The sequence below is a fragment of the Pseudomonas sp. MPR-R2A5 genome, assembly GCF_058793055.1.
This window is the reverse complement of the sequence record NZ_JBXAFK010000021.1, coordinates 56,646-109,594: the sequence shown is the minus strand read 5'-3', so window position 1 is coordinate 109,594 and position 52,949 is coordinate 56,646. Positions and strand designations below refer to the sequence as shown.

The 52,949-nt window shown below is 59.0% G+C and carries 71 protein-coding genes (2 of these 71 cut by a window edge); 20 read left to right on the top strand and 51 right to left on the bottom strand.

Features of this window, described 5'->3' with window-relative positions:
* The 31 genes from AC1Q6I_RS16720 to AC1Q6I_RS16570 form a co-directional block, all read right to left on the bottom strand.
* A protein-coding gene (locus AC1Q6I_RS16720; RefSeq protein ID WP_102643040.1) for a hypothetical protein crosses the window boundary here: on the bottom strand, positions 1–1,208 show its 5' portion. Its footprint begins 631 nt before the window's first position; 1,208 of the gene's 1,839 nt are visible here — the first part of the coding sequence; its start codon is at positions 1,206–1,208; its stop codon lies off the left edge, out of view.
* A 72-nt stretch (positions 1,209–1,280) separates the two neighbouring features.
* The gene (locus tag AC1Q6I_RS16715) at positions 1,281–2,021 is read right to left on the bottom strand and encodes a gp53-like domain-containing protein (protein WP_102643039.1); all 741 of its coding nucleotides are present in this window, start codon (positions 2,019–2,021) and stop codon (positions 1,281–1,283) included.
* Between the two features lies 1 nt (position 2,022).
* Entirely contained in the window at positions 2,023–2,661 is a 639-nt protein-coding gene (locus AC1Q6I_RS16710) for a putative phage tail protein (RefSeq protein ID WP_256581068.1), read from the bottom strand.
* On the bottom strand, positions 2,658–3,701 hold the full coding sequence (locus tag AC1Q6I_RS16705; RefSeq protein ID WP_102643037.1) for a baseplate J/gp47 family protein: 1,044 nt from the start codon (positions 3,699–3,701) through the stop codon (positions 2,658–2,660). Before AC1Q6I_RS16705 ends, AC1Q6I_RS16710 begins: the two co-directional genes overlap by 4 nt.
* A complete protein-coding gene (locus AC1Q6I_RS16700; RefSeq protein ID WP_074847644.1) occupies positions 3,691–4,080 on the bottom strand; it encodes a phage GP46 family protein in 390 nt (129 codons plus the stop codon). Before AC1Q6I_RS16700 ends, AC1Q6I_RS16705 begins: the two co-directional genes overlap by 11 nt.
* A complete protein-coding gene (locus tag AC1Q6I_RS16695) occupies positions 4,080–4,589 on the bottom strand; it encodes a phage baseplate assembly protein V (protein WP_102643036.1) in 510 nt (169 codons plus the stop codon). Before AC1Q6I_RS16695 ends, AC1Q6I_RS16700 begins: the two co-directional genes overlap by 1 nt.
* A complete protein-coding gene (locus tag AC1Q6I_RS16690) occupies positions 4,586–5,698 on the bottom strand; it encodes a phage baseplate assembly protein (protein WP_102643035.1) in 1,113 nt (370 codons plus the stop codon). Before AC1Q6I_RS16690 ends, AC1Q6I_RS16695 begins: the two co-directional genes overlap by 4 nt.
* Before the next feature lie 2 nt (positions 5,699–5,700).
* On the bottom strand, positions 5,701–6,960 hold the full coding sequence (locus AC1Q6I_RS16685) for a DNA circularization protein (RefSeq protein WP_102643034.1): 1,260 nt from the start codon (positions 6,958–6,960) through the stop codon (positions 5,701–5,703).
* Complete coding sequence (locus AC1Q6I_RS16680; RefSeq protein ID WP_102643033.1) at positions 6,957–8,876, bottom strand: phage tail tape measure protein; 1,920 nt, start codon at positions 8,874–8,876, stop codon at positions 6,957–6,959. The genes AC1Q6I_RS16685 and AC1Q6I_RS16680 overlap by 4 nt, the downstream gene beginning before the upstream one ends.
* 130 nt (positions 8,877–9,006) lie before the next feature.
* Entirely contained in the window at positions 9,007–9,303 is a 297-nt protein-coding gene (locus tag AC1Q6I_RS16675; protein WP_102643032.1) for a phage tail assembly protein, read from the bottom strand.
* Positions 9,300–9,647 carry a phage tail tube protein gene (locus AC1Q6I_RS16670; RefSeq protein ID WP_074847651.1) on the bottom strand — a complete coding sequence of 116 codons (348 nt, stop codon included), beginning with the start codon at positions 9,645–9,647 and terminating at the stop codon, positions 9,300–9,302. Before AC1Q6I_RS16670 ends, AC1Q6I_RS16675 begins: the two co-directional genes overlap by 4 nt.
* 54 nt (positions 9,648–9,701) lie before the next feature.
* Positions 9,702–11,198, bottom strand: a complete 1,497-nt coding sequence (locus tag AC1Q6I_RS16665) for a phage tail sheath subtilisin-like domain-containing protein (protein WP_102643031.1) — start codon at positions 11,196–11,198, stop codon at positions 9,702–9,704.
* Entirely contained in the window at positions 11,198–11,416 is a 219-nt protein-coding gene (locus tag AC1Q6I_RS16660) for a DUF2635 domain-containing protein (protein WP_102643030.1), read from the bottom strand. The genes AC1Q6I_RS16665 and AC1Q6I_RS16660 overlap by 1 nt, the downstream gene beginning before the upstream one ends.
* Before the next feature lie 11 nt (positions 11,417–11,427).
* On the bottom strand, positions 11,428–12,021 hold the full coding sequence (locus AC1Q6I_RS16655) for a phage tail terminator protein (RefSeq protein ID WP_102643029.1): 594 nt from the start codon (positions 12,019–12,021) through the stop codon (positions 11,428–11,430).
* Positions 12,022–12,064: 43 nt separating this feature from the next.
* Complete coding sequence (locus AC1Q6I_RS16650) at positions 12,065–12,586, bottom strand: HK97-gp10 family putative phage morphogenesis protein (protein WP_102643028.1); 522 nt, start codon at positions 12,584–12,586, stop codon at positions 12,065–12,067.
* A complete protein-coding gene (locus AC1Q6I_RS16645; protein ID WP_102643027.1) occupies positions 12,579–12,941 on the bottom strand; it encodes a head-tail adaptor protein in 363 nt (120 codons plus the stop codon). Before AC1Q6I_RS16645 ends, AC1Q6I_RS16650 begins: the two co-directional genes overlap by 8 nt.
* A 2-nt stretch (positions 12,942–12,943) precedes the next feature.
* Positions 12,944–13,495, bottom strand: coding sequence for a hypothetical protein (locus tag AC1Q6I_RS16640; protein ID WP_102643026.1), 552 nt, complete (start codon positions 13,493–13,495; stop codon positions 12,944–12,946).
* A 3-nt stretch (positions 13,496–13,498) separates the two neighbouring features.
* Positions 13,499–13,840 carry a hypothetical protein gene (locus AC1Q6I_RS16635; protein ID WP_102643025.1) on the bottom strand — a complete coding sequence of 114 codons (342 nt, stop codon included), beginning with the start codon at positions 13,838–13,840 and terminating at the stop codon, positions 13,499–13,501.
* Positions 13,841–13,888: 48 nt separating this feature from the next.
* Positions 13,889–15,199 (bottom strand): phage major capsid protein, encoded by a 1,311-nt coding sequence (locus AC1Q6I_RS16630; protein WP_102643024.1) that lies wholly within the window; start codon positions 15,197–15,199, stop codon positions 13,889–13,891.
* A gap of 62 nt (positions 15,200–15,261) precedes the next feature.
* On the bottom strand, positions 15,262–16,206 hold the full coding sequence (locus tag AC1Q6I_RS16625) for a S49 family peptidase (RefSeq protein WP_102643023.1): 945 nt from the start codon (positions 16,204–16,206) through the stop codon (positions 15,262–15,264).
* Positions 16,203–17,474 carry a phage portal protein gene (locus tag AC1Q6I_RS16620; RefSeq protein ID WP_102643022.1) on the bottom strand — a complete coding sequence of 424 codons (1,272 nt, stop codon included), beginning with the start codon at positions 17,472–17,474 and terminating at the stop codon, positions 16,203–16,205. The genes AC1Q6I_RS16625 and AC1Q6I_RS16620 overlap by 4 nt, the downstream gene beginning before the upstream one ends.
* Positions 17,475–17,476: 2 nt before the next feature.
* Positions 17,477–17,656, bottom strand: a complete 180-nt coding sequence (locus AC1Q6I_RS16615) for a hypothetical protein (RefSeq protein ID WP_102643021.1) — start codon at positions 17,654–17,656, stop codon at positions 17,477–17,479.
* Positions 17,653–19,476 carry a terminase large subunit gene (locus AC1Q6I_RS16610; RefSeq protein WP_102643020.1) on the bottom strand — a complete coding sequence of 608 codons (1,824 nt, stop codon included), beginning with the start codon at positions 19,474–19,476 and terminating at the stop codon, positions 17,653–17,655. The genes AC1Q6I_RS16615 and AC1Q6I_RS16610 overlap by 4 nt, the downstream gene beginning before the upstream one ends.
* Complete coding sequence (locus AC1Q6I_RS16605; RefSeq protein WP_102643019.1) at positions 19,439–19,972, bottom strand: phage terminase small subunit P27 family; 534 nt, start codon at positions 19,970–19,972, stop codon at positions 19,439–19,441. The genes AC1Q6I_RS16610 and AC1Q6I_RS16605 overlap by 38 nt, the downstream gene beginning before the upstream one ends.
* 153 nt (positions 19,973–20,125) lie before the next feature.
* The gene (locus AC1Q6I_RS16600) at positions 20,126–20,386 is read right to left on the bottom strand and encodes an HNH endonuclease (RefSeq protein WP_256584000.1); all 261 of its coding nucleotides are present in this window, start codon (positions 20,384–20,386) and stop codon (positions 20,126–20,128) included.
* Between the two features lie 88 nt (positions 20,387–20,474).
* Positions 20,475–20,819 carry a phage holin family protein gene (locus AC1Q6I_RS16595; RefSeq protein ID WP_074847665.1) on the bottom strand — a complete coding sequence of 115 codons (345 nt, stop codon included), beginning with the start codon at positions 20,817–20,819 and terminating at the stop codon, positions 20,475–20,477.
* A gap of 191 nt (positions 20,820–21,010) precedes the next feature.
* On the bottom strand, positions 21,011–21,340 hold the full coding sequence (locus AC1Q6I_RS16590) for a hypothetical protein (protein ID WP_102643017.1): 330 nt from the start codon (positions 21,338–21,340) through the stop codon (positions 21,011–21,013).
* Positions 21,337–21,696, bottom strand: a complete 360-nt coding sequence (locus AC1Q6I_RS16585; protein WP_074847667.1) for a PA0613 family protein — start codon at positions 21,694–21,696, stop codon at positions 21,337–21,339. The genes AC1Q6I_RS16590 and AC1Q6I_RS16585 overlap by 4 nt, the downstream gene beginning before the upstream one ends.
* Positions 21,693–23,900, bottom strand: coding sequence for a virulence-associated E family protein (locus tag AC1Q6I_RS16580; protein WP_173860583.1), 2,208 nt, complete (start codon positions 23,898–23,900; stop codon positions 21,693–21,695). The genes AC1Q6I_RS16585 and AC1Q6I_RS16580 overlap by 4 nt, the downstream gene beginning before the upstream one ends.
* Positions 23,901–24,122: 222 nt before the next feature.
* Positions 24,123–24,632, bottom strand: a complete 510-nt coding sequence (locus AC1Q6I_RS16575; protein WP_102643014.1) for a phage regulatory CII family protein — start codon at positions 24,630–24,632, stop codon at positions 24,123–24,125.
* Positions 24,633–24,965: 333 nt separating this feature from the next.
* Positions 24,966–25,190 carry a helix-turn-helix transcriptional regulator gene (locus AC1Q6I_RS16570; protein WP_102643013.1) on the bottom strand — a complete coding sequence of 75 codons (225 nt, stop codon included), beginning with the start codon at positions 25,188–25,190 and terminating at the stop codon, positions 24,966–24,968.
* A 102-nt stretch (positions 25,191–25,292) separates the two neighbouring features.
* Here AC1Q6I_RS16570 and AC1Q6I_RS16565 point away from each other — a divergent pair, with 102 nt between their 5' ends.
* The 12 genes from AC1Q6I_RS16565 to AC1Q6I_RS16510 all read left to right on the top strand — a co-directional run bounded on the left by AC1Q6I_RS16565 (position 25,293) and on the right by AC1Q6I_RS16510 (position 32,475).
* Positions 25,293–26,042 (top strand): XRE family transcriptional regulator, encoded by a 750-nt coding sequence (locus tag AC1Q6I_RS16565; protein ID WP_102643012.1) that lies wholly within the window; start codon positions 25,293–25,295, stop codon positions 26,040–26,042.
* A 244-nt stretch (positions 26,043–26,286) separates the two neighbouring features.
* A complete protein-coding gene (locus AC1Q6I_RS16560; protein ID WP_102643011.1) occupies positions 26,287–26,850 on the top strand; it encodes a hypothetical protein in 564 nt (187 codons plus the stop codon).
* A 9-nt stretch (positions 26,851–26,859) separates the two neighbouring features.
* Positions 26,860–27,150 carry a phage antirepressor KilAC domain-containing protein gene (locus tag AC1Q6I_RS16555; RefSeq protein WP_074847673.1) on the top strand — a complete coding sequence of 97 codons (291 nt, stop codon included), beginning with the start codon at positions 26,860–26,862 and terminating at the stop codon, positions 27,148–27,150.
* The gene (locus AC1Q6I_RS16550; RefSeq protein WP_102643010.1) at positions 27,150–27,332 is read left to right on the top strand and encodes a hypothetical protein; all 183 of its coding nucleotides are present in this window, start codon (positions 27,150–27,152) and stop codon (positions 27,330–27,332) included. Before AC1Q6I_RS16555 ends, AC1Q6I_RS16550 begins: the two co-directional genes overlap by 1 nt.
* Positions 27,313–27,780 carry a hypothetical protein gene (locus AC1Q6I_RS16545; RefSeq protein WP_102643009.1) on the top strand — a complete coding sequence of 156 codons (468 nt, stop codon included), beginning with the start codon at positions 27,313–27,315 and terminating at the stop codon, positions 27,778–27,780. The genes AC1Q6I_RS16550 and AC1Q6I_RS16545 overlap by 20 nt, the downstream gene beginning before the upstream one ends.
* Positions 27,777–28,121 (top strand): pyocin activator PrtN family protein, encoded by a 345-nt coding sequence (locus tag AC1Q6I_RS16540; RefSeq protein WP_102643008.1) that lies wholly within the window; start codon positions 27,777–27,779, stop codon positions 28,119–28,121. The genes AC1Q6I_RS16545 and AC1Q6I_RS16540 overlap by 4 nt, the downstream gene beginning before the upstream one ends.
* A gap of 256 nt (positions 28,122–28,377) precedes the next feature.
* Positions 28,378–28,776 (top strand): FliH/SctL family protein, encoded by a 399-nt coding sequence (locus tag AC1Q6I_RS16535; RefSeq protein ID WP_102643007.1) that lies wholly within the window; start codon positions 28,378–28,380, stop codon positions 28,774–28,776.
* Positions 28,773–28,994, top strand: a complete 222-nt coding sequence (locus tag AC1Q6I_RS16530) for a hypothetical protein (protein WP_102643006.1) — start codon at positions 28,773–28,775, stop codon at positions 28,992–28,994. The genes AC1Q6I_RS16535 and AC1Q6I_RS16530 overlap by 4 nt, the downstream gene beginning before the upstream one ends.
* Entirely contained in the window at positions 28,991–29,533 is a 543-nt protein-coding gene (locus AC1Q6I_RS16525) for a phosphohydrolase (RefSeq protein ID WP_102643005.1), read from the top strand. The genes AC1Q6I_RS16530 and AC1Q6I_RS16525 overlap by 4 nt, the downstream gene beginning before the upstream one ends.
* Positions 29,534–30,071: 538 nt before the next feature.
* Positions 30,072–31,226 (top strand): hypothetical protein, encoded by a 1,155-nt coding sequence (locus AC1Q6I_RS16520; protein WP_256581048.1) that lies wholly within the window; start codon positions 30,072–30,074, stop codon positions 31,224–31,226.
* The gene (locus tag AC1Q6I_RS16515) at positions 31,223–32,209 is read left to right on the top strand and encodes a phosphoadenosine phosphosulfate reductase domain-containing protein (protein ID WP_102643002.1); all 987 of its coding nucleotides are present in this window, start codon (positions 31,223–31,225) and stop codon (positions 32,207–32,209) included. Before AC1Q6I_RS16520 ends, AC1Q6I_RS16515 begins: the two co-directional genes overlap by 4 nt.
* Positions 32,209–32,475 carry a hypothetical protein gene (locus AC1Q6I_RS16510; protein ID WP_102643001.1) on the top strand — a complete coding sequence of 89 codons (267 nt, stop codon included), beginning with the start codon at positions 32,209–32,211 and terminating at the stop codon, positions 32,473–32,475. Before AC1Q6I_RS16515 ends, AC1Q6I_RS16510 begins: the two co-directional genes overlap by 1 nt.
* Positions 32,476–32,477: 2 nt before the next feature.
* Here the strand turns inward: AC1Q6I_RS16510 and AC1Q6I_RS16505 are convergent, their stop codons facing one another.
* Positions 32,478–34,094, bottom strand: coding sequence for a recombinase family protein (locus AC1Q6I_RS16505; protein WP_102643000.1), 1,617 nt, complete (start codon positions 34,092–34,094; stop codon positions 32,478–32,480).
* A 38-nt stretch (positions 34,095–34,132) separates the two neighbouring features.
* On the opposite strand from AC1Q6I_RS16505, the gene rimO reads away from it, so the two are divergent.
* The 5 genes from rimO (at position 34,133) to tsaA (ending at position 38,058) form a co-directional block, all read left to right on the top strand.
* Positions 34,133–35,461 (top strand): 30S ribosomal protein S12 methylthiotransferase RimO, encoded by a 1,329-nt coding sequence (gene rimO / locus AC1Q6I_RS16500; protein ID WP_173860563.1) that lies wholly within the window; start codon positions 34,133–34,135, stop codon positions 35,459–35,461.
* Between the two features lie 112 nt (positions 35,462–35,573).
* Positions 35,574–36,047, top strand: a complete 474-nt coding sequence (locus tag AC1Q6I_RS16495) for a GNAT family N-acetyltransferase (RefSeq protein ID WP_024073764.1) — start codon at positions 35,574–35,576, stop codon at positions 36,045–36,047.
* A 71-nt stretch (positions 36,048–36,118) separates the two neighbouring features.
* Complete coding sequence (locus tag AC1Q6I_RS16490; protein WP_024073763.1) at positions 36,119–36,829, top strand: rRNA pseudouridine synthase; 711 nt, start codon at positions 36,119–36,121, stop codon at positions 36,827–36,829.
* A 68-nt stretch (positions 36,830–36,897) separates the two neighbouring features.
* Positions 36,898–37,359 (top strand): YehS family protein, encoded by a 462-nt coding sequence (locus AC1Q6I_RS16485; protein WP_024073762.1) that lies wholly within the window; start codon positions 36,898–36,900, stop codon positions 37,357–37,359.
* A 3-nt stretch (positions 37,360–37,362) separates the two neighbouring features.
* On the top strand, positions 37,363–38,058 hold the full coding sequence (gene tsaA, locus AC1Q6I_RS16480) for a tRNA (N6-threonylcarbamoyladenosine(37)-N6)-methyltransferase TrmO (RefSeq protein WP_024073761.1): 696 nt from the start codon (positions 37,363–37,365) through the stop codon (positions 38,056–38,058).
* 147 nt (positions 38,059–38,205) lie between these two features.
* Here the strand turns inward: tsaA and fpr are convergent, their stop codons facing one another.
* Positions 38,206–38,985 carry a ferredoxin-NADP reductase gene (fpr, locus tag AC1Q6I_RS16475; protein ID WP_024073760.1) on the bottom strand — a complete coding sequence of 260 codons (780 nt, stop codon included), beginning with the start codon at positions 38,983–38,985 and terminating at the stop codon, positions 38,206–38,208.
* Between the two features lie 124 nt (positions 38,986–39,109).
* Here fpr and AC1Q6I_RS16470 point away from each other — a divergent pair, with 124 nt between their 5' ends.
* A complete protein-coding gene (locus AC1Q6I_RS16470; RefSeq protein WP_024073759.1) occupies positions 39,110–40,036 on the top strand; it encodes a LysR family transcriptional regulator in 927 nt (308 codons plus the stop codon).
* A gap of 3 nt (positions 40,037–40,039) precedes the next feature.
* On the opposite strand, the gene AC1Q6I_RS16465 is transcribed toward AC1Q6I_RS16470, so the two are convergent.
* From AC1Q6I_RS16465 to AC1Q6I_RS16455, 3 genes are all read right to left on the bottom strand, one after another.
* Positions 40,040–40,402, bottom strand: coding sequence for a diacylglycerol kinase (locus AC1Q6I_RS16465; RefSeq protein WP_017137081.1), 363 nt, complete (start codon positions 40,400–40,402; stop codon positions 40,040–40,042).
* Between the two features lie 75 nt (positions 40,403–40,477).
* Positions 40,478–41,128: a response regulator transcription factor ErdR gene (gene erdR / locus AC1Q6I_RS16460; RefSeq protein ID WP_024073758.1), complete on the bottom strand. Its 651-nt coding sequence runs from the start codon at positions 41,126–41,128 to the stop codon at positions 40,478–40,480.
* Positions 41,129–41,379: 251 nt separating this feature from the next.
* Positions 41,380–42,099, bottom strand: coding sequence for a tRNA-uridine aminocarboxypropyltransferase (locus AC1Q6I_RS16455; protein WP_024073756.1), 720 nt, complete (start codon positions 42,097–42,099; stop codon positions 41,380–41,382).
* A gap of 198 nt (positions 42,100–42,297) precedes the next feature.
* Here AC1Q6I_RS16455 and AC1Q6I_RS16450 point away from each other — a divergent pair, with 198 nt between their 5' ends.
* Positions 42,298–42,738, top strand: coding sequence for a PA3611 family quorum-sensing-regulated virulence factor (locus AC1Q6I_RS16450; protein ID WP_024073755.1), 441 nt, complete (start codon positions 42,298–42,300; stop codon positions 42,736–42,738).
* 135 nt (positions 42,739–42,873) lie between these two features.
* On the opposite strand, the gene AC1Q6I_RS16445 is transcribed toward AC1Q6I_RS16450, so the two are convergent.
* The gene (locus AC1Q6I_RS16445; protein ID WP_155766381.1) at positions 42,874–43,038 is read right to left on the bottom strand and encodes a hypothetical protein; all 165 of its coding nucleotides are present in this window, start codon (positions 43,036–43,038) and stop codon (positions 42,874–42,876) included.
* A 78-nt stretch (positions 43,039–43,116) separates the two neighbouring features.
* On the opposite strand from AC1Q6I_RS16445, the gene AC1Q6I_RS16440 reads away from it, so the two are divergent.
* The gene (locus AC1Q6I_RS16440; protein ID WP_024073754.1) at positions 43,117–44,229 is read left to right on the top strand and encodes an LOG family protein; all 1,113 of its coding nucleotides are present in this window, start codon (positions 43,117–43,119) and stop codon (positions 44,227–44,229) included.
* A gap of 191 nt (positions 44,230–44,420) precedes the next feature.
* Here the strand turns inward: AC1Q6I_RS16440 and recX are convergent, their stop codons facing one another.
* The 14 genes from recX to AC1Q6I_RS16370 all read right to left on the bottom strand — a co-directional run.
* Positions 44,421–44,888 (bottom strand): recombination regulator RecX, encoded by a 468-nt coding sequence (recX, locus tag AC1Q6I_RS16435; RefSeq protein ID WP_024073753.1) that lies wholly within the window; start codon positions 44,886–44,888, stop codon positions 44,421–44,423.
* An 8-nt stretch (positions 44,889–44,896) separates the two neighbouring features.
* Positions 44,897–45,955 carry a recombinase RecA gene (gene recA / locus AC1Q6I_RS16430; protein ID WP_024073752.1) on the bottom strand — a complete coding sequence of 353 codons (1,059 nt, stop codon included), beginning with the start codon at positions 45,953–45,955 and terminating at the stop codon, positions 44,897–44,899.
* A gap of 83 nt (positions 45,956–46,038) precedes the next feature.
* The gene (locus AC1Q6I_RS16425; RefSeq protein ID WP_024073751.1) at positions 46,039–46,539 is read right to left on the bottom strand and encodes a CinA family protein; all 501 of its coding nucleotides are present in this window, start codon (positions 46,537–46,539) and stop codon (positions 46,039–46,041) included.
* A gap of 81 nt (positions 46,540–46,620) precedes the next feature.
* Positions 46,621–47,121 carry a lysis system i-spanin subunit Rz gene (locus tag AC1Q6I_RS16420; protein ID WP_102624412.1) on the bottom strand — a complete coding sequence of 167 codons (501 nt, stop codon included), beginning with the start codon at positions 47,119–47,121 and terminating at the stop codon, positions 46,621–46,623.
* Positions 47,109–47,666, bottom strand: coding sequence for a glycoside hydrolase family 19 protein (locus AC1Q6I_RS16415; protein WP_102624413.1), 558 nt, complete (start codon positions 47,664–47,666; stop codon positions 47,109–47,111). Before AC1Q6I_RS16415 ends, AC1Q6I_RS16420 begins: the two co-directional genes overlap by 13 nt.
* A gap of 22 nt (positions 47,667–47,688) precedes the next feature.
* Positions 47,689–48,699 carry a contractile injection system protein, VgrG/Pvc8 family gene (locus AC1Q6I_RS16410; RefSeq protein WP_069075368.1) on the bottom strand — a complete coding sequence of 337 codons (1,011 nt, stop codon included), beginning with the start codon at positions 48,697–48,699 and terminating at the stop codon, positions 47,689–47,691.
* A 9-nt stretch (positions 48,700–48,708) separates the two neighbouring features.
* Complete coding sequence (locus tag AC1Q6I_RS16405) at positions 48,709–48,921, bottom strand: tail protein X (RefSeq protein ID WP_102624414.1); 213 nt, start codon at positions 48,919–48,921, stop codon at positions 48,709–48,711.
* Positions 48,914–49,297: a phage tail protein gene (locus AC1Q6I_RS16400; RefSeq protein ID WP_024073746.1), complete on the bottom strand. Its 384-nt coding sequence runs from the start codon at positions 49,295–49,297 to the stop codon at positions 48,914–48,916. The genes AC1Q6I_RS16405 and AC1Q6I_RS16400 overlap by 8 nt, the downstream gene beginning before the upstream one ends.
* Positions 49,297–50,442 (bottom strand): glycine zipper domain-containing protein, encoded by a 1,146-nt coding sequence (locus tag AC1Q6I_RS16395; protein ID WP_102624415.1) that lies wholly within the window; start codon positions 50,440–50,442, stop codon positions 49,297–49,299. The genes AC1Q6I_RS16400 and AC1Q6I_RS16395 overlap by 1 nt, the downstream gene beginning before the upstream one ends.
* Before the next feature lie 6 nt (positions 50,443–50,448).
* Entirely contained in the window at positions 50,449–50,574 is a 126-nt protein-coding gene (locus tag AC1Q6I_RS16390) for a hypothetical protein (RefSeq protein ID WP_024073744.1), read from the bottom strand.
* Positions 50,571–51,143 (bottom strand): phage tail assembly protein, encoded by a 573-nt coding sequence (locus AC1Q6I_RS16385; RefSeq protein ID WP_024073743.1) that lies wholly within the window; start codon positions 51,141–51,143, stop codon positions 50,571–50,573. Before AC1Q6I_RS16385 ends, AC1Q6I_RS16390 begins: the two co-directional genes overlap by 4 nt.
* A 49-nt stretch (positions 51,144–51,192) precedes the next feature.
* Positions 51,193–51,699: a phage major tail tube protein gene (locus AC1Q6I_RS16380; protein ID WP_024073742.1), complete on the bottom strand. Its 507-nt coding sequence runs from the start codon at positions 51,697–51,699 to the stop codon at positions 51,193–51,195.
* Positions 51,699–52,865, bottom strand: a complete 1,167-nt coding sequence (locus AC1Q6I_RS16375) for a phage tail sheath protein (RefSeq protein WP_102624416.1) — start codon at positions 52,863–52,865, stop codon at positions 51,699–51,701. Before AC1Q6I_RS16375 ends, AC1Q6I_RS16380 begins: the two co-directional genes overlap by 1 nt.
* A gap of 2 nt (positions 52,866–52,867) precedes the next feature.
* Positions 52,868–52,949 carry the 3' portion of a hypothetical protein gene (locus AC1Q6I_RS16370; protein ID WP_102624417.1) on the bottom strand. 119 nt of this gene lie beyond the right edge of the window, so only the last 82 of its 201 coding nucleotides appear in the window; its start codon lies off the right edge, out of view; its stop codon occupies positions 52,868–52,870.

Sequence of the window (52,949 nt, the reverse complement as noted above, 5' to 3'; positions counted from 1 at the left end):
GCGTGCGTGCCCAAGAGGTGATAACTGTCGAAGAACAGATAAGACGCCCCTTTGTTGCCGCAGAAGCCCTTCAGGTAATGCCCGGACCTCATCTTGAGCGAGTCGTTTAGGGTTCTCGGTGTCGACCCAATGAACAGTTTGTCGGCGTATGGACTAGACGCATCAAGAATACCTATCAGGTAGTTGAACGATGCATCAGCGGCCGCCCCATCCCCGAAGTCATCGTCCATCTCAAAGGTGATGAGGTCCGCGTTAATGTCAGTCAGGGCCGCCTGCCAAATCGCACGCCCTTGCGCGGAGGCCGTTGCATCGGCCAGCAACAGGCCACCACGGTTCATGGTCTGATGCAGGTCGAGACCGGACACGGTGGTGTTGCGGGTATGCACCAGGACAACGCGTACCGAGCCGCCAGAAACGGTAGTCAATACGGCGGCAGTAGCCGCTGCTTGCGTGTAGGACAAAACGCCAAGCCCAGTGACATCGGCGGCAGCGGAGACGGTTGCCACAACGGTACCTCCGACGGAAAGATTCAGCGTGCCGGCGGAGGGCTCTTTGATGTAATAAACCTTCACATCGGTAAAGGTTGGCGAAGATCCCGAGCGAACCCAAAGTGCTGATGCGCCATCATTAAGACGACTGACAAGCCCGGAGGGCCAATACTGATACTGAAAAGTTTCCGCCGTAACGAGCGAGGCGGTGCTGAGCGAGAGGTCGTAGCCGCCGGTAGGTGGACCGTCACCAGCGCCTGTACCAGCACTATTGACACCACTCATGTTAACCCCGCCCATCCTGCGATCCAGCGAGGCGTTGAGCTGAAGCATTTTGGCCCCGGCCAAGCTGTCACCAAGAATGACCACCCGCAGATGACTAATAGACGATGCGGCCGCAAAAAGCCTGCTGAACACTTTCCTCGGTTTTCGCAGATTCAGTGCTAGGGCCGCACTGACAGTAGTCCCCTTGTCGCCGATTAAATTCGCACCTTTGGCGGCATCGTCTGCACTGGCAAGTTCCAACTGTAAACCCGCCGTTTGCTCCAGAGACAAGCGGGCTTGCTTTGCAATTGTCGGCACTGGACCCGACTCAGTAACAACATCAGTCGCGGCATCGCCATGAATATATTGATGCTGTTTTTCCGCCGCCCCTAGCGAAAGTTGAGCCGCTTCCGACAACTGCCCCGCGTAACTCTCCAGCGCTGAAATATCAGTCATTCATGTTTCTCCAGTCGTAAAAAAAACCGCAGTGCGGCCTGGATGCTTTTTGAAGTTTGGGATCGATGCGAATTAATACCCCGGCGCTTTGCCAATCGCGCGCCAGTGAATCGTTGCTCCAAAGTTCTGCGTGTCGTTGAATAGCCTGTATTGCGTATTGCTTACCGCATAGGCACCCGCATCGTTGGCATCACTGTCTGAGGAGTTGGGAGTTACTTTGTTCCCGAAGCAGTTGTAAACCTCAGCAAACGGAGTTGGAAAGTCGATTGGCGCACTGACCGCGTCTCCGCCTACGTTACCTTGCCCCCACTGCTCTAACAGCCCCGTAGCGCTGTCCAACTTCCATCCGTTAACGCCCAACAACGCGGTGTTCTTGTTTTGCTTCGCGAGGTCAAGTGCGTCCAGCGCGGTTTGGATAGTCTGATGCAGTGAATTGAGCAGCGAATCTGTAGCAGTCTTTGTGTAGGCATCGCCGATGCCATAACCGCCCAGAGTGATGGCATTGTTCGCTTTACTTGAAAGTAGAAAGTCAGTCTGATTTTTCGTATAGGCATCAAGAATGTTGTACCCGGCTAATGACGTTGCCTTCACCGCATAGTTAGCAATCGCTGCCTGAATCGCCTTGAGCACCTGAGTGTTGTCCTCAACATCCAGAGCAGGCAGATACCCGAGGATCAAGTTGCACAGTTCCTCCTGAACGGCGTTCAACCATTCGGCCTTTATCGGCGTTGGGCTCACGCCTCCCACGATGGTGCCGTAGCGAAACCGGCCAAGCGCAGTGACAAGATCGGTCCAACTGGAAATTCGCTGCATGCTAAAAATCCTCAATGCCGGCGATCGCTGCAGGCGTCACGTAATGGATAACGTTAAATAAGGTGTCGACCTGGCTGACAATGCTGTGGACGACTTCCTGCCCGAAGCCCAGCACCACGTCGGTATACTCAGGCGCCTCGAGCTGCAGGCGACAATCCAACGTAGCGGCTTCTGCAGTACCGTATGCATCGATCGGTGCCGACGCCAGCCAGCTCCAGGGCCATGCATCGCCATATAGAAAATCACCCACATTGGTCGAGCCGACACGGGCGGGGCGGAACTCATCAATGGCGATGCCAATGCCGGTTTGCGTGGCCATCCGCAGGTAGTACGCACGCTGGGGTGCTCCGGTCGCGCTCATCTTGTTCAGCACCGCCTGACGGCGCTCTGCCACCGTTTGCGATCCAGGCACAACACACACATCAGGAATGCCCAGGTACTCTTCCCAGTCAGTTAAAAGCTGACTGACACTGGCGGGATTTAACTCTGCCTGCAGCTCATCCAAGGCAGCATCAATACGCGCGAACTCGGGAGCAAAGGCAGCCACCAGTGCCGCAATGTCGGTCTGTAGTTCAACGTCAAAAGCTGGGCCGGGCGGCAGCAGTTGTTGCAGTTGCTGCTTGTAGTCGTCTTCACTCATAGCCATGTGATCACCCCAAGTGAAGCCACTTCGTTGATGGCAATGACCACATCAGCATTGGGAGACGTCAGCACATGATCGGTCTCGCCAGCGGTATTATTGATTGCTCCACGGATGTGGGAAATCAGCAGGGTCGAGTCAGCTCCCGCCTCATCATTGATCAGCGCGGCCAACGATTGCGTAACCGCCGTACGCAGCGCCGTGCTATCAGGCGTCAACTTGATCGAGAAGTTGAGCACCCTATCAATCGGTGCAAAGGCGTAGACTTCAGCGGTAACCGGACGCCTGGCATCTAAATGGGCCTGTACTTCTGCTACCTGGGCAGGTGTGGGGAAGATGCTGACATCCGCGTCACGTACAAAGGTCAGACCAAACGTACCCGGCCCCATCCAGCGGGGCAGAGCCCAGGCGCGAGTCACCCCTGGCACCTCCAAGGCCCATTCAATAAAGTCCGCGCTGTTTCCTACCTTGCTCGGGTTCTTGAACGCTTGCCGCACCCTGCCCCGCAAGGCGTCTACTGTTTCCTGGTCGGTTCCACCGACGATGCCATCGACACCGATGGTCGCAGTGGAATTGACGCCGATCACCGGAGAAACCGCCGTCAAGGTGCCGGCCGCAAGGTTGCCAATCGTCCCGACATCATTCGCCGTAACGGGCACGACGGCAGCACCGGCGACCAGGGTGGTTGTCTGGGCAACGGTATAGCGGCGCCCGTCCTCATACTGGTAAACGACGCCAGCGTCGACCAGTGCGCCAGACGCCCCTGTCACGGCTATCAGCCCAGCGGCAGCAACTGCATCTGTTCGCCCCTTCTCCAACCGCCAGTCAGCCCAGCGCAGAAGGTTTTCTTCATCGCAAGTTGCCGGGTGCGACTGCTTGGCGATCCATTGCTGATAGCCATACAGCTCAAAGGCTGCGCCGCTGTGTGCACGGGCAGCGGCCTTGGCGTCAGATCGGCGCAACGCATCGGGAGCGTCTCGCTCAAAGTCTGCCTCCGTGCGCGTAATCAGCGCAGGCAGCGTTGGGATGTCATAAGGCATTGATTAAACTCCAGGTATCCTCAAAGGCCAGTTCTAGCGTTTCGCCGTTTGCCTCTGTCATCAGCACGCTCATGCGCATCCCGTTGATGCCGTAGCGTTCTACGGTGACAGCGACCTCCGTGACGATGCCATCCGCGACCATCCAGGCCAGGGCCTCATCGGCATAATCCTTGGCATCCTTGAAGGTGTCCGGCACCAGCGATCGTCGGCGCAACAGCCAAAGGCGTGAACCTATCTGGTCGCCCGCCACGGTAGGCACGCTGTCTCCCCACCAACCCTGGCGGTCACTGTCGTCCAAGTCATCGTCATCATTGGCCCGGCGCCAGGAAAACAAGCTGATGGTTACGGCGCGGCGAAGAAGCTGCTCACGATCGATCATCAAGTGCCTCCAACGGGTGGCCCGCTTTGGCCGTTCCCACTCTGCACACCCTCATGTGGGTGATTGATCTGACTCACGCCGCCGGCGACCTGATCTCCATCCGATTCAATGCGGCCGGTTGTTTTGATCAGGGGCGTATCAAAGTTCACCGACTGCGTGGCCTTGACATTCAGCGTCACGGTTTCAATATCGATGATCCGATCACGCTTGAAGTGGAGCTTGTCGCCCTCATCAGTGTACATGGCCACCTCCCCTGGGCTCAGACCTTGTAGCCGAAACCGCCGGTCCGCGACGACGATCACCACCCCGTGACTGCGATCACCACCAATAAATCCGGCCAGGGCCTCAGCGCCGTCATGCGGACAGGCCGTGAACCCATACGGTTCCAGGTGTTCGACCTGGTCCTTTACTTCACCAGCCAGCAAACGAAGCTGCAGGCTCTGCAACTTGCTGGCCGAGTTGGCCAAGGCAACCACGCCACGCGCGAGGAAGTTCGTCAGTGCGCTCATGAGGGTTTGTAGTCCGCAGGTATAAGGTATTCAAAGTTGTCAGTTTTCTTGCCCTTGCGAAGCTTGCGCTTCTCATAGGCATCGTTCGGTTCGGGCAGAAAACCATCGGGTGGGGCGACACTGAGCGTGGCAAAAGTGCCTTGCTCGCCGAGCTCGTAACTGATTTCCGTGATCAGCATGTCCCGGTCAAAACCAACGGTGGGATCCACCACACGCACAATCATGTTTTGCCGCCACAGCTCGCCGCTACTCTGCCGCCACCCTTGGCATTTATAGGTGGCCGCCAGGGCCTTGCTGATGGCATTGGCGCGTTCCCACACAACACGCGCACGTGCGATGGCTGGGGTAAGTTGGCCGGACTGCTGGATGACCTTGACGCGTTTGCGCCCGATTCGATCATCGGTAACCGATGCCTCGACCTCTGATGCGGCGACACCGAAGCTCGTATCGGTACCACTGCGCTGACCCTTGCTGACGTATTGGGAGAACACATTGGAAAAATCCATCTGTGCATCGCCGGTCAGGATGTTCTCACCCAACACCAGCCGATCAGCCGCACGGCCAGCACTACCAGGTGAGGCGATGATCAACCGCCCGCGACCGTCGTCGGTGCTGAACAGGCGAGACAGCGTCAGTAGCCGGTCAATGCTCTCGAACGCCGTCTCACCGGGCTCGATCGTATGGTCATCGATCGCCTGCGCCAGGCCGGAATCATCAACAACGGTGATCCCGTACTCACCCGCCAACGCTGCAACGATGCTCTGCACACTCTGGGCGCGCCATTGACCAGGGGTATTGATCGCAGCGCAGTCAACCAAGTCGCCTGTCCGTGACTTTCCCGAGATCGACAAATTGACGGCCCGACCATCGTATTGAACGGGGGCTGCTGACACATACCCCGTCAGGATCAGCTCTCTGCCGATCCGCACTTCGACCGCTTCACCCGGCTTGATGCGTACCGGCACATCACCACCGCCTGGCCAGCTCCACGTGATACCCAACTCAAAGTCGCGGGCCTGGCGCTCCAGTCCGGCACTGATCCGCACCGATTTCCACCCGGCGTAGTCGTACCCGCCAGCGCTTAGGGTGACGATATTGGATTGATCCATAATCAGCTCTTGGCGACTTGTAGCTCAGTGGCCGGCACGAAACCGGGATGACGGATGCGGTTGCGCGAAACAATCTCAGCGCCGCGCAGCGCATCGCCGTAAAGGCTGTACGCGAGAACAAGCGACGGAACCGTTTGCCGTGGGGTGTAGGCGCGCAACCACACACCACTGCGGGCGACCTCGGTCAAATGGCGATCTAGGCGTAGCCGTGCATCACTGAGGACGCTGAAGTGATCCGGAGCGCTATCGGCAGCAACAGCCCATACGGCCTCGCTGATTGCATCACGCAATTCAAGAATGTCGTCAGCGACCGGGACACTGGTCAGCTCGGCCTCACCCGCTACCGTCGTCAGCCCCTGCTCACCCAACTGGGCAGCCAGGCTAGCGGCCTGGCCAGAACTGGACACATCAGCAATGGGCACCTCTGCCATATCCAGCACCAGGCTCAGAATGGCAGCGTCCTGGATCAATCCGATAACCGCCGCCTGAATCGCAGCTTCATCGGCGGTCGACGTCAAAGGCGCTCCAGTCTCAAGCGCCGGTATAGCCTCCGCCATGGCCTGGCTGCTCTTCAGCTGACTGCCGGCGCCATAACCGTCAAACGTCCTTTCCAAACGAGTCAGGTCACTCAACAAGCTCGCCGCAAACGCATCCGGTGCATTCACCAGGTCATTCACGAAAGCATCTAGATCCGACGCCAACGACGTCATGGGTTTCAGGAAGTTGATACCGAACGCGTACACGCTCGACAACGCGGTACGCAATGCCCGCGCTCGCTGCCCCGCCAAGTTGACGGCGGCCATCGCAGTACTGAACCGGCTCTGTATAGACGCCAGCAACGAATCCTGCTGTTTGACCAGTTGCTGTTTGGTATTGGGGGCCTGGACTGGAAACTCCAACGTGCCGTCAATGAACTCCAGTGCGAAGCGAACCATGCCCCCCTCATCCCGCGCGTGGGAGACCTCGCACTCCCCCGCGGTGACCGTCAGCCGGCCAAACCAGGGGTGAACCAACTCGCCCGCGCCCGGTTTGTCCAGCGCGGTCAGCAGGCGGTCACGTTGCGACAAGCAGTCGTCACCCACGACAAAACCGGAAAACCGGTATTTGCGTGTCTGGCGCCCCATGTCTTCCGTGTAAGGCTGATCACGCTGGGGGTATTCGTGGACCTGCGTGCGGCGGCCCACCGGTACATTATCGGTATCAACCCAAAACGGAACCCCACGAAAGGATGCGGCCTGTTTTCGGTCACGCCACTCACTCATGGTGCATCTCCCGACAAGGACCGATAGCCGACCTTCGGTGTAATGGAAAGCCCTGGCTGGCTGGTTTTGGCCGGGTCAACCCGCATCCCCGGCGGAGCGTTTTGAAAGCGCATCACCAGCTCACCATTAAGCTGCGTTTTGTTCGCCGCTGCCGTCTGCTGGAGCAGCGAGCCGGGAGCCGGCAAGCCGGGTACCCGCAGCAACTGATTGGGATCTAACCCTGCTTGGGTCGCATTACGTTGGGCCTGCTGACTGCGCATTGTCTGCGGCGCATCCGCCAACAAGAACGCCCCCGTACCGCCACCCACCCCGGCATTGCGAATGCGTTGCGCCTCGGCCTGCTGCTGGACTTTTGCGGTCAGCCCGATGCCACCGTCTTCCATGCCAAACAACTTCAGAATCGGCTGAATGTAGGGCTGGATGTCCTCCCACAGTTTTTTGAAAAACTCCGTGATCGGCGTCCAGTTTTTGATGATCAGCGCCATAGGCGTCCAACCAAAAACCGATTTCATGAAGTCAATGAAGGGGGTGGTGTAAGCCTTGATCAGATCCCACAACGCCGTGAAGAAAGGCCCAACAGTCTCCCAGTTGGCGACGATCAAGCCTGCCGCCGCCGCGATCGCTACCGCAATGATGCCGATCGGAGTGGCCGCGAAGGCAACGCCCAGCACCCGCACGGCCACGGTCGCGGCAAAAACACCTGCACGAAGCGCCGTGAACGCGATACCCGCAACCGCCAAGCCTTTGACCAGTTGGGGATTGGCTTTAATGAACTCTGCTGTCTGGGTGATCATTGGCCGCATGGCGTCCACCACCGAGTTGATGTTCGGAAGTAACCCCTCACCAAACGCCCGAGACACGCCGTCGGCGTTGTTGCCTAATACATTCAGGTTATTTGCCGTCGTGTCTGCTCTTGATTGGTACTCCTTTTCCATCGAGCCGGCATACTTGGTGGCATCCCCCACCTTCAGCAGGTTCGTGCGCAACAGTTCGACGTTTGTGAGCAAGGGTGTAATGGCCGCTACCGACTCGCTGCCAAACAACTCGGTTAACAGGGCAGGACGCTTGGTGGCATCGACCATGGAGATACGCGTGAGGACATCCAGCAGGGTTTTTTGTGCATCCTTCTGCATACCCTCAGCAACGCTTTTCGAATCCAGCCGCAATGATTTAAAAGCCTGCGACTGGCTCTTGGTCGCCGCAGTGCCCTTGGTCAATGACAGCATGAAGTTTTTGATGCCTGTTGCCGCCACATCTTGTTTCACGCCGACGCCGGCCATCGTCGCACCGAGCGCCGCGACCTGAGCCGCTGACAGACCCGCAACTTCCCCTAGCCCCCCTACCTCTGTGACAATCGCCGACACTTTCTGCGCGTTGGCCGGCCCCGTATTGCCCAGGTAGTTAATTTGATCGGCCAGGCGAATTGCGCTTTCCTGGGTCATCCTGAACGCGGTTCGCCAGGTGGACATCATGTCGCCGCTTTGTTCGGCAGTCTGGTCGAATGCAATCCCCATCTTCACTGCGGACTCAGCGAAGCCCAGCAGCTCTTCACGCGCAAAACCCGCCTGTCCGCCTGCAGCGACAATTTTGGCAATGTCGCCAGCAGCCATCGGCAAGCGGTCCGACATTCGGCCAATGTCATCCCCCATCTGCTTGAACTGTTGCGGCGTGTCGAAGTTAACAACCTTCCTCACGTCTGCCATCTGCGACTCAAAATCAATGGCCGCTTTGGCACCCGCGACAAAGGGTGCAGCCAATACGCCGCCAGTGACGACATCGCTGAACCCAATCTTGCCAAGGCCGGTTTTCTCCAGCCCCTTACGGAACGCGGCGACGTTTTTACGGGCGCCGGCCAACATAGGCGAAAGCTTATCAACGCCGGTGATCAACGCCTTGAGCTGAAATTTATCTGCCATCACCCCCCCTCCAACACATTGTTGATGCGCTGGGCGTGCGCAATCGACTCAAGAACGATATCCAGCGACCTGGCCATAACCAGCTCTGGGTCCGTTTTCCAGAAGTAGGCCAGGTCGTAGGCAACGGCTATCAGGCCGTCAAGGTCGCAGATGCCGGCGTCATAAAAAAACCAGCAATCTGCCAACTGAGACTGTTGAGGTCAGCCAGGTCCAACTGGTTGACCGAGGACGACGGGATACCCGCGCACACGACGATGTACTTGGCAGCGATGTCCAGATCGATCGATACCGCTTCATCCTTGTCGATCTTGTAGGGCAACGCCTTGATGGCCCTGGCTTCCTGCGGAGTAGGCCGGCGAATGGTCAGCTCGCTCAATTGCGCGCCGTGGGCCTCAATAGGCGCGGACAGCTTTACGACTTCGCTCATTGCCAACCTCCCTTGGTGCCATCCCATTGGATGTCGATGGTCCCGTCGTCACCCTTCGACACCGGCTCTCCGATGACGTAGGCCCCTGACAATACGTAAACGCCACCGTTCTTGAACTCGACGGTAATGGTCTGGTCCGTGGCGGTCGTGATTTGCTTGATGGGCAAGTCAGGGGAATGAACAATGGTGGCTTTCACATAGGCAACCAGGTCTTCTTCCTTGAAGAACCCCGGCGCTACGGATTCGCGCTTGACGTCACTCAGCGGACATTCCACACCACCCGTTGTTGTGAACTGGATACCGTCCGCCTTGATGTAGACGGTACCGGCGACTTTCTGGCCCATGGCCTTACTCCTACAAAAAAGCCCGCACTTGGCGGGCCATGGTTACTCGATTTGTCACGCGGCGTCGGCGGCGTACTGCAGGCGGAACGGATACAGCAGCGCGAAGATGCGCAACTGATTGATCAAGTCAGGCGGATACAGGACGTTGACCCGGTTGGGATTGGTGGAGGATCGCGTGACGATCAGGTTTTCGGCGAAAGCGTCAGCGTTCTCGACAATGCCCAGTTGCTCAAGCGCGTAATAACCCGCGATCATTTCGGCGCGGATAACCGACGGTGTTACGATCGCCTGGCCGGCACCAAAGCGGGTACCGTCGTCGGCCAGCTTGTGACGGCCATACTTGCTGGTCACCCGCGCTTTCAGGAAGTTGATGACATAGGCAGAGGTGTGCAACGTCTCACTGTCCAGGTACGAATCATCGCTTTGATCAAACGCATTGCGCTGATAAGTGGTGATTGCGCGTTCGATGCGTACTGCACCGCCACCGTAGTAAGCCGTGGCGACACCGTGCGTCAGCAGCGATTGCCGCTCAAGTAGCAAAAAGCGATTACCCGCCGGCGCCGGGTTAGCCCCGGTCAGTTCCCCAGTTTGTGTGGGCCGAGCCGGATCAGCGGAAATAAACACGGCCTGGCGCGCCGCATAGCCCGCTGCCATTTTCCAAAATGGATCTGGCACAAGAGCCTCGAACCCGTACACCGTGACGTGCTGATCGTTACGCGCCGATCCGAATGCCACCAGGGAACCCAGCGTGCCGCGTTTCGCACCATACACATGACCATAGAGTTGCTTGGCCCAGCTCCAGCGGCCACTGGAATCACCCATGAATTCCTTCCAGGCATCCAGCGAGGTCGTATCCGACCAGGGCGCACAGATGAACTCAAAAGGCTCATCACCAATACTTGCCTGAGCAACGGCCACATCAGGGGAACCAACGCCGCCAGACATCGCGGCAAGCACAACCGTCAGACCTGCGGGGGTAGTCTCGCCATTATTGCGGCCAAGCCGATTGAGTTGCAGCGCAATATCGTTGCCACTATCACCCGACCACTTACAGGTCAGGGTGACCACACCAGCGACCGCTGCAGCAGTGACAGCCAGGCCAGCAGCATTGATGGCCGCCACCAAAGCAGCAGCCGCCACCGTGGGACTTGCACCGGTCGCCACCGTGGCGCGTACACGGGTTCCGCCGATGTACAGGTTGATCACCCCGCCGGCGGTAACAGCCCCCGTGATGGTGACCGTGCCAGCGGCCTTGGTGCCCACTCCTTTAACCGGCAAGCACCAAACCTCGCCAGCGGGATCGCTGGAGCGCCAGGTTTCGTACATCTGTGCCAGCATCGAACCAACGCCACCGATGCTCTTGGCCAGCCCAAGGCTGGAGACCAAGGTCAAGTGTCCGATCTCCTCGGCTACCGAGTCGTCATTGACCTGGGCGACGATGAGGCGCGCCATGCTGGATGTCGCGTTGTTCGCCTGGCTGTTGTCCACTTCGGCGTAGAAAAGCGGCACCCGAATGTCACTGGGAATATTGTTAAAGCTGACTTCACTCATTACTCCGCGCTCCCAGGTTCAGCCGCGGCGACATCGGCGGCAGGTTTGGTGGTGGACTTGGTTTTCTTCGGCGGTTGTTCAGTGACGTCCTGGTCACTCAAGCGCCGCAACCAATAGATGTTGCGAGGGACTGCACGGCCTTCGGGCGGCAAATAATCACCGGCCTCCGGATCCGGGGTCTTCCGGCCCTCAGCCGGGTACACAGTGATGCGGGACATGAGAAATCCTCTTACGGTTGGGGAAGGTCTACGGAAAACTGCGCGTCGATCCGGCCATCTGGGCCAGGTGTTTGTAGGTTGGGGTCCGAGGGATCGATAAAATCGACATCAACGTCCATGCCCTCAAACGCCGGAAGGCCGTCAAGCTTCCACTCCTCCCAGGTTTCAGCAGGTTCGGATGCCCGATTGCGCCCCAGTTGAAACGCGGCCTCAAAGCTGAAGCGGTACACAACACGGGCACGGTTGATAAAGATCAAACTTCCACCGCCGTACTCGATCGGGTCGTACTCGGCGCCGGGTTTCCAGCCCACCAACGCTTTCCATAGGCCCGCACGCAAATCGTGCAGCAGATCTGCAGCCTCTTGGCCGCGCTCATCGGTGCTATCGAGCACCAGGATCACGTCAAACAGGTCGGTGATATCCTGGCGTATGGCGTTATCCACATCGTTGGCGGATGCGTCGTCACCGGCGGCGATCACGTAGGCCGAGGGATGACTCAGCTTTGCGCTACTGGCCACCGCATCCCAGTCAATACCCGCCGATACCCTGGCGGAAAAGGCAGGACAGTACGCACGCAGCTGCGCGACGATCAGACTGATTTTCATCGTGTGTTCCAGCGTTATAGGTGCCAAAAAATACTGGCTGGGGTCAGCTCAGTGCCGCAGCGAACGCCGCAGAGAGAATGGCTTGCACTTCGGACTTGGAGTCCTGCAGTGCGTCGGCCATGTAGTTGTCGCGGGGTTTGATCCGCCATTCACCTGCAGCCCGCGCAGCAAGAGCAGCTGCACGTGCGCCGGCGGCGCGCCGGTTGGATTTACCCTTGCCTTTACCAGGTGCCAACTTGCCGAGCCGTGAGCCTTTCTTCACCCCGTAGTGCAGGTAGGCCGGGTAGTACTCTTCCATCCTGCTGGTCTTATGAGGGGCAACCTTCACCAGGAAACCCGAGCGGGACACCTTGTAGGTGATCGACTCCAATGTCGCCCCGGTGCGGTTGATGGGGTATCCCTCCTCCCCGCGAGCCAGGGCCAGGTTCATCTGGGCCTTTTGCATCACCAACCGCCCGGCCTTACGCATCCCGGCACGAATTTTTCGCTTATCGAAAATATCGCGCGGCAGGTTGTTGTAACCCTCAATGTGCAAGTAGCCGTCTATAGAAGCCGAATTAGACATAGATGCCTCCGCCGGTTTTGACGATACCCAACTCTTCAACCTCCAATATCGTGAAGCGTCGTGCACCATTCATGTCGGCAACGCGGCGCACCCGATAAATAGAATTACCGTGCACGACCTCATGTGCCTCGCTCATGCCCTTCAAGAAATAAAAGATGATCCGGTGGGTGACTTTCACGTCCGTTTGAACGCCGTTTGCATAAACTGCGGTTCCAACCGGCTCGATCTTTGCCCACCGATTTTTCTGATCGGTGAACACCGAATCTAGCCCCAGATCCTCGGCGGGTATATCAGACCGCAATCGCACCAGGATGCGACGGTCCAACTCGCCGGCACTCGGTTCGCGCATGGCCATATTCAGAACCTCGGAGGAACGGTGATATCCGCCACCAGGTGATCAAGGAATGTCGAGGGCAGTTCGGCCAGCGTCTGCGCGACCAGAAACACCTCCGGGTGTCGGTAGATCGTCGCAGCCGCCATCAACAGCCAGTTGCGCACGCCGGGATGCAGGTCAATATCAAGCTCTGCCTTGTACCTGATGCGCAGCCGCCCAGCAGGCCGAACTGCGGGGAAGTGCAGAAAGCTTTCCCGCTGCCCCTGCCGCAGATCAAATGGGCCAACCTGCTCCACCCAACTGCCACTGGCCTGCCGGGCGAACACCGAAACAATCTCGGTCGCCTGGCCGACATCCAGTGCATCACCACCCTGCCGATCCGCTGGCCACTCTTCCTCGTACACAGCGCCCCGAATAGCCGCGCCCGTTTTCGACTCACATTGAGCGGTGACGCCAGGGATGATGATTTGCTCGATCAGCTCCGGCGCCATGTCCTCCGGCTCAACACGGCACTGGAACGCCACCTGGGCAAGCGTCAGGACCGGATCACCGATGTACCCAATTCGACGGGCCATGATTTAAGGCTTCTCATCGGGGTCTTCGGTTTCCTCTTCTTCCTGCTGTTCCTGCGGCGCCTGCTCTGGCGGTTCTTCTTCCGGATTTCCCCCCGGAGGCTGTTCAGCAGGCTCTTGGGCCGCATTCTTCTTGCCGCCGGTTTTCTTACCCGTACGCGGGGTGACCACCTTTTCGGCGGCAGTAGGGGGGGTGACCACCTTTTCAGAGGTAGTCTTTTCCACATAAAGCTTTGCCCGGCCCGCCTCAATCAGAGCTTCAGCAGCAGCAGGATCAAAACCAGCGGTTTCCCCGATCGCATAGCCGCGCCATTCCTTCTTGAAGGTGACAATTTTCATATCGGTCATATTGTTGCCTGCTCAAGTAGTTGGCCCCACCAGTGGCAGGGCCGGGAATTACATACCGGCGCCCCAAGTGATACCGGTACCCACGGAAATCGACTCGACGTGACGCGGGCCGAAGTCGTGTTTGCTGATCACACGGATCAGGGTCTGGTCGCGCTGGAACGCGCTGACCGTGTTACCGGCGGCGTCCTTGTAGGACGCCTCGGTGCTGATCGCAATCGCCAGCGTGGTGTCTTCACCGATGTAGCAATCAGCAAAGTTCACGAAGTAGATCTCGGACTCATTACCGTTGGCGCCCAGGTTGACCGGTACCTGAGTGGTCAGTGCCACTGGATAGCCCTTCAACATACCGGCATCAATTTCCGGGTACGCCTTGTTGCCGTTGCCATCGCGCAGCGATTGCAGCCAACGGATGGTGCGTGGCGCCATGATCCAGCCACAGCCAGCCAGGTCCACGTTGGCCCCTTCCAGGCGCAGCATCATGCCGCCCAGGTACAGGTCGACAATGGCGAGCGTTGCACCAGCAGGCGCCCCCATCACGTTGCCAGGCAGGGCCCAGTAGCGCAGGCCCTTCGGCAGCGAGCCGGTACCCGCACCACGGATGAAGTGAAGATCTTCCGACAGCCCCATGCTGACCGCTAGATCGCTGCTGACCTGGGAGTCGATGCGCGGGTTAACGCCCGCATACGCCAACAGGTCATTGGAGATCGGCACGATCGCAGCCGCCTTCTTGGCGGACAGCTTGAGGTCACCGAACTGCATATCGGTGATCGCAATGTCTTCTTCGGTGCCAAGGTAGGTCACCTGCGTGTTGCCCAGCACGCGGGGCATGGTCAGGTTACCGTTGTTCAACGGCAGGCTGACTGCGCCCATCTTGCGCACTACAGACTTGGGTCGCAGCGACTCGATAACGCTGGTGCTGAAATTCTCCGGCACCAGCACACCGCCGGAGCCCGGTGTAACGGTAGACAGTGCCATGTGAACGTCAGCACCGTAACCGCCCGTCTTGGCCATCTCGGCGGCAACCTGTTGATTACCGCCGGCCTGTACCATCAGGCGTACCATCTGCGCCATCGCGACACCCGGTTTGGTGGGTTCGCTATGCGTGGTCACATGGGTCGGGGAGCCTTTGTTACCCTGGGCGCTTTCCTCGACAGGCACCGCAGTTTCTGCCGCGATACGCTCTGCACTTTCGGCGCGAGTAATCTTTGCGGTTACATCTTTGATCTGGGTTTCCAGTTGAACAAACTGGGCCAGCTGTTCGACGGACAATTCACCGCCGTCCGATTCGATCTTGGCCAGAGCCTGGACTTGCTCATTCAGCTTGGCGCGTTCGCTACGCAATTGAAGTACAAGGGACATGGTGCCTCCTGGGCATTAAAAAACCCGCACAGGGCGGGCTATGACGACTGCCGCGAACGCGGTCAGATCAGTGTTTGAAGATTCAGCGCTGAAGCGCGAACCGCGATACGGCTGCCTTGGCGATTCGCTCGGCTTACCGCAACAGAATGGGAAAGGTCATCAACGGCCTGCTGCGGGTTCTGCAGTCGATCTGCGAGCCCGGCGTTGATGCCTGCCTGACCGCGATAAAGCCCGGCCTCCGTCGCCATAACCTGTTGAACGGACATCCCCCGGTACTCGGAAACGGCGTTGGCAAAGAGCTGGTAGCTCTCTTGCACTACGTCATTGAGATACTTAAGCGACTGATCGCTCAAGGGCTCGTGAGGGCTGAGGTCATTTTTGTGGGCTCCGGCAAACACCGTGGTCACCTTGACGCCCATGCCCTCCTCCATCTTGGAGCGGTCCATGTGACTGGCGATAACCCCGATGGAGCCGACACCGCTGGTCTGGCTCACCACCAGTTCGCTACAGGCAGAGCCGAGCAGGTAGCCGCCGCTGTAGGCCATGAAGTTCACGATGCCGGTGATGGGCTTCTGCTGGGACATCGCGCGAATATCTGCTGCCAGCTCAAAAGCCCCCACGGCGGAACCGCCGGGACTGTCGATGTCCAGCACAATCCGCTCGACCATCGGGTCGGCAACCGCGTTGCGGATCTGGCTGCGCAGCTGTTCATAGCTGGTCATCGTCTCGCACATGCCGATATGGCTGCCACGACTGACCAACACGCCACTGACCGGAATCACCTCGATACCAGTGCGGGCGATCGCAGTTCGACGCTCTTCTTCACGCTGGGCGATGCGGTCCATACCGTCATCCGACCACAGGCCGGGAGCCCCCTGGGCGCCGATGTTGACGATATTCAAGCTCATCACCTGGTTGGCCCAGCGAACGCCCAGGTCCAACATATCAGGCATCACCAACAGCGGCTGATTGAACAGCAGGCTGGAGGCTCGAAGGTAATTTTTCATTGCGCCAGAATCCTCTCAATTTCAGCGTGCTGCATTTCGAGTTGCGCGCGCACAGCAGGGTTGGTCAAGTCGCCGCCGCTCTTGCCAGCATCAACCATATTCAGCGGCTGCATGTAGATGTCACCGCCAGGTACCGGCGGCATGTTTTCCAAACGCCGGATGTCATTGGCACTCAGCCAACCCCACTGCCGCCCAATCGCATAGGCTTCATAGCGGCTCTTCTGATCACCACGCAGCAACCCGGACAGGTTGAATTCGATGAAGTAGTTGCGCCGATCGGTAGGCAACAGGAAGTCGCGCATCATCGACTGCTCATGGCGCTTGACCCACGGAAGCAACGCGAACACCACGAACTGAATCATCAGTTGCTCAAGGGTGTTGTAGTTGGACTTCTCCAGGTCGTTGACCATAGGCAGCGGGATCTTGTATATCCGGGCGATATCGGTGCCGGTGGTCTTGAGGATCCCCAGTACCTCGGCATCAACGTTGTTCATCGAGACGGGCTTGAAGGTCATGCCCTCTTGCAGCATCGCAACCTTCTTAGCGTTGTCTATGCCACTGAACTTCTGACCCCATTGGTCGACGATCTTGTCGATGCTGCCCTGATCCTTGATCGCGGGAGCTTCACGTGGCCGCTCGATCACACCGGAGACCGTTACACCGTTGGCGAAGCTCTTGCCTGTGTACTGTCTGACGGCTTGGGCCAGTCCCAGCGAATCAGCGTGCACCTCAATCGGCGACAGGCCAACATAATGGTTAGTGCTGAACCACCGCACATGGTGAACCATGCGCATCGGCAGCGCTTCTCCGCCCCCGATCCGGTAGTACGGCAACATATCGCCGCCCTTGAGCACCTGCACCTTGTCGTTGCACAGCGGCCAGAGCGCCACAATATTGCCGTCGTCGCGCCGGTCAATGAAGCTGTAGCCATTGCCACGCAAGCCGGCGGCGCCTTGCATGCACTCCATGAACTCGTACGGAGTCTGAAATCCGTTCGGCTGGTACCGCAGCACGTCATACGCCGGGTGGTTGATCGCCGCTTCGCGCTGGCCTTTGTCCAGCCGCTTGTACATCTCACAAGGCAACTGGCCCATGGTTTCGGCCAGCAACGTGACGCAGTTCTGCAGGATAGGCAAACCCAACGCCGACTCCGGGGTGACCCTCACCCCGGAGCTGTTGCGCCCACTGCCGATCAGGCCGCGCCAGAAACCGCTCCCCGTTTCCGTGAGGTTGCCGCGCCCTTCGCCGAGCACGCTTGAAAAGAACATGCTCAACCTCCTTTGGGTTTGGATTGCATTGCAGCAGCTGCGCGATCTGCGAGCCAGGACCACGCCATAAGCCCGACACCCGCAACGACGCAAGCGGCGGGCACGTAGACCATCGCCACACCACCGACCAGCAGGCAGAAACCCAGCAGGCCGGACAGCCAGGACAGGATGACCAATTTCATATACCGACCCCTTCGTCGTAGATGGATGTGCCACCGGCGCCGGCGGCTTTACCGCTGATGCCGGTGGCCATAATGGCGGCGACGATGCCGTCAATGCGGCCCGTGGCCTTGGCCTTATCAGCCTTGCGGTTGTTGGCTGGGTCGGAAACGATCACCGCGTTGCCGGCGTTCCACGTCATCACAGGATTACCGTCATGCCGCAGCGTTTCGACTGTCTCGCTTTCGACGAGCTCCCACTCACTAGGATCGAGGTCAATCACGCCCTCGCCCTCTTGCTCAGGGGCCACGCCCAATAGACGCCGTTCGAACTCATCAACCGCTGGGCCCATGTCCTTGTAGCCCTGACCGAACCCCACCATCTCAGGCAACGTGATGTCGTACTCGGACATCAGTTGCAGCAAGTCTTCGATCCGCCAGCGGTCATACGCGATGCGCTCAACGCCAAAGTAGGCGGTGATCGTCACCAGGCGCCGCAACACATGCAGCTTGCTGATCGCCCGGCCTGGTGTGGTTTCAAGGTGTTTGGCCTTGACCCACATGGCATAAGGCACCTTGTCGCGATCCTCCCGCCCTTGCAGGTCATCGTCTGGGATCCAGAAGTACGGCAACAACCGCCAGTGCGGATCGTGCGGTGCCGGCCAGAACAACAGAACGAATGCCGTCAAGTCCGTGGTGCTCGCCAAATCCAGTCCGCCAACGCACCGGCGGTTGCGCAACATGCGCATCGGCACGCGCTCTTCTGCCTGTTTCCAAACCGCCCAGGAAATCCACGGCGCATCGGCCTGGGTCCATTCGCAGAAGTTCAGGCGGCGCACTACCGACTCTTGAGCCGGCAACCCCCGTGCGGCCTTCACCTGCTCGCGCAGGTACTTGCGACCAGGGATGCCATCGGTCTGCCCTGCTGCGATGTGGTCAAGCGAGGGGTTAACCTTCGCCCAGCAACTCTCGTCCCTGAACGGATCGTCACCCTCATCAAGCGAGCAGATGAAGGCGAAGAAACTGTCGTCATCCTCAATGCCCGCGCAGATCCGCACGCCTAGGTCGTGATACTGACCGCAGACAGTTTTCTTGTCGGAGCCACTGTTGGTAATCATCACCACCATGGCCTTGCGCCGGTTCTTGGTACCGGCGCGCATCATGTTCACGGTGGCGGCAGTTTTGTGTTCGTGCACCTCATCCAGCAAACCGATGTGTGGCCGTGGTCCTGACTTGCCTTCGTCGGCACTGATTGGCCTGAAGAAGGAGTTGGTGTTGGGGTAAAACAGGTTCCAGACTTTTTCGTCCCGGCCCGACTGGACCAGGCGTGAGCTGAGCTTTTTCGACATGTCGACCATCGACACGGCATCACGAAACAAGATCATCGCCTGGTCGCGTTTGGTCGCAGCGGCATAGATCTCGGCCCGCTGTTCACCATCGGATACCAGGCCGTAAAGGCCGATCCCGGCTACCAGCGGGCTTTTGCCCGAACCTTTGCCGGTTTCGATGTAGCCCAGACGGAAACGCCGGAACCCATCTACCGTCATCCAGCCGAACAAGCTGCCGATGACGAACGCTTGCCACGGGGCCAACAGGAAGGGCATGCCTTCGTAGTCGCCACCGTTGAGGCAAAGCACCTCTTCAAAAAAACCGATGGCTCGGTTGGCCTTCGCCAGATCCCAGATCAGGCCGCGAGAGGGCCCGTGCTCAAGGTCAAGCAGATGCCGCTTACAGGCGTTGCGGACATCAGGGCCGGCGACTGTCTCACCGGACAACACCGCCAGGGCGAACGCGCTGATGCGATCATCAGTTGAAGTACTTGTCTGCAGCGTCTCGTTGGTCATTGGGGAATAGCTCACCTTGCGGCGCCGCCGACGTTTTCAGGTTACGTCGGGACACGGGCGACAGACCGAACTGCGCGCCAGCGGTGTTGGCGCGTTTTTCCGCGTCATTCGCAAGCTGGCGAAGTACGTGCATTTGCTGGGCGCCGGTTTTGAACGTCTGGATTTCGCCGCCCAGGTCATCATCGGAGGCTTCGTTGCGCTTCGCGATCAAGCGCTGATAGCGGCGCCAATCAGCGGTAGCCTGGCAGTAGGTGGCCAGCGCCATAGCATCCAGCTGCGAAACGATGCCCAACGAAATCAGCGCAGGGACCAGTTGCTCCCACTCAGCAATGGCCTCGGCAGACAGCACATCGGGCATGGGCGGGGCGCCGACCGGAACCGACGGCGCCGTGACTTCGGCCAGCAGGTCGCTGATATTTTCCCGACCACGATTTCCCTGCAGCAGTTTGAGCGCCGCTGGTTTCCCAGGGCGCCCCGAATTTCCGTTTCCGGCCATAAAAATAACCCCTACCTGTTGATACCCCCCCTCCCTCATTTATCCCGACGTTGCGCACGGAGGGGGGCGAGCGGTCTAGAACGAATCCCGGAAAAAGTTTTCCCCCCCCCTACCCTGGGGAGTGCCATTTTTTGGTGCATTTTCACCCCCTGGTCACCGGTTCCAGTGATGGCCGGGATCCACGGGGCGACCGTCAGGGTTGCAGCCTGGGACCGTGCCGGTCCGCTCCATCCGCTGCTTGGTCGAGTCGTGACAGAACTTGCAGAGGCTCGCCCAGTTCGCCGGGTTCCAGAACAGCTTCCATGCCGCCTTGAGCCGCACCGGATCACCACTGTCCTTGGCGTCCTTGAGCCTGGGCGCAATCTTGTGGTCGACGACTGTTGCCGCGACGGGCCGCTGATCAGTCGAACACATCGTGCAGTAGGGGTTCTCCCGCAGATGTCCATCGCGGGACTTCTGCCACTTGTACCCGTAACCGCGCTCCGTGCTACTGCCGCGACGTTCATTGCTCTGACTGGACATCGGCAGAAACCTCACGCACGCCAAGTCGCTTGGCAGCCCAACGCTCATACAACCCGATCGCAACATCTGCGCCCGCCATTGCTGTCAGGCATCCAAGTGCGCCAGAGGTCCAGATCGACATGCCCGCCGCGTACAGCAGCATGATCGCTGACACTCCGCATACCACGCAGGCGCCGGACCGAAGGGCTAGCCGCCGAATCAGCGCCCAACCCCGCGCCCCTTCTTTGTCCGCGCGCCACATCTCGCCCGACACACCGCCCACCAGGGCCAGGACGATCACTAACCAGATCGGCATTTCTGCCAGCGCTTGCTGTTCGTTCGTCATTTCCCGGCCTCATAAACGCGAAAACCCGGCGCGAGGGCCGGGTTTGTGGTGAGGTCGCTGGTTGCGTACCTCTTTGAACATGGCTGATTTATACCCCTCCAGTCCGGTGGCAGCAAGCGTTTAACGCTGCCACCCCGCAATCAACGGCCATCAGCGGCAATCAACGGCAATCAACGGACACGTACCGGAAATCAACGGCAATCAGCGGACATATAACGTAACTGGCTACCGCCCCGCAGGGCAGTGACCGACCAGCCCCACATAACTAAAGACAAGTGCGCCACTTGCAGCGCCCAAGAATCAAAGCGCTGACCTACCGTCCTACTATTTATTACCTTTTCCCCCGTATAGAGAGAGATTAATAAACGCTGCGCGTGATGCGCGTGCGCGTAGGTACGCGCACTACGCGGGGAAATCCCGGAAAAGGTGGGACGGAAGGTCAAAGCCCCGATTGGCGCGGTCTGCGCCTGCTCCACCAGCAATAACACCAGTAGGCCAGGCCGGACAAACAGCATGATCACGCTGCGCGCTCCAGCAACATACCTGCGATCTCCAGATGGGCAGCATGCAAGCGCTCATAGTACTGCGTACGCCCGCATCCGCAATGCGCCCACTTCTGACGCTCTGCGCTCTCACGGTTTAGGTATTGCTCGTACACCACCTGCTCCAGTTGCCAAGACAGATGCTTGTTTACTATCACCTCAATGTCCGCACTCCATGGCAGCAGCATCCTCGAACCACCGCGTGTGCCACGAATCAGTTCTCCCTTGCAATCCATCAACTGGCCCAACATGGTGCTAGCAGATCCATTTGCACCTCCACATCCATGCATATCGAGCGCCCACAACTTCAACATCTCATCCATTTCAGGGATCAAAATGCAGTCTCCTGCCTGGGCTCGACCATCCCGCGCTTCCACTCGGCCGGCTTCAAATACTCATAACCACGCACCCCACCAGGGCCACTAGTCCGGCGTCGGCGCGGCCATTTAAGTCGGTGCATAATCTTACCGATCCGCATCTGCTCAGGCTTGCCCCAGTGGCTGGGGTCGATATTCAGCGCATGCTGCAACAAGTGCGCGCCCGTCACCGTTTCGCCGAGATGCTTGGCTGCCAGGTAGTGAACCACTGGTTCTTCCCACATATCCGCCTGGAAGCGCTTATCCTGCTCAGCCGCAAACAGTTCGTTCTCTTCACGCTCGGCCCACCAAATATCTCCCGCGCGAAAACAGGCTACCGCCTCGGCCCAGAGTTGATCACGATCGGCCCGCAGGCCATCCAGATCCACCTTCGTACACGTCACCGGCCAATAACGGCGGTTGCCCGTGTCATCCTTCAGGTACTCATCCTGGTTCGTGGTGCCGATAAATACGCTCTGGCGCGGCACACTCAAATGCCGTCGTCCATAGCTCTCTCGGTAATGGTCCGTAGCCGATGAAACGAATTGCTTGGCCTTCGTCGTATCGGACTTATTAAGCGCATCCAGCTCCGCCATCTCAATGATCCACTTACCCCGGATCGCCTGATACGCATCCTTGCTGCTCATATCGAATGCCGTGTCCATAAACCACTTGCCGGCAAGCACGCCGGCAGCCGTCGACTTACCCTCACCCTGCAACCCCTCCAGAATGAGCATCACATCAACCTTACAGCCTGGCCGGAACACCCGTGCCACGGCAGACAGCAACCAACGCTTACCCACCTTGCGGGTATACTCACTATCCGCAACGCCCAGCCGATCCTGTAGCCACCTATCCAGTCGCGGTGCACCATCCCACACCAACCCATCCAGATAATCGCGCACCGGATGAAAGGCATTGTCATGCGCAACAGAGTTCACCGCCTCAAACACATTCGGCGACTTCACAGACAACCCGTAAACCTCGGCCAGCCACATCATCACCTTGATATCGTCGATATCCTCCCAGTCACCTGCACTGCCACCAAACGGAGGCGTGCGCGCCTTGATAATTTTCGACGCGAACGAATCCCACGCAATCACCCCGCCCCAGCGCGAGTCATTACCCAGAATCAATCCGACGTTATAAGGGTGCGCCAGAATTCCACCCTTAGCAGACCGCAGCAGCTTTTCATGCCATCCAGCATCCGTCGCCGGCCTCACCAGCGCCAACACCTGGCGGCGCACCGCATCTAACCCCTCTGCACAGTGCAGGTCATTAAAATCCGTCCAACCAACCTCGCGGTCGTTATCGAAGATCGGCAACACCACCTGACCACCAACGACCACCGCCGCGTTCCCCGCCTTCACCTTGCCCGTGTTGAACGGTTTACCCTGCACTTGGGTTTTCCAATCATCATCGGCACAGAACAGCAGCGGGCGACCGGGATAGCGCACCCGCAAACCCTGTGCCACCGGCAACAGATTGCCAGCATCGAAGCACACCGCCACGGTCAGTGCGGTGGCCATATGCAGGCTCGCGCCGGTCGCGTACCCCTCGCACACAAGAATCACATCGCCAGGTTCAGGTTCAGGGCCGATCAAATGCACTGCTCCCTCTTTCTCCAAGCCCGCCGGCCAATAGGTCTTGTTACGCCCAAGCTTGGGCTGCACCTCAGGGAACAACACCTGCAGGCCGATCACCTCCCAGGTTTTTACACTGCGCATCGGTACAAGGGCACAGCCTGATTTGTGCTTATAACGCAGGCCAAACCCGGCCACACGCTTCGCATCCAGATACGCGCAATGGCCCTTTACCTCCAAATGCTTCCACATACCCGCAGCACGGCGCGCGGCAGTTCGATGTTTGCGCGCTTCGGCCTCAGCCGCCTTACGCTGGCCCTCCTCGGCTCGCGCCCGCATCACCGCCCGATCCTCAGCGCTCAACCGGCCACCCTTGACCTTGATCTTCTGCCAACTTCCCTTCTCACCCTGGCGCCAGTCACCAAAAGCACCGCAATACAGTGTCTTGCCGCCAGTCAGATGTTCATAGATCACATACCAGCCCGTTTTCTCTGGGGCCTTATCACCGTCGCACTCACAACGCGTTCGCTTACCAATCACCAGTGGGGTTTCTGGTTTAAGCCCGTAGTCCTGCAACTGGGCCAACACATCATCGAGCAGTTCGTGATTAGTCATGCCCGTACCTCACGCCGGTCTGCCAGCTCCTGGCAGTCAGTACAGCGCGTACAGCCGCGATCAAGCATTGCCAACCGTCGGGCCTCTTGGATGACATCCTCGCAGTCCACGCACTTGAGCGTACATTGGCCTGGATTGGCAGTAGGTCGCGCGGCAATGGCCACTGCGAGATTAAGAGCAATGACCTTATCAGCAACATCTGCATTGTCAGACATAGGTCAGATCCTCCGTGTGTTTCTTGCGGAGCACCGCGCGCAATTTGAAAACCGCCTGCACCATGCGTTCGGCCAGCAGTTCAAACTCAGCCAGCTCGTCATCGTCCAGTTTGTCATCGGTCAATGAGGTCGATACATGTGTGGCCAACTGCCCCTCGCGGGAAAGCAACTCACCAATGCAAGCCATTAGCGACTGCGCTGTGTCGGTATCGCTCAACTCGGAAACGTCGATTCCCACCCAACCGATGGGATGCAATAACGCATCTACGATGCGCGGATCGCGCGTGGCATCCAGCACCAATTCAAGATCGCCAATATTAGGCGTGTGACTGGTGTTGGTCAGGCTCAGTTTATGATTGAGCGTGGTGGCGTTGCCGCCGTCGATAGCTGCAATGGCTGTGGCACCGCCGGGATAATCGCGTGCGGCGTGGAGCAAAGCTTGCGGTAGAGTCAAGAGCGAACGCCGTGCGCGCTCAATGGAATTGAACTGTTTACGGTTCATGGCAAAACTCCAAAAACTCTGCCAGTGACCGCCGCGTGCCTGTTTGATACAGTTGCGCCGTGATCACTCACAGGTGGTCGCATGCAGCCGGGCGCTCTGTGGTAGAAACTCCGGCTGCACCCCAATGGCAAGGCACACGCTCCGCATGTACCTTGCCGTTACAGCCTGCAGACCGTGGTGGGTTAGCAGGCAACCCAAGGCGTCCGTGCCTTGGCAGCGCGGTAAAGAGAGGCGGTTTGCATGTGGTTTGCCCGCCTACCTTTATCGCGACCCCGACAGCACTGTGGTGGTGTGTGCCGGGAGGAACTGGGCGGCCTTTAGGTCGCCTTTTTTCTAAGCCGCGCTCGCTATTTCCTGCGCTGGAGGGAAAACCTCATCTAGCGAGCAAACAGAACCAAGCTTGTTTAGCGCGTGGATGATGGCGCGGCATTCAGCAAGGCCAGCGGTACGACGGCCAGCCTCATAATTGCTCACACGAGTCTGGGTCCACCCTAACGCAGCAACTAGTTCCCGCTGCTTGATTCCTGCCCGCTCCCGATACTCAGCAATACGATTCATACCATGGCCTCCATTGAGTCACGCCGATAATAAGCACATAACGTGAAATGTTCAACACGAAAAGTAAGAATGAAATATTTCAAGAAGTGATAAAAAAAGCACATGAACACATTAGGCAATCGCATCAAACGACTTAGGAAAGCGAAAGGTATGAGCCAGCAGTCTCTTGCCTTCGCCTGTGGATGGGAATCCCAATCTCGAATTGGCAATTATGAAAGGGGAACCCGTGAGCCAAACCTTCAAGATTTAGAGAAATTAGCAATTGCGCTAGGGGTGCCATTCCCAGACTTAGTGGCTGGACGCGATCGATCCGAAATCAATGCATTCCCAGATGCTATTCAAGGCAGAGTTCGATCCGAAGACAGCCTTGTCAGGGATTTCGGACGATCTAAAGATAAAGGCCAGCCCGTCAGCAGCCGTGTCGGATGGGCCAAGGAAGGGAAAGTGCCAGTAATAGGAAACGCTCAGCTTGGCAATGCAGGCTATTTTGAAGCTCTGGATTTCCCACCAGGCCATGGTGATGGCTACCTAAATATCCATAGCGATGACCCCGACGCTTACGGTCTGAAAGTGACAGGCGACAGCATGCTGCCGCGCATTAAAAACGGCGAATTTGTGTTAATTGAACCCAACAAAAGCTTTTACAGCGGCGACGAGGTAATGGTCCGCACCTCGGCAGGCCGAACAATGATTAAAGAGTTCATCTACCTTCGCGACGGAATGTACAGGCTAGACAGCGTGAATGCTGAACACGAGTCCGTTCACGTCCCAGAACAAGACGTTCTCGAAATTCACTTAGTTGGCGGAATTCTCAAGTCATCACGGTTTTTGCACAGCGCAGACGAAATTTAAGCACGGAACGTATTGACACGGATAAGCACGGTGCGTGATATTTGCCTCACTCCCTACCACAGAGCGAGGCAATTCCCATGCAAACCGCAACCTTGCACGTACTCCCAACGTGCCCAGAAAGCCGCGTTTTCGAGGTGCGCCGCCTAGCCATAATCTACGGCTGCGCCTTCGCCCCCACCAAACGCAAATCAACCACCACCCCTACCCCGACCCCCTTCAATCCAGACGATGGAGGGCGTGCAGCATGAGCACACTATCTCTCAACGCCGCCGCCTATATTCGCCTCCAGGCCCAGGTAAACCTTAGCGGCACGTTCAATCACACCCTGCATTCGTGTGATGGCTGCCAATCCGTAGCGGCTCAGGTCGAGATTGAACAGTGCACCGCCGGCATCACGGTGATGGTGCGCATCTGCGGGACGCTCAATACGTCAGTCACCCTCGATAAGAACCGCAAAAACAACGCCACGCGCGTTGCGAGCTTTATCGAAGGTATCGCCAACGGCCGCAGCCCTACCGGGGTGCCCGACGTAGATGAGCATGAAGCTGTCAGCGATATAGAGGCCACCCTACGTCTGGCTATCCGACGTGGGCGCGGCATTTACCATCTGATCGCTGACGAACTGGAGCCCTCGCTCCAGATCCAGCGCAACCCACGCGGCGGCTATATCGCCAAGCTCGAAATCGACGACGACGCCGGCTGCCTACTCACCCTGCCCGCCGACAACCAGCGCGCCTACGCAATGTTGGCTGAAAACCTCAATCAATTCCTGCAGGGCTACCGCAATAGCCTCGCAGCCGCCGCATGAGGTGCCGCCGTGAGCTTATCCCTCAAACGCGTAGCCGAACGCCTTGGTTTGGGTCACCGCGAGCTGATGCAACGCATGCGCGACAAAGGTCTGCTGGATAAAAAAAATCTGCCAGCTAACCCAGCCGCAACCAAAGACTTCTTGGTCACCCGTGAGGGCCGCTGGTTTCACGAGAAGTACGGCATGCAATACCAGCGCACCACGCGCGTGACCGATATCGGCATCTCCTGGCTGGCCAAGCAAATTGGTATTGAGCGCCCAGCCCCACCCGCCGTGCCCGACCCGCGAGAAGTCGCGTAATGAGACAGCCCGAAGCATGGCCGCGCCAGTACGCCCGCCAGATCACGGCGATGCGAACCCGTGAGGAACGCATCGCCGCGCTGGCAGAAGTACCGGAGCACCTACGCGAGCTGGTGCGCACCCACGTCGAGATCGCCTGGAACCACCCCCGAGGTAACACACATGGACCGCAAACTGATTGATACCCTACTGATCGAGCTGCTGAATCTAGCCGAAGAGCGCCGTACGCCCGAGAAGATTCTGGCCAACCTCACACTGGCCGCCACTGCTGCCGGCATTTCCCTCAGCACCAGTGCCGCACCGCTGCAGATCGAGCACCTGCAACTGGCGGCTGCCCTCGACCAGCTCGTCATCGACCTCGGTCCGAACTACCGGGCCCGCGCCATGCTGCGCCTTGGCTACGGAATTGAGGGAGTAGAGCTAGGTGCCGTGCTCGAACCACTAGACAGCACCTCCCCACTGCCGCGTTTCGTAGCCTTCGGCAGCACAGCACGCGCGGCACTGGCAGCCATCAACCGCGACATTAGAGCAAGCCACCAACCTCATGCCAAAGCAGCGCCGCAACGTAAAACCGGAAAACTGACGCTCGGCAGTCTCCAAGCGCAAGTAGATAAGGCCAACGCAGCATGACGGCCTCCCCACAGCGCGAACTGCGCCTGCCGAAAGCGCCCAGAAGTCAAACCGTTGAGCTGCTGTACCGAATCTTCGGAGATCTACTCGTACCCTTTGAACAGGTACGCGAACGCTACTTCAGCAATCTCAACCAGGACAACTTCACTCGCGCACTAACAAGTGGCCGTGTTGCGCTGCCCATCACCACCCTGGATACCAGCGCCAAGCGTTCCCGCTTCATCGACATCCGACATCTGGCCATCTTCATTGATACACAGTCGGATGCCGCAGATGAGGAGATGGCAAACACTCAATCTCACACGTTACCGAGACCTCATAGCAATCCGGAAGAAAACTGACATGTCACTTCAAGACTATTGCCGGCACTGCCGGGCACAGTTATCGGCGGACGGAACAACCGACCGACTTTGCGAGCGTTGTAGCTATCTCGCAGCCGACTACCGCCTATACGACGATCTACGCGAAGAAGGTTACATGCCGTACCAAGCCAAGCTGATGTGTGGCCTGGCAGATCCACCAGATCCTAATCACGAATAAATCTGTACCAACACTGCTGCCACCACCAGCTAAGCGAATCCAACAGGAGCAAACCACATGACAGCACTTGAAATTTGCGCACTGATCTCCGTCGTAATCTCGGTCGCCATTCTTTACTGGAGTGGTTATCGAGGCGGCTTAAAGGATGGTTGGAGCGAAGGCTACGACGACGGCCACGCCAAAGGCTACATCGAGGGCATTGAGGAGGGCGAGTCGTCGAGCGCGACGGCTCTTGAACAGGCTACGAAACGATGCACGCGCCTGGAGCTGATTTTGATCCGCGAGCCACAGGACCGTCAGATCCTTTTGGATATCGCCGGAAAGCTCAAACTCGCCGCCGATACATTCCGCGCATTGCAATCCGAAAGCCACGCCACCCAAGCACTCGTTTTGCGTGACCACGCATTGAGCATGGCCGACGAGCTGGATTCCTTTCACCAGGAGGATCCAGCATGAGCCGCCCAATCCCAATGCTGCGTCTGACGCCCCAGGCCGCCGGAACACTGCAGCAGCAGTACACCAAGGCCATGAAGGAACTGAGCGCGGTGACTCGCCATAACAAAGAGTTCGACCGGCAGTTGAAAGCGCTGATCGGTTACGACGCCCTGCGCGAATTGCACAAGGCAACTGACAACGCCCTGCTGCTGGCCGATCTCGTGAAGGAGGCCGCATGAACTGGATCCTCACCCACACCGGCAAACGTTTTGACCTGTTCGAGCCTGACGCCGACATGATCGATCCACGGGACATTTCCCACTCACTGGCACACCTCTGCCGCTTCAACGGGCACACCCGCGAGTTCTACAGCGTGGCGCAACACAGTTGCATCGTCGCCGAGCTGGTGCCGGAAGAACACAAGCTAGCTGCCTTGCTCCATGACGCGCCAGAGGCGTACCTGGGCGACATGACCAAGCCACTTAAGCAGTGGATACATGCATACCAGGACTTTGAAGACTGGATATGGCAACGCGTGTGCCAGCGCTTCGACATCGCTGCCGAACTTCCTGCGTGCGTCCACCAGGCCGACTTGATTGCGCTGGCCACCGAACGCCGCGACCTCATGCCAACCGACCCGGCTATCTGGGATTGCTTGGTCGGCATACAACCCATGGCTGAAACCATCCGTCCATGGCCAGCCGCAGAAGCCCGACTCACCTATCACCAGCGCCTGATGGACCAACTCGCTGTCGAACATCGGAGGAAAGCGGCATGAAGAACCAACAGGAAAACATCAGCGCCGGTGCCGCTTTGCTCCGAAGCGCCAGTGGTGTCGACACGCCAGTAACAAACAGTCTCTGCTGCGCAGCAGCAGGCATTATTGCTCCTTCCAGCGCCACTGCCGAGTCACGTATACCCCACGAAAAGCTGCGCGGGGCAGCGGTCAGTGATGCAACGCTTACCGCTTCCTCCCGCCCGACCGCGCAGCTTGTCGTGGGGTATACGCACGCATCGGGACATATAAGCGTGGCTCAGCCGGGGGGTGCCGTATGACCGTCTTTCTTCTGCTGTACCTGTGCGCAGACGCCACCCGAACAAACTGCCAGGTATTGCCAGCTCAGCATTGGAATGGACCGGACGCGTACGAGCAGTGCATTGGCACCATTCCTGGGCTCACCAAAGCACTGACAGCCCCCAACCGAAAACGGCACCGATTCGTCTGCGAGATCCAATCCGACGGCGCGCAACCCGCAGAGCAGAAGCTACTACCGTCGCGCGCTCATCAATCATTTCGGATGTAAGAGGGGGTGACCATGAACATATCATCTCGTAACGATAAAGGCGGCACGAGCGAGCTCAAACGCGAAGATCGGTACATCGTCATCAAGCACAGCGATATCCAGGGTTTCTGGAGAGAAGATGTCAGAGAGCAATTCTTTGCCGCTCTGGAGCGCCTGAATGAGCATCACGTGCGCATACCCCAGCGGAAGTACTTGGTGATCGAAAGCGACTGGCCCGAATACGAGCCGGCCTGGCACATGATCGAGCGGCGTGTAAACGGTGCCACTGGCAGGCATCCTGAAGTGGTCGCCGTGATCAATGAGGAAGGCGAGCACTTCAAAGAAACAGTTGTAGAACATCGACCGGGAATTGACCGGCTTCCCGTGGGAACTGAGTTGGTGGACCGCGCCCATGTCAACCGGTTGCAGGCCGAGCTCGACGCACTACAACAGCGCCTGCTGGATGCGCCTGAATCGGCACCTTGCGCAAACCCTCAAGTTGAACCTGATCCGGTACTCTGCAAGTTCTATGACGTGACTGATTGGTCGGGCCTTGTGCGCGAACTGATTGGCCATGTGGCTCAGCTCCAGGACTCGGCAAAGCGCAACGTAAAGCCATGGGAGGACACTTTCCCACCGACGCTCCTACCGGCCTACATCGAGCGCGCGAATGCCAGCAATACGGCAGCCCAGCGCGAGCCGGTGCCGTGCAGCCATGAGTGGACGGACGATGGTGGTTATCTGCTCGTGTGTACTGCCTGCGGGGTACAAGAGGACCATGACCCTGGATGGCAAGATATGGATTCCGCGCCCCGTGATGGAACTATGCTGCGGCTGCTGGTCGAGTTTGAAGATCATTCAACGGAAGATGCCGATCAGGCCCCTACCATCGGCGCGAACAACTTCGACAATGACGGCGAGGATCGGTGGAAGTTCGCTGGATGGTGCTGGTCTCACGACCACTTCACGGAAGGCAAGGGCATTCCGGTCGGTTGGCTTCCAATGCTGGAGGTGAAAGCCACTGGCATTGCCGAGCAGCCCGCACCAATGCCCACGCCGGATGACCGCGAGGAATTAATTGGTCAGTTAGCTGACGAGATAGGTCGGCTTGGAATGTGCTCTGCTGCTGACCGTGAGCTGTTCGAGCGGATCATCGACGCCAACTATCGCAAGCAGGTGGCGACATGAGCACTCGCAATATCGTCAGCGTCAGCGGCGGCAAAGACAGCACTGCCACTCTGCTGGTCGCCATGGCCCTAGAGGCACCCAATCTGCAGGCCGTCTTCGCCGATACTGGTAACGAGCACGAACAGACTTACGAGTACCTTGACTACCTGGAACAAGCCACACGCACGAAAATAACCCGCGTGCGAGCTGACTTTACCAAGCGTATCGAAGGCAAGCGCCGATTCATTGAGTCGAAATGGCGAGCGCAAGGCATCGCAGAGGAGGTGGTGCTTGCAGCGTTGGATGTGCTGCAGCCAACCGGTAATCCGTTCCTAGATCTGTGCATCTGGAAAGGCCGGTTTCCTAGCCGCAAGGCCCAGTTCTGCACCATGGAACTGAAGCGCGACCCTATGCTTGAGCAAGTAGTCATGCCGTTGATGGGTGCCGGCGACATGATCTTGAGCTGGCAGGGTGTGCGTGCAGACGAGTCGCTGAACAGACGATATCTGCCGGAGTGCGACGAAGTGGGTGGAGGCCTGTTCAACTACCGCCCGATCTTGAAGTGGGATGTCCCGGCGGTGTTCGAGGCTCACCGCTACATGGGCATTAAACCGAATCCGCTTTATTCACAAGGCATGGGGCGCGTGGGCTGCATGCCCTGCATCAACTGCCGCAAGGATGAATTACGGGAAATTGCCCTGCGGTTCCCCGACGCGATTGACCGGATCGATCGCTGGGAGCGAACCGTCCAGCAGGCCAGCAAACGCGGTGCTGCCACATTCTTTGCCGGATCTAACGCTAAGCATCCGAAAGGATCAATCTCAGGCATGACAGCCATTGAAGTCATGGAGATCGCAAGCATTCGCCAGGCCGTTGAATGGTCCAAGACAGCCCGAGGCGGCATCCAATACGACCTGATGATTGCTACTGACGCCTCCGCCTGCTCCAGCGCCTACGGGCTCTGCGAGTCGGCCTGGGAGCCAGTAACCATGGAGGCAGCATAATGATTTTCGACGCCAAGACAGACACCCTGTCAAACGCCACAATCAGTGGAGTCACCCATGAAGGGTTCACCTGCAGGACTCGTGACGGAAAAAAACTAAGCCTGGCACTCGTCGACGAGGAAGGCAATGTAGTCGCCGCTGGGCAGCATGTAGCCCAAGAAGCCTGGAATGTCTGCATTCAGGTGCAACATAACTTTTGGATTGGTCAGGGCCACCTACGGGTACTCAGCAAACCGCTCCCCCTCACGACGGACAAGGCAGCCTAAATCTAAACTCCAAAACCAACCTGCCACTCCCCGGTTTTGCGATCTATCCGCAACAACCGGGGCTGGCCACCCTTCCCAACCAGCAACAAATCAATCAGCATTCCCTCTCGACCAACCGCCTGCATACCATGGTGGTACACAACAATTCGCTCAAATGTCTCCCGCACCAGGTGGCGGACCTTCATCCGCGAATCAAAATCCAGCGCCTCTACACCCGACGCCAAGCTCGACCATGCCTCAGCGAGCGCTGGCTGATCACGATTTGACACCGCCACCAGCTCCCGCTCGGCCTGTGCCACCTCTTTTTGCATGGACAAATGCTGCTCTTCGAGTTCACGGGCCTTGCGCACAAATGTTAACGGTGCAGCACCACCCTCAGCCGCAAGCAATGCCTCACTCACTCGCTCAAGCTGTTGCTCGATCGCTGACGTTTCTGTCTTGGCCTTCGCCAGCCGCGCACGTATCACCTGTGTCTGATCACGCTCTTCAAGCAAGCTGCTGAGATTCATCTGATCAGCGCAGTAACTCATCAACGCCTTCTCGATTGGCACGACACTGCAACTCCCTCCCACGGGGCATCCGCTGTTTTGCGAGTAACCCACGCAGATCACACGCCGATGACCGTCAGACAAACTGCCGTCAGGCCTGGCGCGGTGCATTACGTTTTGCCCGATCACGGCCGTACCGCAGTATCCGCAGTACGTAATGCCAAGGCCGGTAATAAGCCCAGGTATCTCACCTTTGCCTTTGCGCCGAACGCGGCTATTAATCAGTAACTCCAGATCCGCGTACTCGGCGGCATCCATAAGCGATGGGTAATAGCCCTCCAAGCGATACGTTTCGCCGTCCAGTTCCAGTACCTTGGCACCCACCAACGCCGGCAATCTCACTAAACGGTAAACCTGCAGCGCGGTGACGCCCTTCGCGGTCACCGCCAATCCGCGCTCTGTAAGCTCTCTAATGATACGGACCGAGCCATAACCCTGACGGAACAGATCGATAACCAGGCGAACACCTTCCACTCGATCCGGGATGAACTGCCAGCCCTGGCCATCCCAGTGCAGCCACTGGGGATCCTTACCATTGCGAATGACGCCACGATATGTACCAGCGATCCAGCCTTCACACTGTCGACGGATTGCCGCTTTCACACGCTTTGACTTGGTGTCCGACTCTTCATGCGCCCGGATCATAACGAGGAGCGAGTACACCAGGTCCATTGGCTGCGCTTTCAGACCGGCACGGTTGTACTCTCGACCATCACTGGCCGTAACAACTGTAATGCCGGCATTGATAATCTGCGCCAATTGAGCCTGGGCCTGAATGGGCTCAGCCCGACTCAGTCGGTCCAGCCCTTCAACGACCAGGACTGAACCGTCAGCGATTCGGCCATCCTCGACCGCCTGGAGAAAGACGCCTAAGGCACCCTGCTTGACGTGGCGCTGGTGATAGGCGGATAGCCCTTCATCCCTAAGGGATAAGGATTCATCCAGCGCCAACCCCTTCTCCGCCGCCCAGCGCTGGGCGTACTGCAGTTGACGATCAGCGCTACTACCGGTCGCCTGCCGGGGGTCTGAGAAGCGTAAATAGCTGTATACTCGCGCACCGTTTTTTGCCATTAGAAAATATAAGCCCTGATGAGGATCTACCTATAATGATGACAGAGAAAGCCCCGCGTGTAGGTATGATATCGTTAGGGTGCCCGAAGGCCCTGGTTGACTCCGAACGCATCCTGACCCAACTGCGCATGGAAGGTTATGACGTGGTGTCCACTTACCAGGACGCGGACGTGGTGGTGGTCAATACCTGCGGCTTCATCGACTCGGCCAAGGCAGAGTCGCTGGAAGTGATCGGCGAAGCCATCAAGGAAAACGGCAAGGTCATCGTGACCGGCTGCATGGGTGTGGAAGAAGGCAATATCCGCAATGTGCACCCGAGCGTGTTGGCGGTGACCGGCCCGCAGCAGTACGAACAGGTGGTCAACGCCGTGCACGACGTCGTGCCACCGCGCCAGGACCACAACCCGCTGATCGACCTGGTGCCGCCGCAAGGCATCAAGCTGACCCCGCGTCACTACGCGTACCTGAAGATTTCCGAAGGCTGCAACCACAGTTGCAGCTTCTGCATCATCCCGTCGATGCGCGGCAAGCTGGTCAGCCGCCCCGTGGGTGATGTATTGGACGAAGCCCAGCGCCTGGTCAAATCCGGCGTAAAAGAGCTGCTGGTGATCTCCCAGGACACCAGCGCCTATGGCGTCGACGTGAAGTACCGCACCGGCTTCTGGAACGGCGCGCCGGTGAAAACCCGCATGACCGAACTGTGCGAAGCCTTGAGCAGCCTGGGTGTGTGGGTGCGCCTGCACTACGTTTACCCGTACCCGCACGTGGACGAGTTGATCCCGCTGATGGCCGCCGGCAAGATCCTGCCGTACCTGGACATCCCGTTCCAGCACGCCAGCCCGAAAGTGCTCAAGGCCATGAAACGCCCGGCCTTCGAGGACAAGACCCTGGCGCGCATCAAGAACTGGCGCGAAATCTGCCCGGACCTGATCATCCGTTCGACCTTTATCGTGGGCTTCCCCGGCGAAACCGAAGAAGACTTCCAATACCTGCTCGACTGGCTGACCGAAGCCCAGCTGGACCGCGTCGGCTGCTTCCAGTACTCGCCGGTGGAAGGTGCCCCGGCCAACCTGCTGGACCTGGCCGTGGTGCCGGATGACGTCAAGCAGGACCGTTGGGAGCGCTTCATGGCGCATCAGCAAGCGATCAGCTCGGCGCGCCTGCAACTGCGCATCGGCAAGGAAATCGAAGTGCTGATCGACGAAGTCGATGAACAAGGCGCGGTTGGCCGTTGCTTCTTCGATGCGCCGGAAATCGACGGCAACGTGTTTATCGACGATGCCACGGGCTTGAAGCCAGGTGACAAGGTCTGGTGCACCGTGACCGACGCCGACGAATACGACCTGTGGGCTGAAAAACGCGACTGATCGCTTCCGCCTGTAAATAAAGTGCAAAAGCCCTGCCTCTGGACAAGATGCGGGGCTTTTTTAGGTCTATCGTTTTGCCCATCGACGCCAATTTCGGCAAGGGGCAGCGGGCATGCGTCAGCATTCGGTTATCCATACACCCAGAACCAGCGACTACGCGCATTTGGCAAGGATCTGGGAGGCCTCGGTGCGGGCCACCCATGATTTCCTGCCGGACAGTTATATCGAGCTGCTGAAAAACCTGGTGCTGACCCGCTACCTGGACTCGGTGATGCTGATCTGCACCAAGGACTCGCGCCAGCGCATTACCGGGTTTGCCGGGGTGGCCGCAGGCAAGGTCGAGATGTTGTTTATCGACCCGCAATACCGTGGCCAGGGGCTGGGCCGGCAATTGCTGCGGTACGCGATCGAATGCATGAATGCCGATGAGCTGGACGTCAACGAACAGAACCCCCAGGCCCTGGGCTTTTACTTCAAACAAGGCTTCGAGGTGATCGGACGCACAGAGCATGATGGCCTGGGGCAGCCTTATCCGTTGCTGCATTTGCGTTTGCGCCAGGCGCCGCAGCAGGCGCGCCAGGGTTAAATGAAATGGAGCCGGGATTAACCGGCTCCAGGCAGGTACAATAGCCGCCCCCTTTTGCTACGGCCCTTGTCATGACTGACCCCATACGCCTCTCCAAACGCCTTATCGAACTGGTCGGTTGCTCCCGTCGGGAGGCTGAGCTGTTTATCGAAGGCGGCTGGGTCTCGGTGGACGGTGAAGTGATCGACGAGCCGCAGTTCAAGGTCACGACTCAAAAGGTCGAATTGGACCCCGACGCCAAGGCCACCGCGCCGGAGCCGGTGACTATCCTGCTGCACGCGCCGGTTGGCGTGGATGCCGAGACGGCCATGGCCTCGATCAGCGCCGAAACGCTGTCCGAAGAGCACCGCTTCAGCAAGCGCCCGCTCAAGGGGCATTTCCTGCGCCTGACCGCCAGCGCCGACTTGCAAGCCAAGGCCAGCGGCCTGCTGGTGTTCACCCAGGACTGGAAGATACTGCGCAAGTTGACCGCCGATGCCGCCAAGATCGAGCAGGAATACGTGGTCGAGGTCGAGGGCGACATGGTTGCCCATGGCCTGAACCGCCTCAACCATGGCCTGACCTACAAAGGCAAAGAGCTGCCGGCGGTGAAAGCCAGCTGGCAGAACGAAAACCGCCTGCGCTTTGCGATGAAAAACCCGCAACCGGGCGTGATCGCCCTGTTCTGCGAAGCGGTTGGCTTGAAGGTCATCGCCATCCGCCGTATCCGCATCGGCGGCGTGTCCATCGGCAAGGTGCCGGTAGGTCAATGGCGTTATCTGTCCGGCAAAGAGAAGTTCTAAGCCACTCCCCCTTTCCAGGCGCCGCCCCACCCGGCGGCGCCCACTGTTGAAAACCAGGATTGCCCACCATGATTCACAATGACGTACTGCGCAGCGTGCGCTACATGCTCGACATCAGCGACAACAAGATGGTCGAGATCATCAAGCTCGGCGGCATGGACGTGACCAAGGAAGACCTGCTGACTTACCTCAAGAAAGACGAGGAAGAGGGCTTCGTGTTCTGCCCGGATGAGGTCATGGCGCATTTCCTCGATGGCCTGGTGATTTTCAAGCGTGGCAAGGACGAAAGCCGTCCGCCACAGCCGATCGAAACCCCGGTGACCAACAACATCATCCTCAAGAAACTGCGCGTGGCCTTCGAACTCAAGGAAGACGACATGCATGCCATCCTCAAGGCCGCCGAGTTCCCGGTGTCCAAGCCGGAGCTGAGCGCGCTGTTCCGCAAGGCCGGCCACACCAACTACCGTCCGTGCGGCGACCAGTTGCTGCGTAACTTCCTCAAGGGCCTGACGCTGCGGGTTCGCGCGTAAACCATGAGTTACCACGTCTCGCCCGTCGGCTTCGTGCGCTCCTGTTTCAAGGAGAAGTTCGCCATTCCGCGCCAGCCGCAACTGGCGCCTGCCGCACGGGGCGTGCTGGAACTGGTCGCGCCGTTCGACCAGGGCGAGGCGGTGCAGGGCCTGGAGCAGGTCAGCCATGTTTGGCTGTTGTTTCTGTTCCACCAGGCCCTGGAAGACAAGCCACGCTTGAAAGTGCGCCCGCCGCGCCTGGGCGGCAACACGTCCATGGGCGTATTTGCCACCCGCGCCACCCATCGGCCCAATGGGATTGGCCAGTCGGTGGTGAAGCTGGACAAGGTGGAGCCGGGGCGACTATGGATTTCCGGGATTGATTTGCTCGATGGCACACCGGTGCTGGATATCAAGCCGTATGTGCCCTACGCCGACATCATCGACACGGCCACCAACAGCATCGCCAGTGGTGCGCCGCAACTGATTCCGGTGCAATGGCTGAAGACGGCGCTGCAACAGGCACAAGGCCACGCCCAGCGCCTTGGGGAGCCGTTGGTGGAGTTGATCGATCAGTGCCTGGCGCAGGATCCACGGCCGGCGTACCAGACACCTGGGCCTGAGCGCGAATATGGAGCGCAGTTCTGGGATGTGGATGTGCGCTGGCACTATCCCGAGGCTGGGATGATTTGTGTGCTGGAAGTGGTGCCGGCTGGATAAACCGGAAACCCAATGTGGGAGGGGGCTTGCCCCCGATGGCAGTGGGTCTGTCGACATGTAAGTTGACTGAATCACCGTCATCGGGGGCAAGCCCCCTCCCACATTCAGATCTTCTGTGTTGCCCAGTCAGCACATGGCCTGACTGCTTTACTTCTCGACGAACGCGCGCTCGATCAGGTAATCACCCGGCTCACGCATGCGCGGCGAAACTTTCAGGCCGAAGCTGTTCAGCACTTCGCTGGTCTCGTCCAACATGCTTGGGCTGCCGCACAGCATGGCGCGGTCGTCCTCGGGGTTGATCGGTGGCAGGCCGATGTCACGGAACAGCTTGCCACTGCGCATCAGGTCGGTCAGGCGGCCTTCGTTCTCGAACGGTTCACGGGTCACGGTCGGGTAGTAGATCAACTTTTCACGCAGGGCTTCGCCGAAGAATTCGTTCTGCGGCAAGTGCTCGGTGATGAATTCGCGGTAGGCGACTTCGTTGACGTAACGCACGCCGTGGCACAGGATCACTTTTTCGAAACGCTCGTAGGTTTCCGGATCCTGGATCACGCTCATAAACGGCGCCAGGCCAGTACCGGTGCTGAGCAGGTACAGGTGTTTGCCCGGCTTCAGATCGTCAAGCACCAGGGTGCCTGTCGGTTTCTTGCTGATGATGATCTCGTCGCCTTCCTTCAAATGCTGCAATTGGGAAGTCAGCGGGCCATCCGGCACCTTGATGCTGAAGAATTCCAGATGCTCTTCCCAGTTCGGGCTGGCAATGGAATATGCGCGCATGAGCGGGCGGCCGTTGGGCTGTTGCAGGCCGATCATCACGAACTGACCGTTCTCGAAGCGCAGGCCCGGATCGCGGGTGCACTTGAAGCTGAACAGAGTGTCGTTCCAGTGATGAACACTGAGGACACGCTCGTGGTTCATGTTGCTCATGTACGGGGGACTCCTGGAAATGGGTCTGCGCCAAATGATAGGTGCGCAATTGCACAGCATTCTAATGGCGGCGACAATATCTGTTAACTGGATTATTAAGATAAGGGTTATCGGTTATATCGATATGCGATTTACTCTCCGTCAACTGCAAGTCTTCGTCGCCGTCGCCCAGCAGGAAAGCGTGTCCCGCGCTGCTGGTCTCCTGGCCTTATCTCAATCCGCCGCCAGCACTTCGATTACCGAGCTGGAGCGTCAATCCAGCTGCCAATTGTTCGACCGCGCCGGTAAACGCCTGAGCCTCAACGCCCTCGGGCACCAGCTGTTACCCCAGGCGGTGGCCCTGTTGGACCAGGCCAAGGAAATCGAGGACCTGCTCAACGGCAAGTCCGGTTTCGGCTCCCTGGCGGTCGGCGCAACCCTGACCATCGGCAATTACCTGGCCACCCTGCTGATCGGCAGCTTTATGCAGCAGCACCCCGAAAGCCAGGTGAAGCTGCATGTACAGAACACAGCCAATATCGTGCACCAGGTGGCCCACTATGAAATTGACCTGGGTCTAATCGAAGGCGATTGCAGCCACCCGGATATCGAGGTGCAAACCTGGGTAGAGGATGAACTGGTGGTGTTTTGCGCGCCGCAGCACCACCTGGCCAAGCGCGGCATAGCGACCATGGAAGCGTTGACCCATGAAGCCTGGATCCTGCGGGAGCAAGGCTCAGGTACACGACTGACCTTCGACCAGGCCATGCGCCATCACCGCAGCGCGCTGAATATCCGCCTGGAGCTGGAACACACCGAGGCGATCAAGCGTGCAGTGGAGTCCGGGCTGGGGATTGGCTGTATTTCCCGATTGGCGCTGCGTGATGCCTTCCGCCGGGGCAGCCTGGTGCCCGTGGAAACCCCGGACCTGGACCTGGCCCGGCAGTTCTACTTCATCTGGCATAAACAGAAGTACCAGACCTCGGCCATGCGCGAGTTTCTCGAACTGTGCCGCGCCTTTACCGCCGGGGTACAGCGCAGCGACGAGATCGTGCTGCCGAGCATTGCCTGAGCCTTAGATCAGGATCACGGCCCACACCAGAGTGATCATGGTCAGGGCCACGAATTGCGCGGCGCTGCCCATGTCCTTGGCGTTTTTCGACAGGGGATGACGGTCCAGGGAAATGCGGTCGATCGCCGCCTCTACCGCCGAATTGAGTAATTCAACGATCAAGGCCAGCAGGCATACCGCAATCAGCAACGCACGCTCGACGCGGCTGACGTGCAGGAAGAAGCTCAGTGGGATCAGGATGACGTTCAACAACACCAACTGACGGAAAGCCGCCTCGCCGGTGAAAGCTGCGCGCAGGCCATCCAGGGAGTAGCCCCCTGCATTGAAGATACGTTTGATACCGGTTTGACCCTTGAAAGGCGACATAGATGTAGGCAACTGAACCAAAGGAGTGGGGAAACTAGATCAAGCAAAGTCAAAAAAGCGTGAAGCAATGACCGCTTAATGCTGCGAAATTGACTCAAGTTGTTGCAAGAGCAGTGCTGCCTGGGTACGCGTACGCACGCCCAGCTTGCGAAAGATGGCTGTCACGTGGGCCTTGATGGTCGCTTCCGACACGCTCAACTCGTAGGCGATCTGCTTGTTCAAGAGGCCTTCGCAGACCATGGTCAACACCCGGAACTGCTGGGGTGTCAGGCTGGCCAAGCCATCACGGGCGGCCTTGGCCTCGTCGGACACGTTGATTTCTTCAAACGCTTGCGGCGGCCAGGACACATCGCCCTCCAACACCGCGCGCACGGCACGCTGGATCGCTTCCATGGAACTGGACTTGGGAATGAAACCACTGGCGCCAAACTCCTTGGAGCGCACCACCACGTCGGCCTCTTCCTGGGCCGAGACCATCACCACCGGAATCTGCGGGTATTGCCCGCGCAGCAGCACCAACCCAGAGAAACCATAGGCGCCGGGCATGTTCAGGTCGAGCAGCACCAGGTCCCAGTCGGATTTTTCGGTGAGGCGGGTTTCCAGCTCGGCAATGCTGGCCACTTCGACCAGGCGGACATCGGGGCCCAGGCCCAGGGTTACCGCCTGATGCAATGCACTGCGAAACAGCGGGTGGTCATCGGCTATCAGGATTTCGTATGTGGCCATTGATTAAATGATCCTGTTTTTTATGGCAGCCCTGATGGGTTCAGGGTTCGCCAGTACACAAGGCGACGGCCAGGCAGCCATCGCCACAGGGCAGGCTCAACGTCAAAAACACCTGGAACGACGTTGAAAACTCACGGTTGCGCCCTGATCGGCGCCCAGCATGCCCAGCGCAGCCTGGGGGGTCAAGCACTACGCCCGTGGCATTTTAGCGAGTTGTGGGGCTGCAGTGCCATCATGCAAACGTCGTCTGGTTATACCGCCGGGATATAGGGTGCAAGACGAGTATGGACGATGTCTGCCAAGTCCAGCGGTAACTGGAACTTGGCGGCCAGGTAATGGGTGCTGAACACGTCGAGATAAGCATCCAGCACTTCGCTCGCGGCCTGGTCGGCGGCCAGCTCCAGGCACAGCGCGGCCACTTCGGCGGTGCAGAAGTGATCATCCCGCTTGGAACGCCGCAGTTTATAGCGCGACAGTTGCTCCGGGGCCAGGCTCAGGACAGGCAGATGCTCCAGATAGGGGCTTTTGCGAAACATCTTGCGCGCTTCGCTCCAAGTGCCGTCCAGCAGAATAAACAGCGGGCGCTTGCCCTCCCCTACGACGACTTCGCTGACCACTCGCTCAGGTGCGACAAATTCGCCAGGGAATACGATATACGGCTGCCATTGCGGATCTGCGAGCAAGATGAGCAGTTCAGGATCGACCTCGGTGCGCGACCAGGCAAATGCACGGGTGTCGTCGATGACATCAGCGATCAGCCAGCCGGTGTTGCTCGGTTTCATCGGTTCGACGTCGTGCATCAACAGGCACATCGCAGACCGGGCCTCGACCTGAGGCCGCCAGGCACACAGGCAGTATTGCGGGATCACCCGGCAGCCGGGGCAGCGCTCGGCGCGGGAGCCACGGTTGACAAAAGGCCTGACGGCCCGCGCCAGGCGTTGGGTGCGCAGGCGGGAGACGGCATGGCTCATTGGATGCGCCGCACGGAAGAGGAAATCGACACTGGGGGAACTCGAGAAGGGCTTAAGTGGCCGCAGTTTACCAGAGCCCGTCGTACTTCCCATCGATACGCCTGGCTGTCATGGCAAGGGGTCCACTATAATTGCGCGCCACTGAACGCATAGCGCAGTGGCTGGTCTATGCACCAGTAACCGAATCAGGAGAGTTTCATGCTGCGTTCCATGCTGCGTCTTGTTGCCCCATCCGTCGCGCTCGCGTTGGTCCTGCCTGTGGGCGCCCAGGCAGCCTCGTTGCTGGAGGCGCAAATGAACAAGAAGCTGCAAAGCGTCGCGGCCGAAAGCAACAAGGAGCTGCCCCGGGAAATTGACGAAAAAACCCTGGAAGTGGCCTACACCGTTGAGGGAATGCAACTGATCGACCACCTCAGCGTGCTGCCTGATCGCGCCGAACAGATGCGTGCCAACCCCAAGGCAGTGTATTTCCAGCTGGGTCAGAGCGTATGCCTGAACAAGGGCTACCGCGAGCTGATGGCCAAGGGCGCGGTGATGCGCTACGAAATCACCGAGAACAAGACCAACCGTCCTGTGGCATCAGTGAAGTTCGTGGAAGCGGATTGCCCGGCACCGGCTGCGGCGAAAAAGAAAAAGTAATGTGGCTTGGCCCTCGCGCGCTGCTGTCCAGCGGCGCGCCGATTTCCCCGATTCCGTTTCCAGCGGCAGTCAAACTACCGTGATGAGCGACCAATAAGCGGTTGCCAGCCAAGGGTTTTTCGGCCCATGATCAAGTCATCCCAGCAGCCCTTCTACAGCGGTCTTCACGCCGTCCTGTAACATTTTCAGGGCAAAAGAGGGTTGCCCTCCTGCAACTTGCAGTGCAAAGGTTTTTACATCACAAGGAACATACAGAGCCCGCTTTGCCGCTTGGCGAACATTGTTCATTGCCTTGGGCATGCAGCGACACATGCAGTGTCGTGGCGACGGACGAATATCTCGTCGTTGACCTGGCCTCTGTGAAGAAGGAGACGTTGAATGCCTTACGAACCGAATGACCGACTGCTTCAGCATTTTGAAGCAAACGGAGCTGACCTCACACAGCAGGTCGACGCTCAACTCCAGCTGATTGCGCCTGACAGCCCTAACATCCCCCTTTATCGCGACATGATCCTGACCGTTCTGCGCATGGCCCAGGACGACAGTAGCCGCTGGAACGCCAAGATCACCTTGCAGGCGATCCGCGAGCTGGACCACGCTTTCCGTGTACTGGAGCAGTTCAAGGGCCGGCGCAAGGTCACGGTGTTCGGCTCGGCACGCACGCCTGTCGAGAGCCCGTTGTATGCCCTGGCCCGTGAAGTCGGTGCAGCGCTGGCCCGATCAGACTTGATGGTGATCACCGGTGGCGGCGGCGGCATCATGGCGGCGGCTCACGAAGGCGCAGGCCTGGAACATAGCCTTGGGTTCAACATCACCCTGCCATTTGAACAGCACGCCAACCCGACCATCGATGGTACCGAGAACCTGCTGTCCTTCCACTTTTTCTTCACCCGTAAACTGTTCTTCGTCAAGGAAGCCGACGCGTTGGTGCTGTGCCCAGGCGGTTTCGGCACGCTGGATGAAGCGCTGGAAGTGCTGACGTTGATCCAGACCGGTAAAAGCCCACTGGTACCCGTGGTACTGCTGGACGCACCTGGAGGCGGTTTCTGGCAGGGCGCCCTGGACTTTATCCGCAATCAACTGGAAGCCAATCGCTATATCCTCCCCACTGACCTCAAGCTGATACGCCTGGTGTACAGCGCTGAAGAGGCCGTCGAAGAGATCAATCAGTTCTATGCCAACTTCCATTCCACACGCTGGTTGAAGCGTGAATTCGTGGTGCGCATGAATCACCCGCTCAGCGAGCGTGCGCTGGCTCATTTGCAGAACGAGTTCGCCAGCCTACGGTTGAGTGGAGAGTTCCAGCAGCTTGCCTATACCGGCGAGGAGCATGATGAACCGAGGTTCAGCCATTTGACGCGACTGGTGTTCAACTTCAACGGACGCGATCAGGGCCGGCTGCGGGAGTTGGTGGACTACATCAACTTGCCGGAGAACTGGGCGCAGTCCCAGGGGAAGACGCAACAGCGAGTAGCGCCGCAGCCGGCGTGAAATCCAGAAACGCGACGCAGAATCCAGAAACGCAAAAAGGCCCGGCTATTTTCATAGCGGGCCTTTTTTTGGGGCAGTGTTTGGTGGTTCAGGTTTAGATCGAGGGTGAGGCTATTGGGGCTGCTTCGCAGCCCAACGCGGGGCAAGCCCGCTCGCCACACAACAAGCCTGTTCAACACACAGCAAGGTGCTCAGTCGTCCATGTCTCGGCCACTGAGTAAGCGGCTGATCATTTCCATCGAAAAACCGCGATAACTCAAGAAGCGCCCCTGCTTCGCGCGTTCCCTGGCATCAATTGGAAGGTGACCGGCAAACTTGCGGCGCCAGGTGTCCTCCAGTTGCGACTGCCAACTGATACCGCACTCACGTAGGGCAATGTCTATATCGGCGCGCTGCAAACCGCGTTGGCTCAGCTCTTCGCGAATCCGCGCGGGGCCGTAGCCGGAACGGGCTCGGTAGGAGACAAAGCTTTCGAGGTAGCGGGACTCCGACAGCAGCCCTTCTTCCGTCAAACGGTCAAGGGCGGTCTCGATCATCTCAGGCTCCGCGCCGCGCTGACGCAGTTTACGCGTCAGCTCGACTCGACCATGCTCGCGGCGAGCAAGCAGGTCCATTGCGGTGCGCCGAACGGCGACAAGTGTATCCAGTACAACAGTCATCGTTTGCTTCAGATGTCAGTGTCGACTTCTTCTACTTCTTCAACCGGCTCGCGATTGGCGGCCGCTTTCACGTCTGGCGTAGGGGTCAGCAGCTTGTCGCGAATCTGCTTCTCAAGGGTCGCCGCGATATCCGGGTTGTCTTGCAGGAACTTGGCCGAGTTGGCCTTGCCCTGGCCGATTTTGCTGCCGTTGTAGGCATACCAGGCACCGGACTTCTCGACAAAACCGTGCAGCACGCCCAGGTCGATCATCTCGCCGTTCAGGTAGATACCCTTGCCGTAGAGAATCTGGAACTCGGCCTGACGGAATGGCGGTGCGACTTTGTTTTTTACGACCTTGACGCGGGTTTCGCTACCAACGACCTCGTCACCTTCCTTCACCGCGCCCGTACGACGGATGTCCAGACGAACCGAAGCATAGAACTTCAGCGCGTTACCACCGGTGGTGGTTTCCGGGCTGCCGAACATGACGCCGATCTTCATCCGGATCTGGTTGATGAAGATCACCAGGCAGTTGGCATTCTTGATGTTACCGGTGATTTTACGCAGCGCCTGGGACATGAGGCGGGCTTGCAGGCCCACGTGCATATCACCCATTTCGCCTTCGATTTCAGCCTTCGGTACCAGGGCAGCCACGGAGTCGACCACGATCACGTCGATGGCGTTGGAGCGCACCAGCATGTCGGTGATTTCGAGGGCTTGCTCACCGGTGTCCGGTTGGGAAACCAGCAGGTCGTCAACGTTGACGCCCAGCTTGCCGGCATATTCAGGGTCAAGGGCGTGCTCGGCGTCGACGAACGCGCAAGTGGCGCCCATTTTTTGCGCCTGGGCAATCACCGACAGGGTCAGGGTGGTTTTACCGGAAGATTCAGGACCGTAGATTTCAACGATACGGCCTTTTGGCAGGCCGCCAATGCCGAGCGCGATGTCCAGACCCAGAGAGCCAGTGGAGATAGCCGGGATCGCCTGACGGTCATGATCGCCCATACGCATTACGGCACCCTTGCCGAATTGACGTTCGATCTGACCCAGGGCCGCAGCCAAGGCTTTCTTCTTGTTGTCGTCCATTAAAGTCCTCACGTAATCAATAAGGCCTGGCGGCCAACACCTGTATAAGTAGACAGTATTGTTCCACAAAGATCAGAGATCGCCTACCCCTGATTTTCTATTTCTGCTGCAGCTCGTCGCAACAAGCCCTCCAGCGCGGCCTTTACCGTTTGTCGGCGGACCTCGTCGCGGTTACCCGGGAAGTGCGCAAGCTCAGCGGTGACCTCGTCCCCGACGCCGAAGGCCAGCCACACCGTGCCCACCGGTTTTTCCGGCGAACCGCCATCGGGCCCCGCCACGCCACTGACCGCCACGGCAAAACGCGCCAGGCTTTTTTCCTGTGCGCCGCGGACCATCGCCTCCACCACTTCCTGGCTGACCGCGCCGACTTTGGCGAACAGCGCCTCAGGCACGTTCAACTGGCGGGTCTTTTGCCGGTTGGAATAGGTGACATAGCCAGCCTCGAACCACGCCGAACTCCCTGGAATCCGCGTAATAGCCTCGGCAATACCGCCACCGGTACAGGATTCAGCCGTGGTGACGTGGGCATTGAGCACCTGTAAACGGCGACCCAGTTCAGCGGCAAGTTGGGTGATTTCTTTCACGGTCGTCTCCTGGAGTGGGCGGGCGTTTGCCTACCCTACAGGAGCCTATCGACCATGCAAGTTGCAGCATGTATCCAGAGACTAACGCGCAACGGCACGCACATAGGCCTGGCAGGCACGCAAGGCGATCACGGCGTTATCACCGTCGTCGGTGATGGCGATAATTCGCTGAGCATGCGCCGGGTCAAGTCGGGCTCGCGGGGCTGCATGAACCACGCCGCCGGAGGCGGGGGTGGCGGGCATTGTACTGCCTCTGGCGGGGTCGCTGGCGTCGAGAAGGACTGACAACCGCACATCAGCAGTGGCCAGGCGGTCGCGCAGAGCTGCTTGAGTACGTTGGGCATCGCTTAACTCCCGAGTGTGTTGTTGATCGCTGGCGCTGAGCTGTTGTTCCAACGCCTGCCGTTTGTCGTTCTCCGCCTGTTGTTGACGCAAAGCCACTAGATGCTGCTGGCTCAACGCCCGCGCCTGGGCAGACGCCTCGCGCTCAAGCTGCGCACCATAGCGCCAGGCCTGCACCTGCCAAGTCAGCGCGATCAACAGGCAAGCGCCGATCAGCCGGCAAACCGTCAGGTAACGCATAAGACCGCCTTCGCCCGCGCCCATAGCTGCAAGCGGTTTTCCAGCCCATTGAGCCCACCGTTTATGCGCCGGGTGATAGTGGTGAACTGGTCCTTGTCGGCCAGCTCATTCAGGCCGTTGCTCTGCCAGAACCAGGCGGCCGACTCGGCAGCCCATTGCGGTTGCTCCAGCAGTTGCGGTTGACGCAACAAACGATCATCGCCAAACAAGGCCTGGCTACAGGCCAGGTAATTGCGCCGGCCGGTAATTTGGATCAGCCCCCTGCCCCGGTACAGCTGACCATCGCCATCCGCTTCGAGGCTATTGCCCAGGCGTACGGCCAGGCCGCCGGTATCGTATTTGCTCAGGTATTGATCGCTGCCCAGTTCACGGACGTAACGCAGCTCGCCGGATTCGTGGCCGATCTGAGCGAGGAAGGCGGCGATGCGCTTCGCACGGTCAATCTCGAAGCGAACGAAAGCCGCATTCAAGGGCGTTAAAAAAACGCCCGCTCTCAGGCGGGCATCCGGCATAACGCCAAGCAGCTGGGGGAGTGTTATCACCATTGGTTTTACTCTCGAAAAGTCTCTATATCGACAACCCACCCGCCGTGATCGAACTGCGGTATCCCGTCGCCGGATCGCCGACATGCACCACCTGCTTTATCGACCATCGTCCCTGCATATAAGACGGCCAGCTCTCATCCAGCACCAACAGCCCTTCCGCGGCCAACAATGGATTGCCCGGGCAATCGATCACCAACTTCAAATTTTCACGCCCCACACGGCGTAGTTCGCCTTCGGCAACGGCGCGGGCTTCGGCTTCGTTCTGGTAGCGTTGGCGCAAGGTTTTGAACGGAGCATTCCCCACCTGAACCACACGCTGCCTGCCGGCGGCGGCATCCCACCAACTGGCGCGGCAACCTTCGTATTTCGAGCGGGATTTTTCGTCGAGTTTGGCGGTGATAAAGCTCTGTTCACCGGGGCGGTTATCCTCAGTCACCGACAGCTTCACTTCCGGCAGCAACTGGCCGGAGAGCGACTTGGCTCGGCCGGCTTCGGCCAACACATATAGCTCGTTAAACGGTTTGGTGACCGCACTATAGAGGCGGGCAAGGCGCGAAATGAACGCCATGTCACTTTCGTTGGACTGGTCGATGTGCGCGATCGCAATCCCCTCCAGCGCGGGCGCAACTCGCGGTGAATAGCCGTGACGACTGACCAGTTGGCGAAACAGCGCGCCAAGGGTTGTCGGGCCGTAACTGGCGGATCGACGCTGACGGTAACCCGTTGCATCGACCACGCTGAAGGGCGCTGCCGTGGCCACGATCATCAAGCGCATTGGAAACAGCACCGGGGTGCGTTGGGTGACAACAAACTCGCCCTTCTCCACCAACCCCGATTCCAGGTAACCGACACGCAAGCCGATCTTGCCGTTCAGAGTGGGCAGGCCGTCCAAGCCCTCGATATTGAGGGTCAGCTCCAGCCGGTCAGTCTCAATGCCCGCCGCGTCGGTGTGGCTCCAACGCATCAAGCGCTGATTGAGCAGCGCCGCATTGGCGCCATAAAACTCCACGATAGGCGTAAATCCCTGTGCCATGCAGCCTCCTTAATCCCAGGCCAAAACGAGGCGCACCGCCACCGGCCGCGCGCGCATTTCAGGCACGATCACCCACACGCCGGCCGGTAGCACCGGGCCATATTCGGCAAGCTCGGGGTTCAGGCGCCAAAGGGTTTCTTCCGCCGCGTCATCGCAACGGCCCAACTCCCGATAAAGCAACAGGTTGACCGAATCACCGGCGATACTTCGCACTCTACGCATTGACGAATTCCTCCAACTCCAGCGTCCAGGCCATGACCATGGCGGTGCCGTCATCGATCACATTGCTCTGCGTTTCCACGATCGAATTGATCCGCCACAAGCCCCAGTTACGGCCGATGCCATCAACCAGGGGCAACGGCGCCCGCGCATTTTGCAGCGCGCGCAATTCGTCCAGGCGCTGCATGCCTACGCCGTACATGGCCGTGCCGCTGAATGTGAGTTTTTCCAGTTTCTGACCGCTCTGTCGCGACTGCGACTTGCTGGCAATAATAGCCAGGTCACTCCAGCCGCCGTCGCTGTTACGGACCAACGAGGAATAGGCAAATCCTCGAGACAAACCGAAAATAAAGTCGCCGAGCACCATTTGTTGTCGCATCAATCACCTCCAGGAGAATCGGCCAGTGCCGCATTGCGTCGGATGCCGAGGGCGTCGCTGAACATCGGCAGACACTGAAACTGCAGCGCCTGGATCACCTGGTTGACGACCTGCTGGGCATCGGCGGGGTTGACACCGGTGATCTGGATACTCGGGGCGAGGGTCACTTGCACGTTGTCCGTGCGCGCACTGCTGAGTTCCTTACTCACCGCACCGGGTGTTGGCAGGCGATCACTTGACCCGAACAATTTGTCTCCGAGCCAAGCGCCTGCCTCGCTGCCCAGCAGGCCGCCGATTGCGCCACCGACAGCGGTGCCAACGCCGGGGAAAACCATCGTGCCAATGGCCGCACCTGCGGAGGCGCCGGCCCAGGCGCCACCGGCGGTGCTCAGGCCTGAGCCGATGGCATGTGCATCGCCGTTGCGTACACCTTGGATCACGTCCAGGGAGGCTTCGGCGACCCTAAATGGCCCAAGCCGCCGGATGCCGAGGGATTCGAATTTGCCAAGGGCATCGGTCAAGGCCCCCGAGGGCAGGTTGGCCGCGGACGCTGGCGGGTTAGCCATGGCAAAAGCTGGATAGTTTTGTGAGGGCGCGCCCGAATGAAAACCCATTGGCGAGCCGCCCAAAGCCTGGCCGGGTTGCTCGAACAGGCGACGTAATCCTGTATTACGCCCGCTGATGTTTTTGCGCCCTTTGAACACCTTGCCAAGGGAACCTGCGACAAAATCAATGGCTTTTTCGGCGAGCTTGCTTTTGAACGCGTCCCACAATTCGCCTCCAGACTCCTTGATCGCGCTCATCACAGGGCCATCGGCGGGCTCCTTCGCCTTCTCTTCCGGCGCGCTCGCGGTGACGTCGGCCTGCTTGGGCGCCAGGGAATTTCCATTGATGAACAATGTGCTGTTGAGCGCCTCCAACGCCTCACGCAGCCGCACCTGCTCCTGGGTCAATGCGTTGATATCCACACTAAGTGTGACCAACGCAGAGCGCAGCTCCAACGGCGGCTGCGCTGCGGCATCCAGGCTCACGGGCGCCACAGCGCTTGTGGAAAACGGTGCAAGCACATTGCCTAGATCCGCGTCGCCGATCATCCAGCGGTAGTCTTCCTGGGCGAGCTTGATCCCATATTTAGTCTCTTGCATCCCGCTCTACTCCTGTTTAACGCCAAGGCGAGTGATCGCAATGTCGTAGCGGCGCAATGCTTTGGCGGCGTCCCACTCCAGGATCTCCGCTTCATTGACCGAGTACACCAGCGGCACCACATCGAGGATCACGTCGATGTCGCGTTGCGAAAGAAGGCCGCCGGTTGATTTAAAAAATCGTCGATGCGCTCCTGCAATTCGGTCCAATCGGGCACGGTCAGGCCGGCAAGGTCAGGGATCATCAGGCCGGTGCAGTGAGCGGTGATGAACTCGGCGCGCTCTTTGTTGGTGGCGAGTTTTTTCATCACCTTGGTGGCGCGCAGCGCAGGCATTTCCAGAGGCAACTCGGTCAGGGTGCGACCGGCGGCCTCGAGAGGCAGCAGCAAATGGACAGGCTGGTCGTGGGTCACTTCCTGGCGCTCATCCAGAAAGAACGACGCAGGGCGCGTCGACATTTCGTGTACGTACTGAGCGATGCTGACGTAGTCCGGGCGCTTGAGTTGGTCGAGCTCTTTTTCCGACAGGCCGGTGGCGAGTTTCGCCAGTTCGAAAAACTGGTCGTCCTCGTCGTCACCGGCCCGGGCCAGCGCTTCTTTTTGCGCAGCGTAGAACAGCGGCTTGAGTTGAATCTTGTCGATCACCGCGCCGGTATCGGCGGTGATCGGGGACAGCAGCAGGTGCAGCGGTGGCATCCAGGCCATGGGGCTCTTCCTTGGTGAAATAGGGGGCGAGCACTCCCGCCCCCAAGGGTTAAGGCATCAGCACAGCACGGCGCGCATCACCGAGAATGTCGACGCCGTTGAGCACGAACTTCTGGGTGCGCACGTCGATGTCGATCACCGGAATGCCGTTTTCCAAGCGGTTGTAGGTGCGGCAGGACAGCTCCAGGGTGGTGGTGGGCTTGTCGCCCATCTTCAGCTTCGCCTCGGCCAGGGATTTGAGCTTGCCGCCGACGGTGTGATAGGTGAAGTAGGTCTTGCCATCCTGGTCCTGGCCGGCTTCGCGCACGTTCAGCAGGATGTCGTCGCCCAGGCGCACGCCCAGGGCCAGCATGACTTCCGGGCCGGCGCCTTGCAGCACCAGCGTGGCGCCGAGCACCTTGCCGCTCTTGGCCATTTCCTCGGCGATAAAGCGCCCGCCGGACATGGGCTCCATGTCGAACTCGATCTTCGGCGGAGTGAACTCCTCCACCGTCGCGGACAACGGCAGGCCTTGAAGGGTGGCCGCGATGGCCTGTCTGACTCGGTTGGTAAACATTAGAGAACGTCCTCCAGGAACTGCTCGATGATTTCATCACGGGCGTTGAGTTGATAAACCATGTGCTCGTTTGGCGCATAACGGCCGTAGTCGATGACGATGAACCAGGTGCCGTTCTTGTACTTCTCGACACTGTTCAGTTCCGGGTGCAGGTACACGCTGCCGCCGGGGATGGTTTCGTCGGCGACCAGGGTTTGCAGCCAGTCGTTGATGCGCTTGACCTCCTGGTCCATGAAGGACTTGGTGAGGTTCTTGGCCATGGCTTTCTGGCCGGCCTTGACCAGCTTGCGGCTGATCGCGTCTTCCAGGCCGACGTAGCTGATGAACTTGCCGGTGATGGAGCGGTTACCCAGCAGCGAAAAACCGCCCAGGATGGTGCGGGCGTAGTAGCTCACGCCGTAGCGGTTGAGCAGGTCGCCCTCGGTGGAGGTGTCGAGGATGTTGTACTCGACCACGCGGGAAACGTCCTCGGCGAACGTCACCTGGTTGCCTGGGCTTTCCCATTGCTTGACCTTGGCCAACGCCGCAATGGCCAGGGACGACGGCGACAGGAACACATTCTTCTTCGCCGCCTTGGAGTACACCGACGGCATGTTATGCACCAGCAGGCAACGGTCGAAACCGAGGTCGGCACCGCCCAGTTCGCCGCTGTAGGTCACCTGGTCGGCCACCGAGGCGTCCTTGCCATCCAGCACCACGCGGGCCTTGATGCGCTTGCCGAACGCGGCGAACTCACCGGCCACCGCCTTGGTGCCGGTGAAGCCTGGGGCGCCGATGATGGTCAAGTCTTCCGGCACGCTGGCCAGTGCCGCCAGGCCCAACTTGCGACCGGTGACCGGCTCGTTGCCGCCGATCACATTGTTGACGGTATCGGCCGGGGTCGCGCCCTCCTCCACGATCACTACATAGACCGGCACCTTCACCACTTTGAGGATCTGGTACACGGCATGGAACAGCGTGCCGGTCTCGGCACCGGTCGGGTCCAGCAACGCCTGGGTGGTGAAGCTGTTGATGCGAAACGGCGCGTTTTTCGGGATCGACGCATGGGCATTCGGCGCGGTGCCGACCAGGCCGATTACGTTGTCACCCAGGCCACCCATGGCCTCGGGGGATTCAGTGGCATTCACGGTGATGCCGTTGTGCTCGAAGTTCAAAACCTCAGCCATGATTAGTCAGCCTTCTTGGTGGTGGCCTTTTTGGCCGGGGTGGTGTCCTTCGCGGCGAGCACGCTGGTCAGTTCCAGGCGGCCA

Coding starts and splice junctions, on each gene's coding strand:
- AC1Q6I_RS16715 (WP_102643039.1), bottom strand. CDS start 2,021: ATGCAGCGAATTTCCAGTTGGACCGATCTTGTCACTGCGCTTGGCCGG.
- AC1Q6I_RS16615 (WP_102643021.1), bottom strand. CDS start 17,656: ATGAAATTGGTCATCCTGTCCTGGCTGTCCGGCCTGCTGGGTTTCTGC.
- fpr (WP_024073760.1), bottom strand. CDS start 38,985: ATGAGCAACATGAACCACGAGCGTGTCCTCAGTGTTCATCACTGGAAC.
- AC1Q6I_RS16680 (WP_102643033.1), bottom strand. CDS start 8,876: ATGGCAGATAAATTTCAGCTCAAGGCGTTGATCACCGGCGTTGATAAG.
- AC1Q6I_RS16455 (WP_024073756.1), bottom strand. CDS start 42,099: ATGAGCCATGCCGTCTCCCGCCTGCGCACCCAACGCCTGGCGCGGGCC.
- AC1Q6I_RS16545 (WP_102643009.1), top strand. CDS start 27,313: ATGGACCGCAAACTGATTGATACCCTACTGATCGAGCTGCTGAATCTA.
- AC1Q6I_RS16400 (WP_024073746.1), bottom strand. CDS start 49,297: ATGCGACAACAAATGGTGCTCGGCGACTTTATTTTCGGTTTGTCTCGA.
- recX (WP_024073753.1), bottom strand. CDS start 44,888: ATGACTGTTGTACTGGATACACTTGTCGCCGTTCGGCGCACCGCAATG.
- rimO (WP_173860563.1), top strand. CDS start 34,133: ATGACAGAGAAAGCCCCGCGTGTAGGTATGATATCGTTAGGGTGCCCG.
- AC1Q6I_RS16600 (WP_256584000.1), bottom strand. CDS start 20,386: ATGTGTTCGACTGATCAGCGGCCCGTCGCGGCAACAGTCGTCGACCAC.
- AC1Q6I_RS16575 (WP_102643014.1), bottom strand. CDS start 24,632: ATGAACCGTAAACAGTTCAATTCCATTGAGCGCGCACGGCGTTCGCTC.
- AC1Q6I_RS16495 (WP_024073764.1), top strand. CDS start 35,574: ATGCGTCAGCATTCGGTTATCCATACACCCAGAACCAGCGACTACGCG.
- AC1Q6I_RS16420 (WP_102624412.1), bottom strand. CDS start 47,121: ATGCGTTACCTGACGGTTTGCCGGCTGATCGGCGCTTGCCTGTTGATC.
- AC1Q6I_RS16550 (WP_102643010.1), top strand. CDS start 27,150: ATGAGACAGCCCGAAGCATGGCCGCGCCAGTACGCCCGCCAGATCACG.
- AC1Q6I_RS16635 (WP_102643025.1), bottom strand. CDS start 13,840: ATGACCGATATGAAAATTGTCACCTTCAAGAAGGAATGGCGCGGCTAT.
- AC1Q6I_RS16515 (WP_102643002.1), top strand. CDS start 31,223: ATGAGCACTCGCAATATCGTCAGCGTCAGCGGCGGCAAAGACAGCACT.
- AC1Q6I_RS16385 (WP_024073743.1), bottom strand. CDS start 51,143: ATGGCCTGGATGCCACCGCTGCACCTGCTGCTGTCCCCGATCACCGCC.
- AC1Q6I_RS16625 (WP_102643023.1), bottom strand. CDS start 16,206: ATGAAAAATTACCTTCGAGCCTCCAGCCTGCTGTTCAATCAGCCGCTG.
- AC1Q6I_RS16665 (WP_102643031.1), bottom strand. CDS start 11,198: ATGAGTGAAGTCAGCTTTAACAATATTCCCAGTGACATTCGGGTGCCG.
- AC1Q6I_RS16660 (WP_102643030.1), bottom strand. CDS start 11,416: ATGTCCCGCATCACTGTGTACCCGGCTGAGGGCCGGAAGACCCCGGAT.
- AC1Q6I_RS16380 (WP_024073742.1), bottom strand. CDS start 51,699: ATGTTTACCAACCGAGTCAGACAGGCCATCGCGGCCACCCTTCAAGGC.
- AC1Q6I_RS16410 (WP_069075368.1), bottom strand. CDS start 48,699: ATGGCACAGGGATTTACGCCTATCGTGGAGTTTTATGGCGCCAATGCG.
- AC1Q6I_RS16685 (WP_102643034.1), bottom strand. CDS start 6,960: ATGAGTGAGTGGCGTGACCGAAAACAGGCCGCATCCTTTCGTGGGGTT.
- AC1Q6I_RS16510 (WP_102643001.1), top strand. CDS start 32,209: ATGATTTTCGACGCCAAGACAGACACCCTGTCAAACGCCACAATCAGT.
- AC1Q6I_RS16630 (WP_102643024.1), bottom strand. CDS start 15,199: ATGTCCCTTGTACTTCAATTGCGTAGCGAACGCGCCAAGCTGAATGAG.
- AC1Q6I_RS16655 (WP_102643029.1), bottom strand. CDS start 12,021: ATGAAAATCAGTCTGATCGTCGCGCAGCTGCGTGCGTACTGTCCTGCC.
- AC1Q6I_RS16650 (WP_102643028.1), bottom strand. CDS start 12,586: ATGTCTAATTCGGCTTCTATAGACGGCTACTTGCACATTGAGGGTTAC.
- AC1Q6I_RS16645 (WP_102643027.1), bottom strand. CDS start 12,941: ATGGCCATGCGCGAACCGAGTGCCGGCGAGTTGGACCGTCGCATCCTG.
- AC1Q6I_RS16405 (WP_102624414.1), bottom strand. CDS start 48,921: ATGCGTAGAGTGCGAAGTATCGCCGGTGATTCGGTCAACCTGTTGCTT.
- erdR (WP_024073758.1), bottom strand. CDS start 41,128: ATGGCCACATACGAAATCCTGATAGCCGATGACCACCCGCTGTTTCGC.
- AC1Q6I_RS16710 (WP_256581068.1), bottom strand. CDS start 2,661: ATGAGTGAAGACGACTACAAGCAGCAACTGCAACAACTGCTGCCGCCC.
- AC1Q6I_RS16705 (WP_102643037.1), bottom strand. CDS start 3,701: ATGCCTTATGACATCCCAACGCTGCCTGCGCTGATTACGCGCACGGAG.
- AC1Q6I_RS16505 (WP_102643000.1), bottom strand. CDS start 34,094: ATGGCAAAAAACGGTGCGCGAGTATACAGCTATTTACGCTTCTCAGAC.
- AC1Q6I_RS16560 (WP_102643011.1), top strand. CDS start 26,287: ATGAGCACACTATCTCTCAACGCCGCCGCCTATATTCGCCTCCAGGCC.
- AC1Q6I_RS16470 (WP_024073759.1), top strand. CDS start 39,110: ATGCGATTTACTCTCCGTCAACTGCAAGTCTTCGTCGCCGTCGCCCAG.
- AC1Q6I_RS16605 (WP_102643019.1), bottom strand. CDS start 19,972: ATGGCCGGAAACGGAAATTCGGGGCGCCCTGGGAAACCAGCGGCGCTC.
- AC1Q6I_RS16395 (WP_102624415.1), bottom strand. CDS start 50,442: ATGCAAGAGACTAAATATGGGATCAAGCTCGCCCAGGAAGACTACCGC.
- AC1Q6I_RS16595 (WP_074847665.1), bottom strand. CDS start 20,819: ATGACGAACGAACAGCAAGCGCTGGCAGAAATGCCGATCTGGTTAGTG.
- AC1Q6I_RS16520 (WP_256581048.1), top strand. CDS start 30,072: ATGAACATATCATCTCGTAACGATAAAGGCGGCACGAGCGAGCTCAAA.
- AC1Q6I_RS16540 (WP_102643008.1), top strand. CDS start 27,777: ATGACGGCCTCCCCACAGCGCGAACTGCGCCTGCCGAAAGCGCCCAGA.
- AC1Q6I_RS16640 (WP_102643026.1), bottom strand. CDS start 13,495: ATGGCCCGTCGAATTGGGTACATCGGTGATCCGGTCCTGACGCTTGCC.
- AC1Q6I_RS16450 (WP_024073755.1), top strand. CDS start 42,298: ATGCTGCGTTCCATGCTGCGTCTTGTTGCCCCATCCGTCGCGCTCGCG.
- AC1Q6I_RS16620 (WP_102643022.1), bottom strand. CDS start 17,474: ATGTTCTTTTCAAGCGTGCTCGGCGAAGGGCGCGGCAACCTCACGGAA.
- AC1Q6I_RS16690 (WP_102643035.1), bottom strand. CDS start 5,698: ATGGATCAATCCAATATCGTCACCCTAAGCGCTGGCGGGTACGACTAC.
- AC1Q6I_RS16465 (WP_017137081.1), bottom strand. CDS start 40,402: ATGTCGCCTTTCAAGGGTCAAACCGGTATCAAACGTATCTTCAATGCA.
- AC1Q6I_RS16415 (WP_102624413.1), bottom strand. CDS start 47,666: ATGGTGATAACACTCCCCCAGCTGCTTGGCGTTATGCCGGATGCCCGC.
- AC1Q6I_RS16700 (WP_074847644.1), bottom strand. CDS start 4,080: ATGATCGATCGTGAGCAGCTTCTTCGCCGCGCCGTAACCATCAGCTTG.
- AC1Q6I_RS16445 (WP_155766381.1), bottom strand. CDS start 43,038: ATGCCCAAGGCAATGAACAATGTTCGCCAAGCGGCAAAGCGGGCTCTG.
- AC1Q6I_RS16570 (WP_102643013.1), bottom strand. CDS start 25,190: ATGAATCGTATTGCTGAGTATCGGGAGCGGGCAGGAATCAAGCAGCGG.
- AC1Q6I_RS16675 (WP_102643032.1), bottom strand. CDS start 9,303: ATGAGCGAAGTCGTAAAGCTGTCCGCGCCTATTGAGGCCCACGGCGCG.
- AC1Q6I_RS16525 (WP_102643005.1), top strand. CDS start 28,991: ATGAACTGGATCCTCACCCACACCGGCAAACGTTTTGACCTGTTCGAG.
- AC1Q6I_RS16670 (WP_074847651.1), bottom strand. CDS start 9,647: ATGGGCCAGAAAGTCGCCGGTACCGTCTACATCAAGGCGGACGGTATC.
- tsaA (WP_024073761.1), top strand. CDS start 37,363: ATGAGTTACCACGTCTCGCCCGTCGGCTTCGTGCGCTCCTGTTTCAAG.
- AC1Q6I_RS16610 (WP_102643020.1), bottom strand. CDS start 19,476: ATGACCAACGAGACGCTGCAGACAAGTACTTCAACTGATGATCGCATC.
- AC1Q6I_RS16695 (WP_102643036.1), bottom strand. CDS start 4,589: ATGAGCGCACTGACGAACTTCCTCGCGCGTGGCGTGGTTGCCTTGGCC.
- AC1Q6I_RS16535 (WP_102643007.1), top strand. CDS start 28,378: ATGACAGCACTTGAAATTTGCGCACTGATCTCCGTCGTAATCTCGGTC.
- AC1Q6I_RS16565 (WP_102643012.1), top strand. CDS start 25,293: ATGAACACATTAGGCAATCGCATCAAACGACTTAGGAAAGCGAAAGGT.
- AC1Q6I_RS16375 (WP_102624416.1), bottom strand. CDS start 52,865: ATGGCTGAGGTTTTGAACTTCGAGCACAACGGCATCACCGTGAATGCC.
- AC1Q6I_RS16490 (WP_024073763.1), top strand. CDS start 36,119: ATGACTGACCCCATACGCCTCTCCAAACGCCTTATCGAACTGGTCGGT.
- AC1Q6I_RS16485 (WP_024073762.1), top strand. CDS start 36,898: ATGATTCACAATGACGTACTGCGCAGCGTGCGCTACATGCTCGACATC.
- AC1Q6I_RS16530 (WP_102643006.1), top strand. CDS start 28,773: ATGAGCCGCCCAATCCCAATGCTGCGTCTGACGCCCCAGGCCGCCGGA.
- AC1Q6I_RS16440 (WP_024073754.1), top strand. CDS start 43,117: ATGCCTTACGAACCGAATGACCGACTGCTTCAGCATTTTGAAGCAAAC.
- recA (WP_024073752.1), bottom strand. CDS start 45,955: ATGGACGACAACAAGAAGAAAGCCTTGGCTGCGGCCCTGGGTCAGATC.